Below are 57,671 nucleotides of genomic sequence, written 5' to 3'. Positions count from 1 at the left end.
GCCTGGCAGGTCCTGCTGGTCGCCGGGCTCGCCTCCCTCGCCCTCGGGATCGTGGTCTTCGCCTGGCCCCGGGAGACGCTCCTGGTGGTGGGCGTGCTGTTCGGCATCTACCTGCTGGTGATCGGCATCGTGCAGCTGGTCGCCGCCTTCGGCACCCACGCCACCACCGCGCTACGGGTGCTGGCCTTCATCAGCGGTGCGATCTGCGTCCTGCTGGGGCTGCTCTGCTTCCGCAGCGCGGCGCAGTCGCTGCTGCTGCTCGCGCTCTGGATCGGAATCGGCTGGCTGTTCCGCGGCATCACCCAGATCGCCGCCGCGATCTCCGACCCGCTGATGCCCGCCCGCGGCTGGCAGGCCTTCGCGGGCGTGGCCAACACCCTGGCCGGCGTGCTGCTGATGGTGTGGCCCACCGGGTCGATCACCGCGCTGGCCGTACTGGCCGGGTGCTGGCTGGTGATCCTCGGCGTGATCGAGATCGTGACGGCGTTCCAGGTCCGCCACCGGGCCAAGGAGATCCCGTCGGGGGTCTGACCGCACACGCCGGTGCGCCGGGGCCGTGTCCCACGGGGGGGCACGGCCCCGGTGCCGGGCGGAGCGGCTCAGCGGACGGAGTTGCTCAGCGGGCGGAGCGGCTCAGGGGTGCGGGTGCGGGGCGTAGCCGATCCGGAAGGTCGCGGCCTCCAGCCGGTGCGGGTCGAGCCGGACGTCGGTGAGCCGCTCGGCGAGCGCGAACGCGGCCTCGGTGTGCAGTTCGAACTCCTGCGACTCCAGCTGGAAGCCGCAGTCGGCCAGCAGCTGGGGGATGCCCGGGGCCTCGGCATCCGAGCCGTCCCGCTGGTCGGGGAAGAGCGGCTCGAAGTGGAGGCGCTGGATGCCGTGCTCCCACCAGTGGAACTTGTCCACCGCGTTGACGTTGCGGAAGTGCGAGACCAGCCGGACGTCCCCGCCGAGCCGGGCGATCACCTCGTGCAGGCAGCCGAGGTAGCCGTTCGGCTCGATGGCGACGGCCCAGCCGTCGAGTTCGGTGACGGCGACGAACAGCCGGTCGTCCTCGTCTTCACCCCCACCGTCCTCCTCGCCCTCACCGGCCTCCTCGCCCTCGCCGTCCTCGCCGTCCTCGTCATCCTCGCCGTCCTCGAAGGCGCACCAGGCCTCGATCGCCGCGTCCAGCCCGGTCACCTCCCCGCCGGGCACCGCGTCGAGGCGGCGCAGTAGTTCCTCGGCGGAGATCCCCTGGACCTCGGTGAGGCAGTAGGCCTCCCGCAGGACGGGATAGTGCTGCCCGAACCAGGTGTAGTCGGTGGCGTGTGCGGTCATGACGGCGATGCTGCCAGACGCCTCGGACAGTGTTCGCGCGCGGCCGTCAGAGCCAGACCGGCTCGTCCGTCCCCCAGCGCCCGGGCGGGCGCGACCAGTCGGCGGGAGCCCCCTCGTACCCGATCGGCGGCAGGGCGTGGCACAGCCGCCCGTACGCGGAGTCGGTCTCGACGAGCCACCGGGAGGGGTCGTACGGCTCGGGCGAGGCGGTGTGCGGTGCTTCCGGTTCGATGCCGTGGAGCAGCCAGGAGGCCGTGCCGGCGAGGGAGAAGCGCAGGTGGCGGCCGCCGGGGCGGCGGGTGCGCTGCTCGACGAGGGAGCGCAGGACGCCGGCGGCGATGAGGTAGCCGGTGCCGTGGTCGAGGGCCTGGGCCGGCAGCACGCCGGGACGGCCGTCGGGGTCGGGTCCGGCGGCATCGTCGACGGCCTCGTGGGCGGCCTCGTGGGCGGCGATGCCGACGCCCACCTGGACCAGGCTGTCGAAGCCACGCCGTCCCGCCCAGGGGCCGGTCCAGCCCCAGGCGCAGAGCTGGGCGAGGACCAGGTCCGGGCGGCGGGCGAACAGCGCCTCGGGGCTGAGGCCGTGGACGTCGAGGGCGCCGGGGCGGTAGCCGGTGACGACGACGTCGGCGGTGGCGAGCAGGTCCTCGAAGACGGCGCGGTCGGCCGGCGTGGCGAGGTCGAGGCGGGTGGAGCGCTTGCCGAAGCCGGTGTCGGCGTGGGCGTCATCGGCCTCGGGCAGCCGTGGCGAGTCGACGCGCAGGACGTCGGCGCCGAGCAGGGCGAGGGTGCGGGTGGCGACCGGTCCGGCGATCACCCGGGTGAGGTCGAGGACCCGGATCCCGGCGGCGGGCCGGTCCAGCGGGGCCGCGCCGAGCGGGCGGGCCGGTGCGGGCCCTGCCGTGGTCCCGACCCCGGCGGTGGCTTCGACCTCCAGGTGCTCCACGAGGGGGTGCACGGTCGGGCTCACCGGCGCGACGGCCACCGCGAGCGCTCCCGCCTCGTACGCGCGCTCCTGGATCCGCTCGGCCGGCAGCCTGCCGAGCGCCTCGGCGAGTTGCTCGGGCCCGGCGTCGGCGGCGAGGCCGAGGGCGGAGAGCAGCCGGGTGCGGTGGTGCGGGTAGTTGGCGTGGGTGCGCACCCAGCCGTCGGCGGTGCGCCAGAAGCCGGAGTGCGGGGCGAAGGTGACGGGCGCGCGGCCGTCGACCGTCAGGTGCCGCTCGCTGACGAAGGCGGTGGCGACCGCCCCCTGGTCCACCCGGACGGCGGGGACGGGTGCGCCGGTGCGGTGGGCCGCGAGTTCGGCGGCGGCCAGCGAGCAGACGGCCACGGTGGCCCGGGCGAGCCGGCGCACCGGGAGACCGGAGGGCAGGACGTCCTCCGGTCCGTGGAAGGCCACCCGCTCCAACAGCTCGGGCGGTCCGCCGAGAGCCGCCCAGGCGTGGGCGGTCGGGCGGTCTACGGACCCGGTGGTTCCGGCGGCTCCGGTCGTTCCGGTGGTTCCAGGCACTCCGGCGGCTCCGGTCGTTCCGGCAGGTCCGGTCGTTCCGGCGGCTCCGGTCGCTCCGGCGGTTCCCTCTGACAACGGACGATCAGTCATGCCGGAATTGTGCTCCCGTTCTCAGGCGGTCGCCGTGACGCCCGCCACCAGCATCAGCAGCACCGCCGAGACCACGGTCATCCGGCGGGCCGCCCGCGGGCTGCCTCCGAAGCGGCCGCCGAGCCGCCCGCTGGCGTGCGCGACCAGCCCGTACACCACGGCGCAGGCCAGCACGTTGAGCGAGCCGAGCGCGAGCACCTGCCCGCCGACCGGCAGCGCGGCGTCCGGGTCGACGAACTGCGGCACCAGGGAGAGGTAGAGCAGCAGGCCCTTGGGGTTGAGCAGCGCGGTCAGCATGCTCTGGCGCAGCACCGTCGCGGTGGGCTGTGGCTTGGGCTCGGCCAGGGCGGAGGAGCCCCCGCCCTTGCGCAGCGCCAGCAGCATCATGACGGCCAGCACCAGCAGGTACGCGGCGCCGGTGAGGCGCAGCACGGGCAGGGCGGCCGGGACGGCGCGCAGCGCGGCGGCGAGGCCGGCGCTGGACAGCAGGGTGTGGACGGCGTACCCGGCGCAGACCCCGCCGACCGCGGTCAGTGCGGCGCGGCGTCCCTGGCCGAGGCCGCGGGCGGCGATGTAGAGCCAGTCGGGACCCGGGGTGCAGACCAGCAGGAGGTCGACTCCGAGGAAGAGGAGGAGGGCGTGGGTGTCCATGGGCGTGGGCGTGGCCTGTCGTGCTCGTCGCGGTTCGGCCCGGCGGTCGGCCGGTGCGGTCACTGAAGGTAGCCGGATCGGGCTGGCACGCGATGGCGACTTCGCGCTGGTCGGAGCGGTGTTTTGGCAGAATGTTGCGCCATGGACCGAATCGACCGCAGAATCCTCCGCGAGCTCCAGCAGGACGGGCGCCTGACCAATGCCGAGCTGGCCTCCCGGGTGGACCTCACTCCCTCCCCCTGCCTGCGCAGGGTCCGCCAGCTGGAGCAGGACGGCGTGATCCGCGGCTACCGGGCGGTGCTGGACGGCGCGGCGGTCGGACGCGGCTTCCAGCCCTTCGTCACGATCACCATGCGTCACGAGGATCAGGTGACGGTCGCCGAGTTCGAGCGCCGGGTGGCCGAGCTGCCGGAGGTGGTGGAGGCGCACCGGCTCTTCGGCGAGCCGGACTACCTGCTGCGGATCGCGGTGGCCGACATAGCCTCGTACGAACGCTTCATCACCGACGTGCTGTCCGGTCTGCCGGGCATCGCGCAGGTCAACTCCCACTTGACGATGAAGCAGGTGAAGGCCGACCGGGGGCTGCCGATCGGCGGGTAGGGTGCGAACCGGGGCCCGTGCGGCGCACGTACGGGGCAAGAGCGACGCACTGCGACATGGGGGCTGAATTGCGCGTGATCCGCCGTCTCGACCTGGGGTACATCGTCCGGCCGGCCGCCGAGGTGGGCGGCCCGGAGCCGCGTGTGGAGCCGGTGCTCGCGTACCTGGTCCGGCGCCCGGAGGGACTGCTGCTGTTCGACACCGGGATCGGCGGCGGCGAGCCGGAGACCGAGGCGCACTACCGCCCGGTCCGCCGACCGCTGCCGGAGGCGCTCGCCGCGGCCGGGGTCTCCGTCGCCGACATCGACCTGGTGGTCAACTGCCACCTGCACTTCGACCACTGCGGCGGGAACCCGCTGTTCGCCGGCACGCCCGTCCTGGTCCAGGCGGCCGAGCTGGCCGCCGCCCGACGCGGCGGGTACACCATCGACGCGCTGGTCGACTTCCCCGGCGCCGAGTACCGCGAGCTCGACGGCGAGGCCGAGGTCTGGCCCGGCGTCCGGGTGCTGCCCACCCCCGGCCACACCGGGGGCCACCAGTCGCTGCTGGTCGACCGCCCGGGCAGCGGGCCGGTCCTGCTGGCCGGGCAGGCGTACGACTTCGCCTCCGAGTACGGGCAGGCGGTGCTGGCCCGGCGGGCGGCGCGCGACGGCGTGGCCGCGCCGCTGCCCGGGTACCGGGCCTGGCTCGACCGGATGGCGGAGCACGCGCCGCACCGGGTGCTGTTCGCGCACGACCACGCCGTCTTCGAGCCGACCGACTAGCGGCGGCTTCCTCCGGCCCGGGGTTCGGAACGATGTCGTGCTGCTCGGCGCTCCGAACGGCTTCGTCCTGCTCGGGGCCCCGGGCGGCTCCGTCCCGCCCGCCGAACCTCAGAAGGTGAAGCGCAGCGAGCGGACCCGGTGGTCGAAGCTGGACGGGACGATCTGCGGCTCGCCGACCGACCGCACCTCGGGCAGGCGGGTGAAGAGCTCGCGGAACAGCGCCGTCATCTCCTGCCGGGCCAGGTGTGCGCCGAGGCAGTAGTGCGGGCCCCCGCCGCCGAAGCCGAGGTGGGGGTTGGGCGTGCGGGTGACGTCGAAGGCGTCCGGCTCGGGGAACACCTCCTCGTCACGGTTGGCCGAGCCGTAGAACAGCGCGACCTTCTCGCCCGCGCGCAGCAGCGGGCCGCCGGGGCCGCCCAGCTCGTGGTCGACGGCGAGGGTCCGGTTGAACTGGATGATCGGCGTGGCGTGGCGGACGATCTCGTCCACCGCGCCTTCGAGCCGCCCGTCGAGGTCCTCGAGCAGCAGGGCGCGCTGCTCGGGATGGACGGTCAGCAGGTGCAGGCCGTGGGCCAGCGCGTTGCGGGTGGTCTCGACCCCGGCGACCAGCAGCAGACTGAAGAAGGCGCCCAGCTCCCGACCGGTGAGCCGGCGGCCGTCCACGTCCGCCGTGACCAGCGCGGAGATCAGGTCGTCCTCCGGCCGGCGGCGGCGCCGACGGCCGATCCGGGCGACGATGCCCTGCATCCGGGCGAGCGCCCGCAGCCCGCGCCCGGGCACCCGCAGCCGACGGCGCAGCGGGCGGGCCACACCGATGTCCTCGGAGCTGCGGTTGACCAGGTCGAGGATGACGCGGCGCTGCGGCTCAGGGATGCCCATCATGGTGCAGATCACCTGGAACGGGAGCTCGGCGGCGACCGCGGCCACGAAGTCCTCCGGCCGTTCCCGCTCGATCCGGTCGACCAGCTCGGTGCTGATCCGTCGGACGTCCTCCTCGACCCGGTCGAGCAGCCGCGGGGTGAACGCGCGCGAGACGATCCGGCGCAGCTGGGCGTGACGGGGGTCGTCCAGGTTGACCATCGAGTCGCCGAACAGCAGCCGGACCCAGCGCGCCGGGACCGGGGTGGTCACGCCGGGGCCGCTGAGGAAGACGGCGGGAGTGCGGCTGGCCTCGACCACGTCGGCGTGGCGGACCAGTGCGTGGAAGCCCCGGCCGGTGGCGCGGTCGCCGAAGAACACCGGGGCGGGGCGGCTGCGCAGCTCGGCGAAGGCGGCGGCACGCGCGGGGGCGGGCAGCTGCCAGAAACGGGGGTCGGCGAGGTCGACGCCCTCGGGCGGGGCGGGGGCCTCCTCCGGGTTCGCGGACGCGGGCGCGGCGGGCGCGGCGGACGGGGCGGACGTGTCGGCGGTTGGCTCGGCCGCGTCGGCAGCATCGGTTGGCTCGGCCGCGTCGGCAGGATCCGTGGACTCGGCCGCGTCGGCGGGGGCAGCCGCGCCGGCGGGCACGGTGGACTCGGGTGAGTCGGCCTGCTCTGCGGGCTCGGCCGACTTCTTGGCTGCGGCCGGTTCCGCGGCTTCAACCGTCTCCGCGGCTTCGACCGTCTCCGGGGCGTCGGTCGTCCCGGCGGCGTCGGTCGTCCCGGCGGGGCCGGCCGACCCGGCGGCCTCGACAGCTGCGGCCGGTTCGGCGGCCACGGCCCGCTCCCCGCGGTCCGCCGCTTCGATCGGGGCCTTCGCCTGCTCCGGGACCTTCGCCCGCTGCGGGACGGTCGGCTCCGCGGGGGCAGCGGACTCGGCACTGTCGGCAATGGGCGCCGAGGCATCCGTTGTATCCGTCGGGGTCTCCAAGACCGGACCTCCCTGCTTGCTGGACGGCATCGTTCACATACACACCGTGCTGGACTGAGCACATTAAGTGAGCATGGGGATACGTGCTGTCAAACCGCCCCGATGGTCGTACGAGCAGCTGTTCGTTCAGCCTGCCGAACCGACAGGCTGGGCCTGGCCGTGGTCGGGGCGGGGTCACGAATGGGGTCGCGGACGGAGTCACGGACGGGGTCGCGGGGCGGCGGCCGGGCATGGTCTCACGGCATAGAACCAGCCATCACCGGAGGGTGCGGTACGGACCGGGCAGGGCGGGTGCGACGATGAGTGCCATCGTGATGACCGACCGGATCCGCCTGCTGCGCGCCGTGGTCTTCGCCGCGCTGTGCGTGGCGATGGCCGCCACCGCGCACGTCGCCATGGCCGGATCCGGGGTCTCGCCGACGGCCCTGGCCGGTGGCTTCGGGACGGTCCTCGGACTGACCTGGCTGCTCGCCGGGAAGCGGCGCGGGCTCGGGGTGGTCAGCCTCTGGATGGTCGTGGCGCAAACCGCGCTGCACCAGCTGTTCGAACAGGCCGGGGCGATCTCCCGAGGAGGCGGCGGTCTGGGCCGGCTCGCCCCCACGGACTGGGCCGCGCTCCTGCTCTGCAATCCCGACCGGGCACCCGGCGGGCTCTCCCCGGTCGAACTGGCGCGGATGGCGGGCATCGACCCGGACGTCCCACCGGCCGCCGGCAGCCTGCGGCCGACGGCGGTGCCACGCCACGGAGCCCCCGGGGCCACGGGCACGGACACCGACCTGCCAGGGATGACCGGGATGGCCGGGATGCCGGGGATGCCCGCCGGGCAGCACATGATGCCCGACGGCACGTTCCACGGCGCCGGGTCGTACGGCCCGGCGCAGGACCTGGTGAGCGCGCCCGCGCACGGACCGGCGCACGACATGGCGCACGGGATGTCCCACGGCATGTCGCCGGGGATGACCGCCGCCCACGTGCTCGCCGCGCTGGCGTGTGCGCTCCTGCTCTGGCGCGGTGACGCGGCGCTGGTCCGGCTCTTCGAGCTGCTCGGCGCGCTCGGCGCCGTGGTCGCGGGGGCTCTGCTGCTCCCGCTGCTGGCGCTCTTCGCGCGCCCCTTCGGTTACCGGGCCCCGGCTCCGCCGCGCCCGGCCGACGACCGGGCCCGGCCACCCCGCTCGGTGCTGCTGACGCATGCCCTGGTCCGGCGCGGGCCGCCGGCGTTCGCCCTCGCCTGCTGACGCGCCCGCCGCTCTCTCTTCCTGCTCCCGGCCACTTCCGGTCGCCGGGGAACTCTCGCGACGGGCAGGTCGCCCTGCCGTACGGCCGCGCCTCGTGCCGTCGTGCCGCCAGGGTGCGGGCCCGCGTCCGCCGCCGTGCCTCCCCAGGGGGCCCGGCGCGCCGCGCGGTTGCCCATGGACGCCGACGGTGCCGCGCTGCGCGGCGCCGCTCCCCGCCTTCCCCTCGGGACCTTCCCATGCCTGACTTCCACGGCGGACCGGCTGCGGCCGGCGCCACCGTCCCGCCCTTCCCGCTCCCCCGGGCTCGCCGGCCACGCCTACTGCTCGGCGATCTGCGGGCCGTCCGGAGCGCTACCTCCCGGCCGGTCCTCGCCCAGCCGGGCCAGCAGCCGGGCCGACCACTCGGGCGAGGGGCCGTCGCCGGTGCCCGCCCGTACCCGACCGCGCAGCCGTTCGGCCCGGTCCAGCCACTCCCGGCAGCCGGCACAGCGCGCGACGTGCTTGTCCAGCCGGATCTCCGGCAGGCCGCCCGGTTCGCCGTCGAGCCGGGCGGACAGAGCCGTACGAAACTGCGCGCATCTCATAGGACCATCGTCCCGCATGGCCGTGGCGCCGGGACCAGCCAGGCGGGGGGCCACCGTGGATGACGAACAGCTCACCGCCCTGGCGCTGATCGCCCGCTCCGGACGGGCGGCGGACGTCGAGGCCTTCGTCCGGGCGACCCAGCGGGACGTCTGGCGCTTCGTCGCCCACCTGACGGACGTGCAGTCCGCCGACGACCTCGCGCAGGAGACCTTCCTGCGCGCACTGCGCGGCCTGCCCGCGTTCGCGGGGCGGTCCTCGGCCCGTACGTGGCTGCTGTCGATCGCCCGGCGCACGGTGATCGACCGGTACCGGATGGCCGCCGCCCGGCCGCGTTGCGCTGCACTGCCGGACTGGCAGGAGGCGGCGGAGCGACAGATCGGCGTGCCGACGGCCGGGTTCGAGGACGGCATCGCGCTCGGCGACCTGCTCGACCGGGTGCCCGCCCAGCGGCGGGAGGCCTTCGTACTGACGCAGGTGGTCGGCCTGAGCTACGCCGAGGCGGCCGAGGTCGCCGGCTGTCCCGTCGGGACCGTCCGCTCCCGGGTCGCCCGGGCGCGGGAGGAGCTGGTGGCGCGCCTGCGCGCCGCCGAGGCCGGGGAGCTCGCGACCGCCTGCTGAGCGGGGACCGACGGAGAACAGATAACAGATGACAACTTTCGAAATCTGTCATCTGTCATCTGTTCGCTGAAAGCCGTCGACTGTCGACCCCCGGGAAGAAATCCCCCAAGTGTTCGGAACCGGAGCCCCCGCGCCACCGACTGCTGTACCGGACCCCGCCGCCGAGGCGGCGTCCGCTACAGCAGCACGGGAGACGGAGGGACTTCGTGACAGCACAACCAACCCCGGCCGCTCCACCCTTGACGGAGCGTCAACGACCGGCCGACCGTTGGAGCCTGGTCGTAGCGGCCGGCCTGCTGTCGTTCGTCGCGATGCTCGACATGAACGTGGTCAACCTCGCGCTCACCGACATCTCGGCCGGCCTGCACGTCTCCCCCGGGGTCGCCCAGTGGGCCGTCCTCGGGTACCAGCTCCCGCTCGTCGCCCTGCTGTTGCCCGCCGGGCGGTGGCTGGATCAGGTCGGCACCCGCTCGGCCCTGCTGTTCGCCGTCGGCTGCTTCGCCCTGTGCAGCGTGCTGGCCGCCTGCGCCCCGTGGGCCGGTTGGCTGATCGCGGCCCGGATGCTCCAAGGCGCTTTCGGGGCCGTGCTCTTCGTCCTGATGCCGGTGCTCGCCGCGACCTCCGTCCGGCCCGAGCTGCGCGGCCGGGCGATGAGCGTGCCCGCGACACTCGGTCCGCTCGGCGCCGTCACCGGGCCGGTGGTCGGTGGTCTGCTGCTGGACCACCTGGGCTGGCGGGCGATCTTCCTGGTGAAGCTGCCGGTCTGCCTGGCCGCCGTCCTGATCGTGTGGCGCCGCGCCCCGCGTCGCGGCGGGCTGCGGCCGCCCGACCGGTCCTCGCTCGGCGACGCCGGGCTGATCGGCGCTGCCGTGGCCGCCGTCCTGCTCGGGCTCACCCTGGCCCCACAGGCGCCGGGGTGGCTGCTGCTCGCCCTGCCCGCCGTGCCGCTGGTGCTGCTCTGGCTGCGCCGCCCGGGCGGGCGGCCGGTGGCCGAGGTGCTGCGGGCCGCCGGGACCGCCGGGGTCAATGCCTCGGTGCTGGCGCTCGCCGCCGGCTTCGCGGCCTGCCACTACCTGCTCGCCCAGCACCTGCGCGGCCCCCGGGGCGAGAGCGCCACCGTCACCGCGCTCACCATGCTGGCGTTCCCGCTCGGCATGGTGCTGGCCGGCCGGGTCGGCGGCCGGCTGGCCGACCGCTGGGGCGCCCGCCCGACCGCGCTCACCGGCGCCGCCGTCACGACCCTCGGCCTGGCCCTGCTCGTCCCGCTGGACGCCGGTTGGTCCGCCGCCGAGATCGCCGCGCGACTCGCGCTCGCCGGTGCCGGGATGGGCCTCAACGGCGGCCCCACCCAGGCCCTGGTGATGTCCGCCTCCCCGCCCGGGAAGCTCGCCACCGCCGGCTCCGCCGTCCAGCTCGCCCGCAGCCTCGGCTTCGCCCTAGGCCCGGCCCTCGCCACCGCCGCCGCCCTGGCCGGCGACCGCACCGTCACCGGGACCCGCGCCGGGATCGCGCTGGCCGTACTGGTCGCGGCCACCGCCGTCGCCCTGCTCGCGCTGCACCGCCGCCCCACGCCCTGACCGCCCCGCGCCACACCGCCCCGACCCACACCGCGACACAGCGCCCCGAACCACCCCGCACCGCCCCCGAACCGCACCGCACCGCACCGCACCGAAGGATCCCCGATGACCGAAACGATCCCCGGCCCGGCCTCCGCCGCCGACGACGACGCCCCGGGCTGCCCGTACGGGTACGACCGGCTCCCCTCCCCCGTCCCGCTGTACGGCCCGGCGTACAAGCGCGACCCGTACCCCCTCTACCAGCGGATGCGCGAGGCCGGGCCGGTGCACCGGGTGGAGTTCCCGAGCGGCATCCACGCCTGGCTGGTCACCGGCTACCGGGCCGCCCACGCGGCCCTCAACGACCCCCGTCTCGGCAAGAACCACGCACTGGGCAACGACAACTGGCGCCGGCTCGCGTCGATCATGCCCGAGCCGCAGCACTCCCAGCTCCAGGTCCACCTGCTCCACCAGGACCCGCCCAAGCACACCTCGATGCGCCGGCTCGTGCTGGACGCCTTCGCCCCGCGCCGGGTGGAGTCGCTGCGCCCCCGGTTCCGGGAGCTGGCCGACGCGCTGGTGGACGAGCTGCCGGAGTCCGGCGGCGTGGACCTGGTGGCCGGCTTCGCGGCCCACTACCCCTTCCGGGTGCTCGCCGAAGTCATCGGACTGCCACATGAGTTGGCGGAGCGCTTCGACCGGGACTGGGGCAAGGTGGTCGCGCCGGTCGGCCCGCAGGACCCCGGCCGTCCGGCGTACGAGGCGCGGCTGCGCGGCCTCCAGACGTACATCGCCGACGTCGTCGCCCGCAAGCGCGCCGACTGTCGGGAGCCCGACTGGGCGGCGCAGGAGGACCTGCTGGGCCGGCTCGTCGCCGCCCATGACGCGGGCGAGTTGAGCCGCGCCGAGCTCGACTCCATGGTGTTCCAGCTGCTCGTCGCCGGGCAGGAGCCGGTGACCAACCAGATCACCACCATGCTGGTCACCCTGCTACGCCACCCCGAGCAGCTCGCCCGGCTGCGCGAGGGCGTCGACGAGCCCGGCCGACTCGCCCGGGCGGTGGAGGAACTGCTGCGCCACGACGCCGCGTTCGAGCTCACCACCTGGCGGTTCTTCGCCGAGGACAGCGACCTGTTCGGCACCACCGTCCCGGCGGGCGACTCGGTGATCGTCTCGCTCTGCGCCGCCAACCGCGACGAGGCACAGTTCCCCGGGCCCGACCGCCTCGACCTCGACCGCACGCCCAACGCCCACCTGGCCTTCGGCCACGGCATCCACTTCTGCCCGGGCGCCGCGCTGGCCCGGGCCGAACTCCAGATCGCCCTCGCCACCCTGCTCACCCGACTGCCCGGCCTGCGCCCGGCCGAGGCGCCCGGCGACGGTCTGGCGGACCTGACCTGGGTCCCCGCCGTCCTGGCGCGCGGCGTGAGCCGGCTGCCGGTCGCCTACGACCACCGTCGCTGACCCCGGACGCGTCCCGCCACCCGGCTCCACCCGCCCGGAGCCGCACCCCGCACCCCGCACCCCGCACCCCGCACCCCGCACGACCTTCCCTGGAGGACCCGCCATGCCGCCCGTCGGCACCGCCCCTGCCGTCATCACCCCCGACGCCCCCGCCGGCCCCGGCACCCGCGCCGGCGCCACCGCCCTCGCCGCCCGCGTCCTCGGCCTGCTGCTGCCACACCGTCGCGCCTCGGACCCGGAGTTCGATGCCGGCCCGGAGCACTTCCCGCTCCAGCTCGCGCAGTTGGCGGACTTCATCACCGCCGGCGAGCCGATCGTCCTCACCCTGCCCGGCTTCCCCTGCAAGTCGCCGAACCCGGCGAAGGTGCTCGGCCACCTGCCGGACGAGGGCGAACGGCTGTCGCTGACCTTCCTCGACGGGCTCTGCGCCGAGATCGGCCGCCTGCACGCGCCCGGCGCCCGCATCCTGATCTGCTCGGACGGGCACATCTTCGGCGATCTGATCAACGTCCCGGACGATCACATAGACGCCTACTCGGACGCCCTGACCGCGATGATCGCCCACGAGGGCCTCTCCCACCTCGACACCTTCGACCTGCGGGCCGTCCTCGGCGACCTCCCGTACGACGAGAAGCGCGCCCGGGTGCACGCCCAGTACGCGCCGAGCGTCGAGGAGTTGCGCGAGCAGGTGCTGACCGAGGAGGAGACCCTGCGGCTCTACCGGGGCATCACCCGCTTCCTCACCGAGGACACCATCGGCTTCACCGGCACCCGTTCCGCCCTCCAGCGGGAGTGCCGCCGCCGCGCCTACGGGGTGATCCAACGAAGCCGTGCCTGGGGTGAGTTGATCGCCGAGCACCACCCGCGCGCCGTCCGGCTCTCCATCCACCCGCAGCCGGCCGGGGCGTCCAAGTTCGGCATCCGACTGCTGGCGTCCGCCGACGCCTGGACCACGCCCTGGCACTCGGCGGTGCTCCACCGCACCGGCGGCGACCGGGAGTTGCTGCGCAACGACGAGGCCGCCCGACTCGGCCGGCTGGTGCTGCGGGACGGCAGACCGAGCCACTACGAGGGCTGCTGAGGCGCGCCTCGCCGGCCCGCGCGGGCCGGGTGGTACCGGGGGCGGCCCCTGCGCTACCCGGCCCTGCCGTCGACCCCGCAGCTTCCCATGGCCCCGCCCGCGGCTCCTCCCACGGCCCTGACGCGGATCCGGTCGACGGGCGGCAGGACGGTCGGCATCTCGACCGTGACCCAGGCGTACTCCAGCGCCGACAGGGTCACGCCGCCCTCGGCCCACACCAGCAGCTCGCCGACGTATTCACCGGATTCGTCGTGGACGGGCGCGTCGACCGGCAGAGGCACGAACGCCGGGGCGGGGTCACGCTCCAGCCCGCACACCCGCAGGTCGACGCTCACCGACCCGGCGCCCCAGACGGCCGTCACCTCCGTCCGGTCCAGTTGGGCGCGCAGCGCCGGAGCCCCGGCGAAGTCCGCGGCCAGGAGGTGTTCCAGCACGGCCCGCTCGGAGTCGTCGAGCGGACGGGGTTCGACGGGGATGACGGCCATGGACTCATCATCGCAGGTCAGCTCGAAGCAGGTCACTCCGTCGCAGGTCGGCTCATCGCAGGTCACCCCGTCGCAGGTCGGCTCATCGCAGTTGGCTCATCGCAGGTGGCTCATCGCAGGTCAGCGAACGGGAGCGATGGCCGGGTCCGCCGCCGGGGCACGGTGGTCGAAGGCGATCAACGGGTCGCCGGTGAGCGGGTGTTCCACCACCGCCGCCCGCACACCGAAGACCTCGGCCAGCAGCCCGGCGGTCAGCACCTCGCGCGGCGCCCCGGAGGCCACCAGGGCGCCACGGTGCAGGACGTGCAGCCGGTCGCAGACCGAGGCGGCGGCGTTGAGGTCGTGCAGGGCCACCAGGGTCGTGCGGCGCTGCTCCCGGAGCAGGGCCAGCAGCTCGACCTGGTGCCGGACGTCCAGGTGGTTGGTCGGCTCGTCCAGCACCAGAACGTCCGGCTGCTGGGCGAGCGCCCGGGCGAGCAGCACCCGCTGCCTCTCGCCGCCGGACAGTTGGGCGAAGCGGCGGTCGCCGGCCTCGGCCATGCCGACCCGGTCGAGCGCCTCGGCGGTGATCCGGTGGTCCTCGGCGTCGTCCGCCGCGAAGGCCCGCTTGTAGGGCGTGCGGCCCATCGCGACCACCTCGCGGACGCTCAACTCGAAGTCTCCGCCGCGCTCCTGGGGCAGCGCCCCGATGTGCCGGGCGGACTGCGCGGGCCGCAGCTCCGCCAGGTCCCGACCGGCCAGCAGCACTCGGCCCGCGCTGGGCCGCAGGTGCCGGTAGACGGTGCGCAGCAGGCTGGACTTGCCGCTGCCGTTGGGCCCGACCAGTCCGGCGATCTCTCCCTCCTCGGCGATCAGGTTGGCCCCGGCCAGCACCGTCCGGCCGGCCAGGGCGACGCTCAGGTCCTCGACGGCGATCCTCAACTGCGCTCCAGTCGTCGGTCCAGCAGGTAGAGCAGGGTGGGGGCGCCGAGGACGGCGGTGACCACGCCGATCGGCAGTTCCTGGCCGTCCAGGGCGGTGCGGGCCACGGTGTCGACGACGACCAGCAGCAGCGCCCCGGTCAGCGCGGACAGCGGTAGCAGCCGCCGGTGGTCGCCGCCGAGCAGCAGTCGGCACACGTGCGGCACCATCAGTCCGACGAAGCCGATCGCCCCGGAGACCGCGACCAGCACCCCGGTGAGCACGCTGGTGACGACGAAGACCTCGCGGCGCAGCCGGGCGACGTCCACGCCGAGCCCGGCGGCCGTCTCGTCGCCCATCAGCATCGCGTTGAGTCCCCGGGCGCGGGCCTGGAGCAGCGCCAGTCCGAGCGCCACAGCGACGGTGGGGAGGGCGAGTTGGGCCCAGACGGCGCCGCCGAGGCTGCCCATCAGCCAGAACAGCACCCCTCTGGTCTGCTGCTCGTCGCGGGTCTGCAGGACGAGGTAGCTGGTGATGCCGCCGAGGAACTGGGCGATGCCGATGCCCGCGAGGACCAGCCGCAGCGGGGAGAAGCCGCCGCCGCGCCGGGCCATCAGCCAGACCAGTGAGAACGCGGCCAGCGCGCCGGCGAACGCCGCCAGGGAGACGGTGAGGCCGAGCGCGCTGCCGAAGGAGAGCTGGAGACCGAGGGTGGTGCCGAGGACGATGGCGGCGACCGCGCCGAGCGAGGCGCCGGAGGAGATGCCGAGCAGGTAGGGGTCGGCGAGCGGGTTGCGGACCAGGGCCTGTACGGCGGTGCCGACCAGGCCGAGTCCGGCGCCGACCACGGCGGCCAACAGGGCGCGTGGGACGCGCAGTTGCCAGACGATGAGGTCGCGGGTGCCGGGTTCGGGGGCCCGGCCGGTGAGTCGGCGGGCGACCACCGACCAGACCTCGGCGGGCGGGATGTCCACCGAGCCGAGTGAGACGGCGGCGGTCAGCGCGAGTACCAGGGCGGCGGTGAGGGCGGCGGCCAGCGGCCCGGCCCGCAGGTTGCGGGCCGGGCGGGTGTCGCCGCGCTCCTTCCGGGTGGTGGCCGAAGTCACCGGCTACTGCCCGTTCTTGGCGAGGCCGGGGCTCTTGACCAGGTCCGGGCGGATGGTGGCGGCGATCTGCCGGACAGCGTCGGCGTTGCGGACCCCCGCGATGGTGGTCACCTCGGAGCCGAGCCGGACGAAGTGCCCCTCCTGGACGGCCTTCAGGCCCTGGGTCGCGGGAAAGTCCTTCAGGAAGGCCTCGGCCTCGTCGAAGGCCTTGCGGGTGGCCTCCTCGCTGCCCCGGTTGCGCACGGCCAGCTGGATCCAGTCCGGGTTCTTGGCGACCACGTCCTCCCAGGAGCCGGGCTTGAAGTCGGCGTCGCAGTCGGCGAACACGTTGCGCGCCCCGGCCTGGCTGATCACGGCGTTGGCGACCTGTCGGCCGCAGACCGCCACCGGCTGCTTGGTGCCGGCGTCGAAGTCGAAGACGAAGTAGCTCGGCCGCTGTGCCTCCGGCACGGCGGCGAGCGCGGTGCGGACCTCGCCGAGTTGCTTCTCCATCCCGGCGACCAGTTCCTCCGCGCGCGCGGCGGTTCCGGTGACGGCGCCGAGCCGGCGGACGTCCTCCTCGATCCCGGCGAGGTCGGTGCGCGGCGCCTTGGTGGCCTTCGGTGTCCCGGCGCAGGCGGTGGAGAGCAGGTAGACGTGCTGGATGCCGGCCGCCGCGAACTCCTCCTCGCTCGGTCCGGTGGCGCCGCCGCCCATCATCGGCATCGCGCCGAAGGTGTCCACGTAGAGGTCGGCTCCGGAGCCGAGCAGCTTCTCCTTGGCTATGCCCTTGTCCCCGAGCGCCGGCACCTTGGCACCCTGCTCGGCGAGATCGGCGGGCAGGGTGCCCTTGCCGGGTGGGAAGCCCGTGCCGATCACCCGCTCCCCCGCGCCGAGTCGGAGCAGCAGCTCCAGGCTGGAGGCGTTGCTGGTGACGATCCTGGCGGGCGCCTTGGCGATGGTGGTCTCCTTGCCCGCGCAGTCGGCGACCTTGACGGGGAATCCACCACCGGGGGCGGGCTGGACGGTGACGGAGGCGCTCTGCCCGCCCCCGGTCCCGCTTCCGCAGGCCGTGGCGAACAGGGCGACGGCGGCCGCGATTCCGCAGACGACGCGAGGGCGCATGACAACTCTCTCCTGGTCGGTGATCGCGCTCGGCGATCGTGTTCGGTGCTCGGTGCTTGCGTGTTCGGTGCTTGGTGCTTGCGTGCTTGGTGCTTGCGTGCTTGGTGCTTGGTGCTTGCGTGTTCGGTGCTCGGTGTTGGTGCTTGCGTGTTCGGTGTTCGGTGCTCGGCGTTGGCACTCGGTGCTCGTGCGTGCCGAGGGCCCGTGCTGCGGACCCGGACCAGGTAGTCGGACGGCCCGGGCGGCCGGTTCCCCGCGATTCGCGACCGGTCGTCGGCGGCGCGGCCCCCTCGCCGGGGAGCCGGACGTAGGCTGGCCGGATGGCCGCCCCCACCGCCCCGCGCGACGACCTCGACCTCCCCGTCCGGCTCGGGCCGCGCCCGCCCCGCCGGGTGGTCTCGCTGGTGCCCTCGCTGACCGAGGCGGTCGCCGCCACCGCGCCCGGGCTGCTGGTCGGCGCCACGAACTGGTGCAGCCACCCCGCCGACCTGTCCGTCACCCGGATCGGCGGCACCAAGAACCCGGACGTCCCGCGCGTCCTCGCGCTCGCACCCGACCTCGTCCTCGCGAACGACGAGGAGAACCGGCGCCCCGACCTGGACGCGCTGCGGGCGGCCGGCGTCCCGGTCTGGGTCACCGACATCCGCACCCTGGACGACGCCTTCCGCTCCCTGGACCGGCTGTTGACCACCGCCTGCGGGCTGCCCCGCCCGACCTGGTTGGACAAGGCGGAGGCGGCCTGGGCCCCTGTCGGCAGCGGCGGCACTCCTCCGGACGCCGACGGCCCGCGAACCGTCGTGCCGATCTGGCGCCGCCCGTGGATGGTCCTCGGGAGCGACACCTTCGCCGGGGACCTGCTGCGCCGGCTGGGCCTGCGGCTCGTCCACGCCGACCACCCCGAGCGCTACCCCGCCGTCCCGCTTCCCGAACTGATCGCCTGTCGGCCGGAATTGGTGGTCCTACCGGACGAGCCGTACCGGTTCACGGCCGAGGACGGCCCGGAGGCATTCCCGGACACACCGGCGGCACTGGTCAGCGGACGACACCTGACCTGGTACGGGCCGTCGCTGGTGACGGCCCCGGCCGTGCTTCGGCGGGCCCTCGACCACCCGCTCGGTCCTGGTGGCAGGGGCACCTCGTAGGATGACCGCCACTCACCGGCGGCCGCCGGTGACCAGTGGGGGGACCACACATGAGAGTGAGCACGACCGGGCGGACCCTGAGCCTGATGTCCGCCGCCGCCGTCTCGGCCGCCGTCCTGGCCGGCTGCGGCACCGAGCATGCCGGCAGTCACCGGGACGCGTCGTCCGGCGGCACCCCGGTGGCCGCGAGCGCCTCGCCCGTCGCGACACCGAGCGAGAGCCCGTCCGCGAGCACCGCGCCGAGCCCGACCGCACCGGCGAGCACGAGCCCCGCCGCCACCCAGGGCCTGGGCACCGGACAGAGCACCGGCCCGGGCACCTTCGGAAAGCCCTCCCCGAGCACGCAGCCGGGCAGCACCGCCAAGGCCGGAGCCGGCAGCCCGCCCGCCGGGGTGACGACCCAGCCGCCCGTCGCCAAGCCCGTCGTCGCGGCGCCGGTGCCGAGCGCCAAGCCCGGCCCGGTCGCGCCTCCACCGCCGGCGCCCTCGACCCCGCACGTGCCCCCGGCGCAGAGCGGCTGCGCGCCCAGCAAGCCCCGGCCGGACGAGGCCAAGGAGGCCGTCGGCGCGGCGCTCGGGGCGGCGGCCGGCCAGTCCCGGACGCTCAGGCTCGGCAGCGGCGGCACCGACCAGCTCCCGCCGCTGCCCGTCAACCTCGTCAAGGCGATCGCCTGGCAGGAGAGCGGCTGGCAGTCCGGCATCGTCGCCTGCGACGGCGGAATCGGCACCATGCAGGTCATGCCGAACACCGTCAGCTGGATGAACGGCAAGTTCGGCACCACCTCCGACCCCGCCACCCTCGCCGGGAACGTCCAGCTCGGCACCCAGCTGCTCGACTGGCTCGTCGCCTACTACGGCGACTCCTCGTTCGGCGGCAAGTACGACCTCTCCCCCGACCCGGCCACCGGCAAGACGCCACTGCTCGACCTGGTCGTCTCCGCGTACAACGCGGGCGCGGGCAACGTGCACTACAACGTCGTCATCGACCCGGCCACCGGCGAGGCCGTCGGCAGCCTGGCCATCCCCAACCCGGCGTACGTCGCCAACGTGAAGGCGCTGATGTCCAGCCAGCCGTGGAACAAGGCCGGCTGACGGAGGGCACCGTTTCACCTCCGGAACACGACGGGGCCCGGGACGCGTGCTCGCGTCCCGGGCCCCCGGCCCTGCGGCCGTACTTCGTCAGCCGCGCGCGGCGGCGACGGCGGCGCCCAGCGCCTCCTTGATCCGGGGGCCGAGGCGGGCGAAGCCCAGCTCCTTCATGGCCGCCCGCAGCAGCTCCTCGTCGCTCCGCTCGACACCGTCACCGTCCACCCACCGCACGACGGCGAGCAGTTCCTCGGCGGAGTAGGCGGTCACGGGGCGACCGGGCGTGAAGTCCGGCTTCGCGGGACGGGCGTCGGCCTCCGGCTCGGCGGTGGGAGCCTCGGCGACGACGGGCTCGGCCTCGACAACCGGCTCCTCTGCCTCGACGACCGGCTCCGCCACCTCGACGGCAACAGCCTCGGGCTCGGCGACGAGCTCCTCGACAACGGTCTCGGGCTCGGTCTCAACGACCGGCTCAACCTCAGCCTCGACAGCTTCGACAGCCGCATCGGCACCCTCGACCTCGGCCGACTCCCCGGCGACAGGCTCCGCCGCTACGGCCTCAGGCTCGGCCTCGGCCTCGGCCGCCGGCGCGACCTCAGCAGCGGCCTCCTCGACCTCAACGGCCGGTTCCTCGACCGCAGGCTCCGCCACGACGACCTCGGGCTCGACCTCGGCGACTACCTCAGCGGCCTCGGCGGCAGGCTCCGCCGCTACGGCCTCAGGCTCGGACTCGGACTCGGACTCGGCTTCGACGACCGGCTCAACCTCAGCCTCAGCAGCTTCGACAGCCGCATCGGCACCCTCGACCTCGGCCGACTCCTCGGCGACAGGCTCCGCCGCTACGGCCTCGGTCTCGGCCTCATGCTCGGTCTCGATCTCGATCTCGGCCGCCGGCGCGACCTCAGCAGCGGCCTCCTCGACCTCAACGGCCGGTTCCTCGACCGCGACGGCGGGCTCGTCCACGGCGGGCTCCGCGACGACAGCCTCAGGCTCGTTCTCGACCACCGGCTCGACCGTGTCCTCGACGGCCGGCTCCTCGACCGTGACCTCGGCAGCGGTCGACTCGACCTCTACGGCCTCAACGACCTCGGCGGTCTCGGTGACCGGGGCGTCCTCCGGCTCCACCTCCGCCGCCGGCTCGTCCGCGGCCTCGGCCAGAGCGGCGGTCGCGGCGGCCACCAGGTCGTCGGCCGCCGGGGAAGGCGCCGGGAGGGAGACCACGGCAACCGGCGTCTCCTCCCCGGCCTGCGCCGCCGGCGGCTCGTCGTCAGCGGCACCCGCGTCCGACGCCGTCTCTGCCTCCGCCCCTACCTCTACCTCGACCTCCGCCACGACGTCGGCCTCGACCTCGTCAGCCTCGGTCACAGTCGCCGCAGCAGCGTCGTCGGCCGACTCCGCCACAGGCGCCACCAGGACCGGGACCTCCTCCACGAGGCCGTCCCGCTGCCCGGCGGCCAGCGCCTGCAGGGCAGCCGCCTCGGCGTCAGCCCGGTCGACCGACTCCTCGGTCCCCGGCTCGTCGGTCCCGGACTGCTCGGCCGCAGCCTCCTCGGCACCGGTCCCACCGTCGACCTCGGCGCCGACCTCGACCTCGACCTCAACCGCAGTCTCGGCCGCCGCCTCCGCGGTCTCTTCGGTACCCGGCTGCTCCTCGACCACCGTCTCCTCGACCGCGACAGCGGCCGCCTGGTCGGCAAGCCCGTCCCGCTGCCCGCCGGCGAGCGCCTGGCGGGCCGTGTAGGCGGCCTCGGCGGCGCGGCGGTCGGCCTTGGCGGCGGCGAGTTCGGCGAGCAGGTCGGCGAGGCCGGCCTCCTCCAGGCCGACGCGCAGGCCTCGGATGGTGGGCAGGCGGTAGAGGGTGCCCTCGTCGGCGGCGAGCCGCTCGACCAGGTCGATCAGCTCGGCGAAGGGCAGCCCGTCCAGGTCGTGGTCGGGCAGCAGGCGGGCGAGGCCGCGCAGGCCGGTGTTGATCGCCTCGAAGGCCTGGGCGGTGCGGTCGACCAGGGCGCCGTCGGTGGGCACCCGCGGGAGAGTGCCGACCGGGGCGAGCGCGGCCCAGGCGCGGCGCTCGATCTCCGCGGAGGTGAGGGCCTCGTGCAGGTCCTCCCGGCGGATGCGGCGGTCGATGGCGAGCGCGACGGCCTGCTTGCGCAGCGAGCGGCCCCGCAGCCAGGAGAGCTTGACGCCGTTCTCGCGGCGCCAGGCGCTGTCGGCGGTGGCGGCGGCGAGGGCGCCGAGGTCGGCGTCGTACGCGGCGGGGAAGAGGGTCGCGGAGGTGCGGTGCACCCGCTGGAGCATCTCGACCAGGAGCGCGGTCTTGGCGACGGTGTCGGGCTCTTCGAGCTTGGCGTCGGCGGCGAGGGCGGCGACGGCCTCCCGGGTCTGCTGGAGGTCGCTGCCACGCAGCTCGGCGAGGGCCGTGGAGGCGGCGCGGGCGTCCTCGGGGGTGGCGACGGTGTCGACGGCCGCGTACCAGGCGTGGGTCTCGGCGGTGAGCGTGAAGGCCCCGAGCTCCGCGTAGCGGCCGAGGTCCTCGCGGAGGTCGGGCTCCGCGGCGGCGTCCTGGGGGTCCTTGACGTCTGCGGCGTCGGCGACGTCCGCCGGGTCGGCTGCGTCGGCGTTGCGCGAGTGAAGCACTGTCATGTGAGGTCCGGTTCTGGGCGACGACGGCGGGGCTGGCGGCGAGGGGGCGGCGGACCGGGTGCGCGGGGTCGCCCCTGGGGCGGGGCAAGGGGGCGCGCGGTCGGGCTGCCGGTTGTGGACGCCCAGAATACGGGTGCCCGTTCGAGCCTTGCACGCACCCACCGTCCGGATGGGCGGGTGTCGTATGCCATACCGCCCGCCTGGCCGCCACTCGGGCGGTCCGCACGGGTGGTCCGCACGGCGGTCCGTCCTTGGTCCGTCCTTGGTCCGTCCTTGCTCCGGACGGGTGTCCGTGCTGCTCACGGCTCCTCTCCGCGGGGCCCGCGCCGTCCCCCGTCGGACGGCCCGGACGGCCCGGACCGGCGGCCGGACTGGCGGCCGGACCGCTGGAACCGGCCCAGCGGCACCTCCCGGACGCCCCGGCCTCCCGCCGGGCCCCGCCGGCCGAGCGGCGGCCGGTACCCGGCCCGGCCGAGGGCCCGCAGATCGACCGGCGCGAGGTACTCGCTGAGCGCGGTTCGGTGCCACCACGCGCCGGTTTCCCGCAGTTCGCGCCAATCGGTGAACCGGTACAGGTAGAGGGTCGCCCGGACGTGGGTCGGCGGGGCGTCCGGGAAGGGGTTGTGGCGCAGCAGGCGCAGGGTGGCCCGGTCGCCGGCGAGCAGGCGGGCGACGAAGGGCAGGAACCAGGGGCGGGAGTAGGCGGGCGAGATGCCGGCGAACCACATCAGCCAGTCGAGCCGCAGGTGGTAGGGCGCGAACTGGCGCGGGAGTCGGCGGACGTCACCGGGCTTGCCCTTGAAGCCGTACTCGCGCCAGACGGTGTGCGGGGTGAGCACCGCCTCGTCGGTGCCCTCGACCACCACCTCCTGGCGGAGCCGGTTGACGCTGCCGAAGGCGCCGTAGGTGTTGACGAGGTGCAGCCGGTTGAAGGAGCGGTTCATGGCCTGGCCGCGGGACAGCATGTTGCGCACCGGCCAGTAGCTGAGCACGACGACGGCGGCGGTCAGCGCGATCACCAGCGCCTCGTACCAGACCGGCGCGCCGGGGTACGCGCGGGCGTGGACGGGCAGGCCGAGGCGGGCGGGCTGCACGGCGGCGAGGGCGAGGGCGATGGTCAGCCAGTTGAGCCAGGCGAAGTTGCCGGAGGCGACCAGCCAGAGCTGGGTGGCGAGGACGGCGCAGGCCGCGTAGCTCGCGACCGGCTGCGGCAGCAGCAGGCAGACCGGTACGACGAGTTGGACGACGTGGTTGGCGGCGGCCTCGACCCGGTGCAGCGGGGCGGGCAGGTGGTGGAAGAACCAGCTGAGCGGTCCGGGCATCGGCTGGGTCTCGTGGTGGTACTGGAGGCAGGTCAGGTCACGCCAGCAGCTGTCGCCGCGCAGCTTGATCAGTCCGGCGCCGAACTCGACCCGGAAGACCAGCCATCGCATCAGCCAGAGCACCGGGGCGGGTGGGGCGGTGTCGGCGTTGCCGAGGAACGCGGCGAGGAAGCCGGCTTCGAGCAGCAGGGACTCCCAGCCGAAGGAGTACCAGGTCTGCCCGACGTTGACGATGGAGAGGTAGAGGCCCCAGAGCGCCGTCCACAGCAGGACGGACGCCCAGAGCGGGACGGCGTCGCCGAGCCCGGCCACCACGGCGGCGGCGAGGGCGGCGCCGCTCCAGGCGACGGCGGCGAAGAACCGGTCGCTGTAGTGGAGGTGGAACAGGCCGGGTGACTGTCGGAACGGGACGCGGGCGGTGAACCGGGGCACGGGCAGCATGCCGTCGGCGCCGATCAGGGCGCGGAACTGCGCGGCGGCGGCCAGGAATCCGATCAGGTAGAGGGCGGCGAGCAGGCGTTGGACGAGCAGTCGGCTCAGCCAGTAGTCGGGGGCGGCGAACCAGTCCATGCGGCCCATGCCTACCACCCGGCACCCCGGGCGCGGGGCCGGTCGGGGCGGTGGTACGGGGTCGGTTCACCCGCTCGGCCCGCTCGGCCCGGACGGCGGGCCCGGCGGGCTCGGGCGGGCTCCGACTCAGGCGGGCTCGGGCGGGGTTCGGGTCCGGCGGGCTCCGACTCAGGCAGGGCTCGGCTCCGACTCGGGCGGGCTCGGGCGGGGTTCGGGTCCGGCGGGCTCCGACTCAGGCAGGGCTCGGCTCCGACTCGGGCGGGCCCCGGTGGGCTCCCGGTGAACTCCCGGCCCCGGACGGCACCGTGGCGGCACCGTGGCCGCACCGTGGCGGGGTCCTCTCCACGGGGGTGAGAGGCGCCCGCCACGGTGGTGGACGGTCCGCACCGGCCGGGGTTCAGCCGGGCAGGCGGGGTCCGGCCTCGCCGGCGATGGCCGAGCGGCCGGGCACGGAGGCGCCGCTCTGCTGGAGCCGGTCGACGAGCAGGGCGGCCAGCGTGCCGAGCTCCTCCTCGGTGCGGGAGCGGGCGGTGATGTCCATGCCGACGGTGAGGACGCCGTTGATCCGGCCGGTGAGCGCGGCCCGCAGCGGGGTGCAGGTGAAGCTGAAGACCTGTGGGCCGCGCTGGGCGTCCGGGCGGGCGGACTGGATCCGGACGTCGTCGAGGACGGCGGTGCGACCGGTGTGGTAGGCCTCGACGACGGTCTGTTCGAGGCCTGCCGCGCCGAGCAGCGGGTACGCGGCGCCGATCGTCCCGTAGGCCGTCGGCGCGCCGAAGGTGTCGGCGTGCTGGGCGTTGGCGTACCGGATCTCCTGGCCCGGGCCCTCGGTGAGCATGATGGGGAACGGCGAGCCGTCGAAGGCGGCGAACATCTCCTGGCGCTGGGCGAGCAGGCTGTCGCGCAGCCGGATCTCGGAGAGCAGCGCCTCGGCGAGGTGCTGGATGTCGCGCAGCCGCTCGCGCCCCCACTGCCGGGGTTCCCGGTCGAGGACGCAGACGGTGCCGATGACGGTGTTGGTGTCGTCGACGAGCGGGGCGCCGAGGTAGGCGCGGACGCCGAGTTCGTCCACCACCGGGTTCCCGGCGAACCGGGGGTAGGCGAGGATGTCGTCGAGGGCGAGGGGGGAGCGCTGGGCGACCACGTGCGGGCAGAAGCCGTGACTCAGCGGCATCTCGCGGGTGGGGAGGTCGAAGGCGATGCCGCGGTCCGCCCAGGACGACCCGTCCTCGGCCGGGGCGTCGGCCGAACTTGGCGGGATGTAGAGCCCCCGGAACATCTGGCGCTCGTCGTTGATGAAGTTGACCATCGCGATGGGAGCGCGCGTGATACTGGCTGCCAGGTGGGCGAAGCGGTCGAAGGCCTCGTCCGCGGACGGGTCGTTGAGCCCAAGGCCGCGCAGCCTGCGGGTTCGCGCGGACTCCCCGGAGGCACCCGGGAACTGGCCTTGAGTGCTCATCACATCAGTCATGGCGCACATGTAACCAGACATCAGAACGGCTGGACCGCTTCGATCGGGCGTTCGTGGACCTTGCCGATGGCTTGTCAAAACCGCATGTGAACGACAGGTCGACGGACCGTCACGGAAGCGAAGTTCGATTCCCGTCCGAGGTCCGGGCGAAACCCCTCCCGGCCGGGACGGACCGATTCCCGCCAATCCAAGATCGACTCTGGGATGCCCCGGTGCCCCATACAACAATGAGCCCTGCCGAAGACACGGACGGCGCCCGTCGCCGGGACACCGCCCCGTGACGCATGCGCCGATCGCACCGGGGCGACCGGCCGGACCTCCCGCACCCCCACCGCCCCCCGAGGGCGTCGCCGGAGCGGCATCGACGGCACGGACGGAGGCACGGCACCACACGCATCGAGAGGACCGGAGCAATGGCGATGGACTACTTCACCGACGACCGTCACGAGGACCTTCGCGCCGAGGTCCGTGACTTCGCGGAGAAGGTGGCGCGTCCGAGGGTGGCCGGGATGGAGTCCGAACGGAAGATCGAGTTCGAGCTGGCCCGGGAGATCGCCCGCCAGGGCTGGATCGGCGTGACCATCCCGCGGGAGTTCGGCGGCCTCGGCCTGGGGCACGTCGCCAAGACCGTGATCATCGAGGAGCTGGCCCGGGTCAGCGGGGCCGCGGGCTCGATCGCACAGGCCTCCCAGCTGGGCGTGGCCAAGGTCCTCCACTACGGCTCCCAGGCCCAACGCCGCAAGTGGCTGCCGAAGTTCGCCTCCGGAGAGTGCCTGCCGACCATCGCCGTCACCGAGCCGGAGTCCGGCGGGCACGTGCTCGGGATGACCGGCACCGCGGTCCGCGACGGCGACGAGTACGTGCTCAACGGCCGCAAGTGCTTCGTCGGCAACTCCCACATCGGGGACGTGCACGGCGTGGTCCTGCGCACCGGCCGGGGCAGCCGGGGCCTGTCCGCCTTCCTGGTCGAGAGCGACCGCGTGGGGTTCCGCACCGGCTCCCCCGGGTCGCAGAGCGGGCTGCACGGCTTCAGCTTCGGCGAGATCCTCCTGGAGGACTGCCGTGTTCCGGCCGCCAACCGGCTCGGCCGGGAGGGGCAGGGCCTGGACGTCGCCTACTCCTCCTCCACCCTCTACGGGCGGATCAACCTCGCCGCCGTCGCACTCGGCATCCACACCGCGGTCGTCGAGGACACCGTCCGGTTCGCCGAGGGGCGCGTCCTGTACGGCCGACCGATCAACCAACTTCCCAACATCATGCTCAAGTTGGGCGAGATGCAGTCCCGGCTGATGACCGCCAGACTCGCCGCCTACCACGCCTCCCACCTGCTCGACCACGGCCGCGCCTGCGACGCCGAGCTGATGAACGCCAAGCTCATCAACACCGAGTACGCGCTGGACTCCGCACGCAACGCCATGGAGATCCACGCCGCCCGCGGACTCCAGCCCGAGTTCGGCATCGAGCGCTACCTGAGGGACGCCACCCACGTCTACCCGCCGGCCGGCACCTCCGACGTCCAGCGGCTGCGGCTCGGGCAGTTCGCCTCGGGCACGTACGGCAAGCAGTGGTCGGCGGAGCTGTCCGACCTGACCAGCTGGGCCTGGAACGAACTCGCCGCCCAGCGGGACGCCCCGGTGGAGAAGCCGCCGGGACGGGGCGGACGGGTGCTGCCGATGCCACTCGCGGGCTGAGACCCGTCCGCCCGCCCCGCCACGAGCGGTACTTGACCTGTTCCTGGCGGCCTCTCCCCGGGGGCCTCACCCGACCTCCGGGGACCGCCGCTTCGACCGGGCCGAGGGCCGTGAGCTGCGGCGTCACGTCGGCGGAGCGTCCGGCACGAGCGCCGCCACAGCGCCATCAGGCCCTCGTACCCGGCCAGTTGATGTTCATCGACGACACTCGGGCTGATAGCGTTCCGTGCCGTCGGCGGCCGCGCTGCACCCCGCCGGGCCAGTGACAGCACGTCACCGGCTCCGGCAGCCCAGGCCTCGACGCCCTGAAGCCCGGCCGCTCCGTACGGGGTCGAACCGCCGCCCGGACCCACCGGTCCGGACCGGCGTCCCGGTTCCCGCGACGCGGCCCTGCAGCAAGGAATCAGATGCCAGGCATACCGGCCCGCCGCACGGGCCACCGCGCCGGCCGGTCCGGCTCGCTCCGCGGCCCGCTCCTCTCCCTCGCGCTGGTCCCCAGCCTGGGCCTCGCGGCCGCCTGGGGCTACGCCGTCTACCTGCTGCGCGACTCCGGACAGCGCACCGCGCTGCTGGCCGGCAGCGCGGCCGTCGCCGCGGTGGTGCTGATCAGCCTGTTCCGCGGCATCCGAACCGCCTGGACGCTGTCCGCGCGGCTGTCCGACCTACGGGCCGACACCGTCGCGCTCGCCCGGCAGGAGATCCCCGAGGTCGTCGAACGGCTGCGCGCCGGAGAACAGGTGGCCGCCCCGACCGCCTGGGCACCCTCCCGGCGCGGCGGCGACGACCTCCAGCAGGCCTCGGAGGGCCTGGCCACCGCCCGGCAGGCCGCGGTCGCCGCCATCATCCACCAGGCCCAGGGCCGCGAGGGGACGAAGAAGGTCTTCCTCAACATCGCCCGGCGCACCCAGATCCTGATCCACCGGCAGATCAGCATGCTGGACGCGCTGGAACGCGAGCACGAGGACCCGGAACTGCTGCGCGAACTGTTCGCCGTCGACCACCTGGCCACCAGGATGCGGCGCAACGCCGAGAACCTGGTCATCCTCGGCGGCGCCCTGCCCGCCCGGCGCTGGCGGACCGCCGTGCCCGTGGTCAACGTGCTGCGCAGCGCCGTCTCGGAGACCGAGAGCTACTCCCGGGTCGTCGTCCAGGGCGTGCCGCGCGTCTCGCTCGACGGGCAGGCCGTCGCCGACGTCATCCACCTGGTCGCCGAGCTGATCGAGAACGGCACCACCTTCTCCCCGCCGTACACCCAGGTGCAGGTCTCCGCGCAGGAGGTCCCCACGGGCCTGGCCGTCGAGGTCGAGGACCGCGGGCTCGGCATGACCGAGGAGGAGCACCGGCGGCTCAACGATTACCTGGCCGCCCCTCCCGAGCTGGACGTCTCCGCGCTCGGCGACGACCTGCGGCTCGGCCTGTTCGTCGTCGCGCGTCTGGCCGCCCGGCACGACGTCCGGGTCTCCCTGCGGCCGTCCCCGTACGGCGGCACCCGGGCCGTGGTGCTGCTGCCCTCGGCGCTGCTGGAGCGGGCCGGGCAGCCGCCGCAGTCGGCCGCGGTGCCTGGGCTGCCGTCGGGGGCCCGGATCACCCGGGTCCCGGCGTCCGACGCGCGTCCGGGGGCGGGGGGTGGCAGTGCTGAGGGTGGCAGTGCTGGGGACGCCAGTGTGGGGGACGCCAGTACGGGAGGCGGCTTCCGGCCTGGAGTCGGGTCTGGGGCCGGTCCTGGAGCCGGGGCTGGTGTCGGTTCGGGTTCCGGTTGGGGGTCGGCTTCCGGTTCGGGTTCGGGGGCGGGGTCTGGTTCGGAGGCGGGGTCGGGTTCGGGGCACGACGGCCTCGGGCGGGATCCGTCGGGCGCGACGGCCGTGGGAACGGGCGGAAGGCGGGACGGGGGCCAGGCAGCTCCGGGGCCCTTCGGCGCCCCGGGGGCTCCCGCCGTCCCGTACGCCACGGACGGCGGCGGGACCGGCGCTGTCGACGTCGTGCGTGGCGATGCGCCCGACAACGGGGGCCTGCCGGTCGGCGCCGAGATCCCTGGACTGCCCGGCGCCGTGGTCGTTCCCCGGCCCGTGCCACCCCGCATGTACGACCTGTCGGGCGGCCCCACCGTGGGCCACGGCCCCACCACGCCGGTGCACGGGGCGCTCCCCGCACCTTCGACCCCGCCGCGAGCCCCCGGGGAAGCCTTCGGGGAAGCCCCCGCCGCCCGGGAGTCCGAGGGCCCGCGGTGACGCCCCGGCGGGCCGGGGCGGCCCCGGCCCTGCCGATGAGTGCGGTCCAGGTACCGCCGAGCGGGCCGGTCTGGGCGGGCCGGCCTGGCCGGGGCGGGCCGTCTCTACGGGCGGCCCGCGCCGGGCTCAGGCGTCGGCGTGGAGCGGGTGCAGGTCGGCGAGCGACTCGACCAGCGGCGCCAGTTCGGGGACCTCGGTGGCCTCGGCCAGCGTCGCCTCCAGCGCGGCGTCGTGCACCGGGCGGGCGGCCGTCAGCAGGTCGCGCCCCTCGGGCGTCAGCTCGGTGTAGATGCCGCGCCGGTCGTCCGCGCAGAGGTAGCGGCCGAGCAGGCCCCGGTCCTCCAGGCGGCTGACGAGTCGGGTGGTCGCGCTGCTGCTGAGGGCCGCCGCGCGGGCCAGCTGCTGCATCCGCATGTGCCAGCCGTCCTGGCGGGAGAGCGCCTCCAGCACCGTGTACTCGACCACCGAGAGCTTGAACTCGGCCTGGAGCGCCTTCTCCAGCGCGGTGTCGATCATGCCGTGCAGCGCGGCGAGCGTCCGCCAGCCGCGGGCCCGGATCTCGGCCGCATCGTCGCGGATTCCCATGACTCGCCTACCCTTCCGTCGCGCTGCTCGTGCCCTGTGCCCGACGAGGCCCCGTGCGCGGTGTCGTACGAGGTCTCGTTCCGCGTCTCCTCGTCTTCCTCTGACAAGTATGCCAGTTGGCGCGGAATACCGTTCCGTGCAAATAGTTCGGCTTATACCCCGGCCGCCTCCTCCTCGGACCAGGCCGCCGCGCACAGCGCCGTGGCCAGTTCCTCGGTGTAGGAAGCCGCCGTCAACCAGGCGGTGGCGAAGGCCTCGTGGTCGTCCGTGACGATCCGGCCGAAGACGTCGCGCTGCCGGTGGGCCGCGCCGGCCCGGAGGCCGTCGAGGAGTTCGGCGGCGGTGGCCAGCCCGGCGGCGCGCAGCAGCGCGCGGTCGGCCGCTGCCGAGGCCTCGCTCGGCGCGAGGGCGTGCCGCCCCGTGGTGACCGTCTGCTCGACCCGTCGGGCGAGCACATGCACGGGCGGGCCGTACGGCACCGGGCCCGCTGCCGGGGCCGTCGGCTGGGCCGTCCGCTGAGCCGTCGGCTGGGCCGTCGATGCGTCCACCCGGTCGGCTGTCGGGTCGGCCTGGGTGGCGGAGGCCGTCGCGGGCGCGGCGAGGTCGGCGGTCTGGAGGCGTTCGAGGCCGAGGTTGACCCGGCCCGCCCGCTCCACGGGCCGGGAGAGCGGGCCGGGGTCGTCCGGGGGCGTGCCGATCGCGAGCAGGCGCAGCTCTGGGCGGTCCGCGCGCTCCAGACGGCCGATCACCCGCAGCCGCAGGCCGGGCGTGGTGGCGAGCAGCGCGAGGTTCGCCCGGAAAGGGAGGTCGGGGTGCTCGTGCGCCGGGCGCAGGACGACCACCGGGCCACCCAGCGGCCCATCCGCCGGCCCGCCCGCCGGCGCCCCCGCCGTGCAGCGCGCCAGCAGCTGCGACGTCCCGCCCGGACCGGTGGGGGCGGTGCCCAGCAGGGTGACGTCCAGGAAGAGCAGGTCGCTCCCGGCCGGGCGGCTCTCGTACGGCAGCTCCTGCGCCGCGAGCGCCCGGGCCACCTGAGCGGGCACCGGTTCGGACCAGAGCCGGGCGGCCGGCTCCGCCGTCCACGCCGTGCCCGCCGCCCTGACCGCCCGGACCGAGGCGCCGGCGCCCAGCCGTCCGCCGGTGGACCTGGTCGCGCCCTGGACGGCCAGCCCGGCGCGGCTGAACTCGCGGTGGCTGAGCGCGGCGTCGCCCAGCCGGACCGTCCGATTGCCGGCCCCGACCGCCTGCGGGGCGGCGGCCGCCGCGTCGTCATGCGGCATCACCTCTGCGATCGTGCTGAGACGCCCGTTGGCGTCCACCGCCCAGCTGACCGCGCCCGCATGGGTGGCCGTCAGCACCGGCTCGGCGAACAGGCCGTAGAGCCGCAGCCCGCCCTCCTCCCGGTAGGCCTGGCGCGCGGTGCCGCGCAGCTCGACGACCGGCGCGGCACCGGCGGCCAGGGCGGTGGTGAGGCCGAGCAGTTCGCGCAGGCCTGCCACCAGGTCGACCAGCCGGTGGTCGGGCGCGCCGGAACGCGCCGCCCGGACCCGGGTCACGACGGTGACGGCGGCCGCTGCCGGGCGGTGCAGGCCCACCAGCCGCACCCGGTGGGCCGCGCGCAGCAGTTCGGCCTGGGAGACAGCGCCCGCCCCGCTGACCCCGGCGGCCAGCACGGCGGCCGCGGCCCGGTGGAGGTGGCGGACGGCTTCGAGCTCGACAGCGGTGAGCGGGGTGGGGGCCGGCCGGTCGGCCGACTCGGCGGCCGCCGCCGTGGGTGCCGTCGCAGTGCCGCCCCCGGGCTGGGGCGCCGGCCCGGGCTCGGACCCGGTTTCGGCCCCGGACTCGGACGCGGGCCCGGGCGCCGGCTCGGGCTCGGCCTCGGCAAGCGGGCAGAGGGTGACCGCGGCGGCCCGGTGCACGCAGGCCGGGGCGAGCAGGCAGCCGCAGCGGACGCCGGCTTCCCCGGCGACCACCCCGCCCGGGGCGTGCAGCACGAGCACCGTCTCCTCGTCCACCTCCACCCGCCACTCGTCGCCCTCTCGGACCACCGGCCGCTCCGCCAGCTTCGCCGCCGCGCCGTCCAGCCGCTTCTGCAGCCGGGCGCTCAGCCCGGCCACCACCTCGGCGACCACCTCGGGCCGCACACCCGGCCAGTCACTCGTCCGTGCCGTCACACTCATCGCACCTTCTCCCCCACCCAGCGGGCCAGTTCCAGCGGGCTCAAAGCCGCCACGGGCATTCCGGCCGCGACCAGTTGGCCCGCGACCGCCTTCGAGTAACGGGCCGTCCCGGTGTCGTCCAGCGCCGCGCAGCCGAGCAGGTGCACGCCGGAGTCCACCAGCGCCCGGGTCTGGGCCAGCAGCCCGCCGACCGGTCCGCCCTCCTCGAAGTCGCTGACCACCGCGATCAGCGTGCGGGACGGCACCGTCACCAGCTCCCGCGCGTAGCGCAGCCCCTTCGCGATGCTGGTGCCGCCGCCGACCCTCACCTCCAGCAGCAGGCTCAGCGGATCGTCCACCCGCTCCGTGAGGTCCAGGACCTCGGTGGAGAACGCCACGAAGTGGGTGCTCAGCGAGGGCACCCGGGCCAGGATCGAGGCTGTCAGCGCGGCCCACACCGTGGAGGCCTCCATCGACCCGGAGACGTCCACGACCAGGATCAGCCGCCAGTCGTTGGCCTGCCGCGCTCTGGTCCGGAAGACCGGGCGCTCGGGCACGATCAGGGTGCCGCCGTCCGGCGCGGGACGGGCGGTGGCGAGGTTGGCCCGGATGGTCCGGTCCAGGTCCAGCCCGCCGCCCGGGCGGCGGGACGGGCGCGGCACGGCGATCCCGGTCAGGGCCGGGCGCAGCCTGGTGGCCAGCTCCCGGCTCAACTCGTCCACCAGGCGCCGCACCAGCGGGCGCAGCCGGGCCACCCGGGCCTCGGGCAGACCGCCCGCGTGGTCCAGCACGGCGCGCAGCAGGTCGACGGACGGGCGGACGGCGGACGGGTCGATCGCCTCCAGGACGTCGGTACGGCCCTGCGCGACGGCGGCCGCCAGCACCTCCTCCCGCACGCCGGGGCCGAACAGGGACTCCAACTCCTCGGCCCACTCCCGCACACCGGGGTACGGGGCCTCGCGGCCGCCCTTGCCGCCCCGGCTGTCCACGCCAGGGCCGGAACCCTCGCCGTGGCCACTGCCGTACAACTCGTCCAGGGCGGTGGCGAGTCGGGCGCCACGGCTGGTCAGGCCGCCGCTGCCCGGGCGGCCGAGGAGCAGCCGCCAGCGCTCGGCGGGGGCGAGGGTGCGCGGCGGGGTGGTCACGGCAGGAGGCCGGGTGGCCGACAGCTCCGTGGCCGGGGGCTCCGTGGCAGGCAGCTCCGTGACCGTGGGCTCCGTGGCCGGGGGCGGCGGCGAAGCGACCGGGGGCTCCGCGGGTGTCGGGGGCAGGAGGCCGCGACGGGCGAGTGCCGCGCGCGCCGCGAGGTCCGCGCGTACCCAGCCGGCGAGCACGGCGGGGCCGGCCTCCTCGGGGAGAGCCGCGAGCCGGGTGCCCAGGCGCTCCTCGACCAGGGCCAGCAGCCGGTCCCGGGCGGCCGGGCTGAGGGTGTCGAACCCACCGCGCAGTGCGGGCAGCCGGTCCAGGAAGGCCTCGTCGGGCAGCGAGGTGACCCGCTCCAGCACCGGTTCCAGCGCCTGCGGCGCGGAGTCGAACAGGCCCTCCGCAGCCGTCAGCAGACCGACCAGTGACCGCCCGAGCGCGTGGCGTGCCTCCGGACCAGTCGCACCGTCCACCCAGGAGGCGGCCCGGCCGCCCAGGGCCTCGGCCGGCTCCTGCCCGAGCAGCACCCGCACCGCACCGGCCGCAGCCCGCACCAACGGGCTCCCCCGCTCGGCGAGTTCGGCCAGCACGTACGCCAGTCGCACCCCACCGAGCCGGTCCGCCCGGCGCACCAGTTCCACCAGCGCCCGGGCGTCCTGTGGGTCGTCCGACCCGCCCAGCCCCTCCAACTGCCGGCCGGCGGCGACGGTGAGCACGTCTCCGGCCGCGGCGAGCACGGGCCGGCCCGTCGGTGCGGACGGCGCGCCGGGGCCGGTGCCCGGGTGAGCGTCTCCCACGGGGGCGTGACGGCCGCCGGCAGTGGTCGCGCCCGTTGCGGCAGGGGCCGGGGCGAAGCCGCGAAGAGCGGTGTCGCCGCCACCTCCGGCGGCCTTCCCAGCACCGCCCGCAGGTTCGGTACGACCGGCGCCGGGTGCACCAACCACCGTGCCGTTCCCGTCCGTGGCGCCCCCGACGACCGGGGCGCGGCCGGGCCGCTCCCCGAGGGCGGGGCGGGCAGGCGCCGCGGGCGCCGAAGCCGTCCCGTCGGCCTGGGCGTCCTCACCGGCCGCTCCCTCCCCTCCCACCGGAGCGTGCCCGGGCCGCTCCCGGAGGGCGGGGCGGGCAGGAGCGGCGGGCGCCGAAGCCGTCCCGCCGTCTCCGGCCGCGACGGCACCGCCGTTGGCGGCGGCCACCACCTCCCCTCCCTGCGAGGTGTAACCCGGGAAGTGGCCCGCCGTCAGGCGGTCGACGAGTGCCAGGGCGTCGAGGAGGTCGGGGAGGGTGGCGGAGGTGGGGAGGACGGTGGTGAGCTGGGTGAGGCGGGCCTCGGCGAGGGTGGGGAGGGCGCAGGAGGCGGCGGCGGTGAGGCCGTCGATGATCTCGCGCGGGGTCGGCTGGTCGCTGAGCCGGGCACGCAGGGCGCCTTCGGCGGCCTGGGCGGGGGTGACGCCGCGGGTGCCGGCCACGGTGAGCATGGCGGCGGTGGCGGGCGTCCAGTGCAGGCGCCAGCGGGTGCCGAGGGTGTCGGTGCCGCCGGCGCCGGTGGTGGCGACGGCCTCGGCGTAGGGGACCTCGCAGGCGGTGAGGCGGTGCAGGAGGACCTCCCGGCGGCGGTCGAGGCCGCTGCGCAGCGGGTCGAGGCGCAGTTCGCGCGGGCCTGGGTCGGCGGGGCCGGGGAGGCCGAGGTCGGCGAGGAGGGTCTCGACGGCCGGACCGAGTCCGCTGCGCGGGGCGGCGGGGGTGGGACGGCCGGTGCGGGTGCCGACCAGGACCTGTTCGAGGGCGCGGGCGACGGCCCGGCCGCGGCCGAGGGGTTCGCCCTGGGCGAGGACGGTCTGCACCGCTTCGACGAGTTCGCCGCGGCCGGGGGCGGCGTGGCCGCGCAGTCGGGCGAGGTCCCCGGCCAGGCGGACGATCTCGCGGGCGTCGGCCGGGCCGCTGGGGTGGTCCTGGGTGCGCAGGGCGGCGCAGATCCGGACGGCGGTGGTGGTGAGTGCCTGGGCGAGGCGTTCCAGGTCGCCGCCGGCGTCCAGGACGGTGTGCTGCCACTCCGGGTCGCGGATGCCCGCCGGGTAGCCGGAGCGGGCGTCGAGCAGCGGGTAGGTGTACGGGATCAGGGACAGGACGTGCCCGGGGTCGTCCGGGTGCGGCGGCTCCTCGGTGGCGAGCGGGCCGTCGAGCAGGGCGGGGGCGTGGAAGGCGCCGATCACGGCGGCGACCCGGCGCCCGTCGGCCGAGGCGGCCTGGATGCGGGCCCGCATCCAGGCCTCGCGGCGCAGGTCGTACGGGTCGACGCCGGGGCCGGTCTCGGCGTCGCGGCGCAGCGCCCAGCCGACCAGCAGGGCGGCGCGCCGGACGGCCTCCGGGGTGGAGCCGGGGGCGGCCGTCTCGACCAGGCGGTCCCACAGGTCCTCGTCGGAGTCCCGTCCGGTGAGGCGGTGGCGCAGCGCGTCGGCGACTCCGGGCGCGTCGGGGGTGGGGTCGGTGTGTCGCCGTTCGGCCGTGCGGGCGGCGCGGTGGGCGAGCGGGAGGTCGCAGGCGATGGCCTCCACTCCGTTGCGCCGGGCCCAGCGCAGGGCGGCGAGTTCCGGGGAGAAGTCGGCGAACGGGTAGAAGGCGGGCCCGGCCGCCTCCCCGAGCCCGGACGCGGCCCCGGACGCAGCCGCGGCCGCGGCGAGGGCGACCGGGGCCTGGGTGGCCTCGTCGGCGAGCCAGTCGAGCCAGGGCTGGAACTCGGCGGGCAGCTCGACCAGGACGGCCTGCGGCCGTGCGGCGTCGAGCAGCGCGGGGACGACCGCGCTGAGGGACGGCGCGTGGTGGCGCACGCCGATCAGGTAGGGCCCGGGGCGGCCGGTGCCGGAGGCGGCCAGCCGGTCGGCCTCGGCCCGGACCTCGCGGTCCGTGTCCTCCGGGCGGTGGATCTCCGCGCTGCTCATCGGATCAGGCCTCCAGCACCGAGCGGAGGTCCCACAGGGTGCGCCAGGTGGCGGCGCCCTGTTCGGCGCGGCGGCGGACCGGGCCGTCCCAGTAGCCGAGCAGCCGGCCCGCGTCGGACGGTTCGTCCTTGCGGACGACGCCGAGGAGCTGGCCGGGCAGCCGGCCGAGCAGGTCCCCTCCGTCGGGCAGGTAGGCGGCGCTGACGCCGAGCGAGGTGGCGACGGAGACCGCCTCGGCGGTGCTCATCACGGTGGACGGGCGTTCGACGTCCCAGCCCTCGGTGGAGCGGCCGGTGCGCAGGTCGCGGAAGGCGGTGACCAGGGCCTCCAGGACGGCGTCGTCCACCGCGTAGGCGGCGCCGGCCCGGGCCACGGCGGCGGTGGACTGGCGGCGGACCAGGTCGACCTCGGCGGCGAGGCTGCCGATCGGGCCGACCGTCTCGAAGTTGAACCGCCGCTTGAGCGCCGCGGACATCTCGCTGACGCCCTTGTCCCGCAGGTTGGCGGTGGCGATCAGGGTGAAGCCGGCCGCGGCGTGCAGCTGCCCGTCCGGGGTGCCGGCCAGCTCGGGGACGGCGATGCGCCGTTCCGAGAGCAGCGAGACCAGGGCGTCCTGCACCTCGGGCAGGCAGCGGGTGACCTCCTCGACCCGGGCGACCGCGCCGGTGGTCATCGCGGTGAGCACCGGCGAGGGGACGAGGGCCTCGCGGCTGGGCCCCTTGGCCAGCAGCAGGGCGTAGTTCCAGCCGTACTTGAGCTGGTCCTCGGTGGTGCCGGCGGTGCCCTGGACGGTGAGCGCGCTGGTGCCGCAGACGGCGGCGGCGAGCAGTTCGGAGAGCATGGACTTGGCGGTGCCGGGCTCGCCGACGAGGAGCAGGCCGCGTTCCCCGGCGAGGGTGACGACGCAGCGCTCGACCAGGGCGCGCTCGCCGACGAACTTCGGCTCGATGACGAGGCCCTTGCGCCCGGCCTTGAGCTTCTCGCCGCCGCTGCCCATCACGAAGGTGACCACGGCGCGCGGGGTCAGGCGCCAGCCGGGCGGGCGCGGGCCGCTGTCGTGGGCGGCCAGGAACTCCAGTTCGGCGGCGTACTTCTCCTCGGGCGGAACGGTCTGCCGGTCCGCGGCGGCGGGGGCGGTGGTGGTGGTCGTGCTCATCGGCGGGCCTTCCTGCGCTTGCTGGTCTGGAGCTCTTCGTAACCGGGGGTGTCGCCGTCGACGGTCCGCTGCCAGGCCCGGGCGAACAGCTCGGGGACGGGCAGGGTGACCAGCGCGGGCCGGTGGGTGGGCAGGTCGTACAGGGCGGCCTTCCAGGTCTCGGCCGGCAGCGCGGGCGCCTTGGCCTCCTGCCAGCCGCCGGGCAGGAAGAGGCTGCGGCCGGCCCGGGCGCGCTTGGCCTCCAGCACCAGGCCGGTGGCGGCGAGTTCGGCGCGGGCCTTCTTCAGCCTGGCGGGCTTCCAGCCCGTCCAGCGGGCGGCGTTGCGGTCGGTCGGGTCGGGCAGGGCGAGCAGCTGGAGGTAGAGCGTGGCCGCGTCCTCGCCCAGACCGTGGGTGCGGGACACCTCGGTGACCAGCCCGGGGACGGACAGCTGGGGGTTCTGCAGCCAGGCCGGGCCCTCGCCGTCGGCCGGCACGGTGGCGGCGGAGGCCAGTTGCTCCGGCTCGCCGCGCAGCAGGGACTCGATGGCACGCCGCTCGACGGAGTACCAGTAGCTGTCGGAGAGCCCGTCGAGCAGTTCGAGCAGCGGGTCGTCCGGGCCGGTGAGGGCGGCGGGGCGCAGCCAGACCCGCTCGTACTTCTCGTGGTGCGGCGCCAGGATGAGCGCAGGACCGCAGCGGACCAGGCCGTCCGGGTCGGCGCCGCCCTCGGCGGGCAGCCCGAAGTGGGTGCGCAGGACGGCGGACAGCGGGGCGCCCTTGACGGTGCTGATCAGGTGGAGGTCGAGCAGCAGCTCCGGGTCGGCCAGCCGGTCGCGCAGCGCGGTGGCGGCGGTGGGCAGCAGCGGGCGCAGCGGGCTGTCGGCGGGCAGGTGGTAGGCGAGCCAGCGCAGTGCCTCGACGGTGTCGCGCAGCGCGCCGTTGTCGGGGAGGGCGGAGGCGTCCTCGGGGACCAGCCGGGGGCCGGACCCGCCTTCCTCGGTGATCCGGTAGCCGGTGCGTCGGGTCAGCCACGGGGTGCGGGAGGGGTTGAGCACCGCCTCGACGGTGTCGATGGACACGCCCTGGACGGTGACCAGCGCCTCCTCCGGGAGGGTGACGAGCCGTCCGAAGTGCCGGATCCACTCCTCGGCTCCGGCGGCGAGGTCGGGGCCGTCCGTCCACAGGGTCTTCGGGTCGGCGGGCAGCAGGGCGCCCCAGACCGCGGCCAGGCCGGCGTGGTCGTGGCCGCGCAGCCAGGCCCTGGCGGCCTTGAACTCGCCGGCCTTGAGGCCGAGTTCGGCGGGTACTGCGACGGAACTCCAGTGCAGCAGGCCGGACGGCGGGCTGAGCAGCAGGGCGGCGCGGGCGGCGCCGATGCCGGTGAGCGCGCTGAAGGCCTCGGCCCGGGCGTGGTCTACCGGGATGGTGCGGCGCAGCGCGGCGACCCGCCAGAACTTGGCGACCCAGGCGGCGGAGACCAGTTCCTCGGTGCCGCGCTCCGCGACGGTGGTGAAGTGCGCGACGGGGCCGAACTCGCCGCTCGGGTCGTGGTCGACGGCGAGCCAGTGGACCGTGCCGTCGTTGTACTGCCGCTGGTGGCCGAGGATGACGACGGTGCGCTCGCCGTGCCGCAGCACCTCGCCCTGGCGGCGGGTGACCTGGCGGTTGCCGGTGCCGTTCGCGGCCGCCGGGACCGGCTCGGCGAGGACGATCTCGCGCAGGGTGGCGCCGCGGTCGGCCAGCGGGCCCCTGGTCAGTTCGCCGAGCAGCAGGACCAGCGAGGAGCGGTGGGCGGACTGGGTGAACGGCGCGGCCACCGCGTAGGCGAGGGCGTGCAGCCGGCCGAGCAGGTCCAGCCAGCCGTGGTGGGCGTCGGCGCTGCGCAGGGTGACGGTGGCGGGGGTGGTCCAGCCCTCCCCGGCGGCGGCGGGCGGGGCGGCCAGCACGGCGCTGACGGTGCGCAGGTTGTTGAGCACCGCCCACTGCTCGGACTCGCCCCAGTTGCTGCCGAGGCCGTCGATCCCGGGCAGCACGGCCCGCACGGCGTCGCGCAGTTCGTGGTCGCGGCCGTGGTCGGGCCGCCACTCGGTGTCCTTCGCCGTGCTCGGGCGCTCGGCCTCCGGCTGCGGGAGGAACCGGGCGACCCGGTCGAGGAGGTTGGCCGCGGTGCGGGCGAGCCCGGCGACGCCGGCCAGCAGCCGCGGGTGGGCGATGCCGGGCAGGGCGGCGCCGACCGCCTGGACGGGCAGGGAGCGCAGGGCCTCGCCGTTGCGGGCGAGCGGGCGGCGCACGCCCTGGACGGTGAGCCAGCGCCGCTCGTCCTCCGGGCCCGGCTCGGCGTCGACCGGCCAGGCGGCGTCGATCAGCCGGGCGGCCTGCTCGGCGGTGACGGCGCGCAGCACCTCGGAGCCCGCCTCGTCGCGCGGGCGCAGGGCGTGCCAGTGCGGGTAGGGCGGGATCAGCGGGGTGCCGGCGGCGGAGAGCTCTCCGGAGCGGCAGGGGCGCAGGTCGGTGGTGCGGTCGGCGCGGCCGGTGAGGTCGGGCAGGTTGAGCGCGAAGTGGTCGCCGGAGGCGTGGCTGACCACCGGCGCGGCCCCGCCGGGCAGGCTGAGCCGGCCGACCGGGACGGTGTCCGTGCGCTGGCCGGCCAGCGGCACCACGATGCGCTGCCCGTCGGCGGTGAAGGTGGTGACGGCCTTGCCGGGTTCGACCCGGGCCCAGCTGCCGAGCACGGTGCCGTCGGTGCCGAGCGGGGTCCGCTCCAGGCCGGGCTGGAGCGGCAGCAGCCAGGTGCTGCGGTGGACCAGTCGGCCGACCGGGGCGGTGGCGGCGATCACCGGTGGTTCGGCGGTGCGCCCCAGGGTGCCGGTGGCCGGGTCGAGTTCGCGCAGGACGGCGTCGCCCTCGGAGGTGCGGCGCTGCGTCCAGTAGCCGGTGCCGTCGCCGAGGACGCGGTGTTCCTGGGGCATCCGGGTGTCGCCGGCGTGCAGCGGGCGCTCGCCGGTGGTGCGGCCGCCGCCGGGCAGTTGGAGGGACGGCGCCTGGGGATCCCGGTTGCCGTAGTAGTAGCCGGTGATGGTCTGGCCCTCGAGCTCGAACTGCTCGTCCGGGCGGCTGGACCAGTAGGCGAGCTGCTTGCCCTCGTGCCGCCAGGCGACCAGCAGCTCGCCGTCGACCAGGCGCAGCCTGGTGCGGGCGGCCGGGCCGGGCGTGCGCAGGGTGTGCTCCAGCAGGATGCCCTCCGGGCCGACCACGACGGCCTGGTCGCGACGGGAGAGGATCAGCTGCGGCCAGGCGTCCTCGATGACCAGCTCGTCCAGGCCGGCGACGCCCAGGCTGGGGACGGGGTGCTGCGGGGCGTCGGCGGCGGGCGGGTCGGCGAGCTTGCCGAGCGCCTCCTCCAGGGCGGGCCAGCCGAGTTCGTCCAGGATGCCGGCCCGGAGGGCGTCGGTGAGCAGCGTGGTGACGTCGAGGGCGGCGATCCGCTCGGCGACGGCCGGGGCGACCGTCCGGACGGCCGTGCGGTACTGGTCGATCGAGCGGACCAGGTCGGCGGCGCCGGCCAGGCCGCGGGCGGCGGACAGTTCCTCGGCGCGCTGCTCGGCCCATTCGGCGAACAGCTCGTTGAGCACCGGCAGGGCGGGTGCCTGCCGCTTGACGGCCGTCTCCCAGGCGCCCGGGGTGGCGGTGCGCAGCAGCGGCCGGTACCGCTCGTCGGCGGCGACGGCGGTGAGGGCGGGGCTGTCGGGGCCGCACTGCGCGACCCACTCGCGCAGGTCGAGGCCGAGGCCGGACGGCGGGTCGGCGACCGGGACGCCCGCGGCCAGCAGCTGGTCCAGCAGGTCGATCCGGGTGTGGCTGCCGCGGATGCCGGTGTGGAGGTCGACCGGGACGGCGTCGGCCTTCAGCCGCTCGGCCATCCGGCCGGCCAGCGCGAGCGTGGCCGGGCAGCTGGGCCGGCTGCGCCAGCCGCGGCCGTGGTGGTTGCACCAGCGCTGGAGCCAGGCGGCGGCGGGTTCGGCGCCCTCGGGGCGGGGGCCGGTGAGCAGTTCCTCGGCGCCGGTCTCGGCGAGCAGCTCCAGCCAGGCGGTGTCGTGCGGGGCCGGGTCGGTGGAGGCCGGGTCGGGCAGCAGTTCCAGCAGGCGGGTGCGGACCGCCGCGTCGCCGCGGCCGAGTTCGACCAGCGCGCCGTGCCAGGACTTCCAGAACGCGCCGGGCGCCCGGTTGACCGCCGGGGAGTCCAGCAGCTCGGCGAGCAGCGCGCGTTCGTGCTCGGCGCGGTCCAGTCCGGCGGCCTTGATCAGGGCGCGGGCGTCCTCGGCGACCCCGGCGTACGGGGCCATGCCGGCCGCGGAGCGCTCGGTGCACAGCTGGCGGAAGCGCTGCCAGGCGGTCAGCGGGTCGAGCCGCTGGGCGAGTTCCTTGACGTACTGGCGCAGGGACTTGACGGTGAGCGCACCGGCGAGGGCGAACTCCAGGAAGACGGCGCGCAGCCGCTCCTCGTCCACGGTGAGGCCGTGGGTGCGCTCGGCCTCGCGGGCCTTGCCGAACCAGGCGGCGGCGTAGGTCCGGTTCTCGTGGCGGAGGAAGATCCGGCCGACCTCCTCGCAGAAGGTGGGCAGGAAGTGCGGGACGGCCCGGCCGAGGCGCACGGCCAGTTCGTCGAAGCCGTCCTTGGCGGCGCCGGGCTTGGCGGCGGCCTGGCGGGCGAGCCGCTCCATCTCCTTGACCAGGGCGAGCGCGTGGTGGCCGTTGGCCGGGTCGTGGACCAGGGCCCAGGCGGGGAAGCCGAGCGCCTCCTGGCGGACCTGGCCGACCTCGGCGGGCGCGGCCTCGGGGGCCAGGCCGAGGAAGTCGAGGGCGAGGTCCTCGGCCTGCCCGAGGGAGCCGGGGACGAGCCGGACGATCCGGCGCCCGTCGAGCGCCGGGTGGGTGTAGGTGCGGGCGGTGAGGACGTCGGCGGCGCTGTCGGGGCGGCCGGCGTCGGGCAGCGTGCCGGGCGGGAGCACGGCCCCGGCGTCGAGCAGTTCCTCGGGCGTGGCGGCGGTCGGGTTCACGGTGGTGGTCATGCGGTCTCGTCCCCCTGGATCGTGCGGCCGGCGTACAGGGCGGCGGCCATCCGCATGCCCTCGGACCAGGCGACCGGTCCGACGTCGGTGAGCGGCAGGGCGCGGCCGTCGGGGCCGGCCCAGCTGAGCGCGCCGGTCTCGCACTCGTCGTACTCGTAGTAGTCGCCGACCCAGACCCGGGCCTCGACGGTGCGGCCGCCCTCGGTGACCGGCTGGACGGCGGAGCCGCCGCGGATTCGGCAGCCGAGCCGGTTGCTGCGCCCGACCAGCTCGCGCAGTTCCCGGTAGCGCCCGCCGGCGTAGGTGGTGACCTCGGTGCCGGCCGGCACCTGCGCGGGCCGGTGCCAGACCTCGCGGTAGAGCTGCTGGACGCGCTGGGAGACGCCGAGTTCGACGGCGAACTCGCGCAGCTCGTCGAGGTCCTGGAGCAGGACGGGGTGCGGTATCAGGACCTCGCCGTCGGTGAGGCGCACGGTGTCGCCGTCCAGGTCGACCAGGCCGAGGCCGCGCTCGGCGTCGGCGCCGCGCAGGAAGCCGGCGACGGAGCCGTCCGTGGCGGTGACCACGAGGTCCTTCAGGACGCCCTGCCAGGCGTCGTCCGGCCACACGGCGGTGAGCACGGCGGCGGGCACCGGCAGCGAGCGGACCATCCAGCGCTCGACGGCCTCCAGGCAGCCGCGCTCGTGCGCGGCCAACCACTCCGCGAGCTGCTTGAGCTGGGTGACCACCGGGTCGTCACCGAGCTTCGACGGTAGCGACTTGAGGTCGCGGCCCGCCGCGTTGCGGCACACCACCCTGCCGTCCCCGTCGAGCGCGACGCGGTACCCTCCCGCGCCCGTCTCCACCCATGCCACGGCCGTACTCCTCCCACCGGGGAAACACTTGTCGATCGCCTTGCTGACCAGCGATGCGAGGAACGTAGCGAGGGGTACTGACAACGCGACGGGCGGGGTGACCCGGGCCCTGACATGGTGAATTCAAACCACTCGAACGAGTGATCGAAGAGGCGAAGAAAGGCGGGGCCGCTGCCCCCACGCAGCCGCCCCGCCCGTCCTTCAGCCCCCCGGCCCCTCGGCCCCCGACCCCGCGGCCCCCGGCCCCTCAACCCAGCGGCGCCTCAACCCAGCGGCGCCCGGGGCACGATCACCGGCGCACCGTCGCCCGGCGCCGTGAGCACATGGCTGTCGATGTCGTACAGCGCCCGCACCAGCGGCGCGTCCACCACCTGGCGCGGCGGCCCGCAGGCCACCACCGCGCCGTCCCGCAGCGCGACCAGCAGGTCCGCGTAGCGGGCGGCCGCCGCGAGGTCGTGCAGCACCATGACCACCGTCCGCCCGCCCGCCGCGACCCGGCGGACCAGTTCCAGCACCTCCACCGCGTGGCCGAGGTCGAGCGCGCTGGTCGGCTCGTCGAGCAGCACCACCGGGGTGTCCTGGGCGAGCACCATGGCGAGCCAGCAGCGCTGGCGCTGGCCGCCGGAGAGCCGGTCGAGGCGGCGGTCGGCGAGGTCCTCGACGCCGGTGGCGCGCAGGGCCTCGGCGGTCAGCCGCTCGTCCTGCTCCGACCACTGGCGGAACAGCCCCTGGTGCGGGTGGCGGCCGTAGCGGACGAGCCCGGCCACGGTGACCGCCTCCGGGGCCTGCGGGCTCTGCGGCAGCAGCGCGACCCGGTGGGCGGCCTGGCGCGGGCGCAGCCGCCACACGTCCTCGCCGCCGACCAGGACCCGTCCGCCGTCCGGCCGGTGCAGCCTCGCGACGGACCGCAGCAGGGTGGACTTCCCGCACCCGTTCGGGCCGACCACCGCCACCACCTGCCCGGCCGGTACGGTGAGGTCGACGCCGCCGAGCACCGGGCGCCCCGGCCCGTAGCCGGCACTGAGACCCTCGATCGTCAACTCCATGGCAGTCTCCCCCTCGCCCGGCGCGCGCTCAGTTGCCGCCCAGCGCCTTGGAGAAGTCGCCGATGACGACGTCGGCGGCGAGCGGGCCGCCCCGGGTGGACCAGACCGAACCGTCCACGGTGACGGTGTGGTTGTTCTTCACCGCGCCCAGTTCCTGGTAGGCGGGCTTGGACTGGACGTCCTTGAGCGCGGCCTTGCCGTCGTCGGTGAGGGTGGAGAGGAACAGCCAGTCCCCGTCGATCTCGCCCAGCTTCTCCAGGCTGAGCGCCGGGCTGTGCGCGTTGCCGTCCTTGTCCTGGGCGGCCGGGCGGGTCAGGCCCATGTCCAGGGCGACGCCACTGGCGAACTGCTTCTTCTCCATCCAGCTAGGGCCGGTGGGGTTCCAGCGCACGATGGAGACGGCGGCGCCCTTGTTCCTGGTGAGCTCGCCGCCCGCCTTGGCGGCCTTGGCCTCGTAGTCGCCGATCACCTTGTTGGCCTGGTCCAGCTTGTTGACGGCGTTGCCGATGCCGCGGAAGGCGAGCTTCCAGTCGTCGGTGGGCGCCATGGTGACCAGCGTGGCGGGGGTGATCTCGCGCAGCTGCTTGAGCACCTGCTCGTCCTGCATGTCGCCGGCCAGGATCAGGTCCGGCTTGGCGGCGATCACCTTGTCCATCACGGGCTGGAGCAGGTTGCCGACCACCGGGACGCCCTGCACCTTGTCCTTGAGGTACGCGGGCGGCTCGGCCAGGCCCTGGCCGTTGGTGATGCCGACCGGCTTGACGCCCAGGGCGAGCACCGCGTCCAGGTCCTCCTGGGTGAGGGTGACGATCCGCTTGGGCTCGGCGGGGAGCTCGACCGCCTTGCCGGTGGCGTCCTTGACGGTCCGCTTGTCGCCGCTGCCGCCCTTGCCGCCGCCGGCCGCGTCCGCCGCCGGGGAGGCAGCCGTGGACGAGCCCGAGGAGGAGGACCCGGAGGAGCCGCAGCCGGTGAGCAGGAGCGCGGCCGCCCCGGTGACGGCCAGCGCCTGGGCCGCACGGCGGCGGACGGGGCTGAGCGGGCGACGGGCGAACGGCATGGGGGCCTCCGGGGCAATGCTGGTAAGGGAGTTGAGCGAGGTCCGGGCAGCTCGGCGGAGCGGGGGTGCCCCACGGACGGGCTCGATCGTTAGGTTAGCCTTACCTTATGACATTGTCGCAAGTCGGCGTCCACCCGGCGCCTCCGGCGCCCCCCGCCACCGCGCCGAAGCCCCGACGGCCCAGGCGGCCCAGGCGGCCCCGACAGCCCGGGCAGTCCGGGCAGCGCACGGAGGGCCCCCGCCCCACCTGGCCGACCGTCACAGCGGTGGTGGTGCTGCTGCTCGCCCTGGCCGCACTCTCGCTGTCGGTCGGCGCCGGCGAGGTCGGCCCCGGCCGGGTGCTGGACTACCTGCTGAACCGCGACGGCGCCCGCGCCGACGGCCGGCTCGCCCTGGTCGTCGGCGACCTTCGACTGCCGCGCACCCTCACCGCCCTGCTGGTCGGCGCCGCGCTCGGCGTCGCCGGGGCGCAGCTGCAGTCCGTCACCCGCAACCCGCTGGCCGAGACCGGGCTGCTCGGCGTCAACGCCGGCGCCTCGCTGGGCGTCGTGCTCGGCATCGCCGTGCTCGGCGTGCAGACCTCCTTCGGCTACCTCGCCTTCGCCTTCGGCGGCGCGGTGCTCGCCAGCACCGTGGTGCTGCTGGTCGCCAGTACCCGGGGCGGCGGCTCGCCGATGCGGCTGGTGCTCGCCGGCTCCGCCGTCGCGGCGATCTTCCGCGGGCTCACCGACGTGCTGATCGTCAACTCCCCCGAGGCGTACGAGCGGTACCGGGTATGGGTGCTCGGCTCGCTGGCCGGGGTGGAGGGCTGGACGACGCTGCGCCAGCTCGCCCCGGTGCTCGGCGCCGGGTTCCTGCTCGCTGCCCTCACCACCCGGCCGCTGACCGCACTCGCCCTCGGCGACGACCTCGCCCGCGGCCTCGGCCACCGGCCCGGCGCCATCCGGGCCGCCGTCGCCGTCGCCGTCACCCTGCTGACCGCCTCCGCGGTCGCACTGGCCGGGCCGGTCGCCTTCCTCGGGCTGCTCTCCGGCTTCCTCGCCCGCGCCGTCGCCGGCCCCCGGGTCGGGCGGCTCACCCTGCTCGCCGCGCTGTTCGGCGCCGCCGTGCTGACCGGCGCGGACGTGCTCGCCCGGGTGGTGGCCCGGCCCTTCGAGGCCCCGGTGTCGGTGATCGTCGCACTGATCGGCGCCCCGGCCCTGATCGTGATCGTCCGCTCGCGGCACTCCGCCGCGCTGTCCATGACCGACCCCGCCGAGTCCGCGCCGGCCGCCGCTCGCCGGGGCGAAGTTGCCGCGCCCAAGCCGGACTTGGCGCTGCGGTACGGCACCTGGTCGCTGCTGCTGCCGCACCGGGCCCTGCTGGCCTCGCTCGGCCTGGCCGCCGCGCTGCTGGCCGCCGTGGTGGTCTCGGCGCACGCCGGGCAAAGCGAACTCGACCTCGCCCGCACCTTCCAGGCCGTGTTCGGCCACGGCGACCGGCTGGACGTGCTGCTGGTGCAGAAGTTCCGGCTCGGCCGGATCGTCGCCGGGCTCGCCGCCGGGGCCGCCCTCGGCCTGGCCGGCTGCCTCACCCAGACCCTCGCCCGCAACCGCCTGGCCACCCCCGAACTCCTCGGCGTCAACGACGGCGCGACGGCCGCCGTGCTGATCTCCGCCGGCACCGCGGGCACCTTCGGCGCCTGGTGGGCCGGACCGCTCGGCGCGCTGGTCGCCGTCCTGGTCGTCACCCTGGCCTCCGGCGGGCTCGGCGCGCGCGGCTACCGGGTCCTGGTGGTCGGGCTCGCCATGTCCGCGCTGGCCTCGGCCGTCATCCAGGTCGCGATGGCCCAGCGCTCGCTCAACTCGGCGAGCTCGCTGTACATCTGGACCAACGGCAGCCTCAACGGGCGGGACCTCGCCGTCGCCACGCCCGCGCTGATCGGGCTGGCGGTGCTGGTGCCGATCGCGCTGGTGGTGGCCCGTCGGCTGGCGGTGCTGCGCTTCGACGACAGCGTCGCCTCCGCGCTCGGCGTCGACCCGGGCCGGGTCCGGCTCGCCTGCCTGCTGCTGTCCGTCGCGCTGGCCGGGCTGGCGGTCGGCGTCTGCGGGCCGGTCGGCTTCGTGGCGCTGGCCGCGCCGGTGATCGCCGGGCGGCTGGCCGGGCCCGCACGGGTGCCGGTGCTCGGCTCCGCGCTGACCGGCGCCCTGCTCGTCGTGCTCGCGGACACGCTGGGGCGGGTGCTGTTCGCCGGGGTGGAGATCCCCGTCGGCATCGTCACCACCGTCCTCGGCGGCCCCTTCCTGCTCTGGGTGCTGCTCGGCCGCAAGGGCAGCCCCGCATGACCACTCCTGGAGACCTCACCGTGGAAAACCCGCTCGTGGACCTCGACCCCGACGATCCCGCCTACCGCCTGGTCACCTTCACCCACCGGGACGGGGACTGCGACGGCGTGCTCGCGCTGCTGCACACCGTCACCGACAAGGACCGCCACGCCGGGGACCTGACACCGCATCTGATGGAACGCCAGACGGGCGGGACGTGGTCGATCACCTACCGGCTGCGCGAGGACCACCGCGCCTCCTACCAGCTGTACCCGTTCCAGGGCGAGGCCCCCGGCACCACCCGCCCCGACTGGCTGCGCGTCCTCGACCACGCCCGCCCCGACCCGGACGACACCGAGCCCCGACTGCCCGCCCGCGACGGCCGCCACCCGTCCTCGGTGCTCAGCCTGCCCGCCGCGCCCGCGCAGCCGTACGTGCGGCGGCGCGAAGGCGTGCCGCGCGGGCGCACGCTCGCCCGCACGGTGGCCGGGCGGCGGGTGGACGTCCACCTCCCGGCGGGACACAGGGCGGACGGCGGCCCGTACCCGATCGCGGTGCTGCTGGACGGCGAGATGTGGGGCGAGGTGCTGTCCGTCGGCGACACCCTCGACAATCTGACGGCGGACGGCGCCATCCCGCCGACCGTCGCCCTGCTCGTCCACACCATGGGCCCGCAACGGCCGGATGACCTGAGCTGCAACCCGGCCTTCGTCGACCTCCTCGCCGACCGCCTGTTGCCGTGGGCCGCAAAGGAGTTCGGCTCGACCACCGATCCCTCGGCCACCGTGATCGCGGGCCAGAGCGCGGGCGGTCTCACCGCCGCGTACGCCGCCTACCACCGGCCGGACCGCTTCGGCAACGCGCTCTGCCAGTCCGGCTCCTTCTGGTGGCCGGACGAGACCGAGTTCGACGCCGGCAGCGAATGGCTCACCCGCCGCTTCGCCGCCGAGGAGCGGCGCCCGGCCCGTTTCTGGATCGAGGTCGGCCTCCAGGAGTGGATGCTCCTCGCCCAGAACCGCCACCTGCGCGACGTGCTCACGGCCCGCGGCTACGACCTCGCCTACCGCGAGTTCAACGGCGGCCACGACTACGCCTGCTGGCGCGGCGGCCTGGCGGACGGGCTCGCACACCTGCTGGGGTCACCCGGGGGGATGGTTTCGGGCTGATTCGCATACCTCCAGGCCATAGGGCATCTAGCGTCGGACTTCGCACCGACCGGCCTGGAGGTATCCCATGAACGCGTGAACACCAGCGGCTGGCGTACTAGGAGGGGGCAGGCGATGGGCCTGCTCCACTCAGAGCCGATAAGGTCGGCCTGCTAAGCCAACGTCATGCAAAGATCCTTCAACGAGCCCTCAACCCTGACGCCTCGGCCGAATTCATCGCCAAGTTGGCGGAGGAGCGATGAGCACCGAACCGGCCTGGTTCAAATCCAGCTACAGCGGCACCGAAGGCGGTGCCTGCGTCGAGGTGGCCTCCACTCCGGGTACGGTCCACGTCCGGGACTCCAAGGACAAGACCGGCCCCCAACTCGCCTTCGCTGCCGAGGCGTGGGCCGACTTCGTCGCGTTCGCCCGGAGCGCTTCTCCCAAGGCCGGCTGAGGCCGCCTCCGGCCGTGTTAGCGTCCCGGGGGCGGTGCGGCGGTGTCGACCCCGGCCTGCCAAGACGACGCACTCTGGAGGTCCCATGTCCGCCGCCGGTACTCCGATCACCCGTCCACTGGACGTGCGGTGGATCCACGGCTCTCCGTCCGCGAAGCACAACACGGACCCGGACATCCAGGTCTACGAGTACGACGAGCACACCGTCATCCTGCGCCAGAACAAGGCGGTCCACTGCGAGGCGCCGTTCATGTTCCTGCTGTTCGGGACGGAACGGGCGGTGCTGATCGACACCGGGGGGACGGCCGAGGCCGCGTACTTCCCGCTGCGCGCCACGGTCGACGAGCTGGTGGGGAAGTGGCTCGCCCGCAACCCCCGGCCCGGTGGCGACTACCCGCTGCTGGTCCTGCACACGCACCCGCACGACGATCACTTCGCCGGCGACGTCCAGTTCGCCGACCGGCCGGCGACCACCCTGGTCGGCCCCGAACTCGAAGCGGCCTGGCCGTACTTCGGCTTCGACCGGGGCGAGGAGGCGGTGGCCCTGGTCGACCTCGGCGGCGGTCGGGTGCTGAAGTGCCTGGCCACCCCGGGACACGACCAGGCGTCGGTCACCTACTACGACCCGTGGACCGGCTTCCTGCTCACCGGCGACACCGTCTACCCGGGGCGGATCTACATCACCGACTGGCCGGCCTTCGGGCGGACCGTCGAGCGGCTGGTCGCGTTCGCCGAGAACCACCCGGTGACGCACGTGCTCGGCTGCCACATCGAGATGACCCGCGAGCCGGGCGTCGACTACCCGATCCGCGCCACCTACCAGCCCGAGGAGCCCCCGCTCGAGCTAGCCCCCGCCCACCTGCACCGCCTCCGGGCCGCCGTCGCCGAACTCGGCGACCGCCCGCGCCGGTACTCGCTGGACGACCTGATCCTCTGGCCGGTCAGCTGAGCCTCCCGGATGTCGGAGGAGCCATGAGCGATGCGTTGACCTGGTTCAAGTCCAGCCATGGCAACACCGAGGGCGGCGCCTGCGTCGAGGTCACCCCCTTGCCCCGGGCACCGTCCACGTCCGGGACTCCAAGGACAAGGCCGGCCCCCGACTCGCCTCCACGGCAGAGGTCTGGACCGACTTCATCGGCTTCGCCCGGCACGAGGGCCCCGCGGCCGCTCGGTCCCGGTAGGGCACCAGCCGGGTCAGGTCCAGCGCGATGGCGTCCTCGGGCAGGTCGGTGAGGCCGGGGGCGCGGACGGAATCGGCCTCGGGCGCGGAGAGATCGCTGTTCCCGAGACCGGTCGAAACGGCTTGTCGAACGATCAGACCAGGCCCCAGACTTGCCCCCATGTCGTCTGAACGAACCTCCCGGTCCGTCGGGGCCGGTGTCGGGCTGGTGCTCCTCCAAGCCGGCGCGGGAGCCCTGCCGCTGGCCTTCGAGGTGCCGGTGCGGGTGCTCTCGGTGGCCGCGTTCCTCGGAGTCATCGGGGTCGGGAAGCGCTGGGGCGGCCGGGAGGAGCCGGCGGACCGCACCTTCGACCTCGCCGCCCTCCTGCGGCGGCCCGCGCTGCGCGTCCTCGGCGCCGCGATGGCACTGTGCTGGGTCGGCGGGCTGGCGCTGGCCCTCGGCGGCGCCCCGACGGCCGTCGTCGGCACGGTCGCCGGAATCGCCCCGGGCGCGCTGCTGCTGGGCGCGGTGTGGTGGCTGTCCGCCCGGCCGCAGCGCGCGTCCGGGCGGACCACCGGCTGAGGGCTCAGTCCTCCGGCGGCGGGCCCGGGGCCTCGGCCGGGAGCCGGGCGGCCAGTAGGGCGCCGGCGGCGACCACGGCGGCGGTGAGCAGGAGGGCGAGGCGGTACGGGCCGGCGCCCGTGGCGTCGCCGAGCGCGCCGAGCAGCGCGGCGGTGGCCGCGATGCCGAGCGCGCCGCCGAGGGTGCGCAGGATGGTGAACAGGCTCATCGCGCGGCCCATCGCGGGCGGCGGAACGTCGGCGAAGCCGGCGATCTGGACGGTGAGCACCGCTGTGCCCAGGATCAGGCCGACGCCGAACATCAACGCCCGTACGGCCCAGGGGTTCTCGGCGAAGCCGAGCGCGGCGAGGACGAGCGCCGCCAGCAGCAGCCCGGGCAGGGCGAGTCGGCGGGGGCCGAGGCGGGGCAGCAGGCGGTCCACCACCTGCGAGGCGGCCATCAGGCCGATCGCCTCCGGGAAGACGCTCAGCCCGGCGTCCAGGGCCGAGGCGCCGCGCGCCGCCTGGTAGAGCAGCGGCAGCACGAACAGTGCGCCCATCAGCCCGGCCGAGGTCAGCAGGGCGAGCCAGCTCGCGGCGCCGAAGGTGCGGTCGGCGAGCAGCCGAATGTCCACCAGCGGTTCGGCGGTGCGCAGTTGGTGCCGTACGGCGGCGCCGAGCAGAGCCAGTCCGAGCAGCCCGCCGAGGGCCACGCCCGGGGAGGTCCAGCCGTGCGCCGGACCGAAGCCGAGGGCGTAGGTCAGCAGGCCGAGGCCGGGGGTGGCGAGCAGGAAGCCGGTGGTGTCGAAGCGGCCGGCCGGGGGCTCCTCCTCCGCGCCGCGCAGGCCGGTCAGGCCGATGACCACGGCCGCCGCCCCGATCGGCACGTTGACCAGGAACAGCCAGTGCCAGGACAGGTGTTCGGTGAGGAAGCCGCCGAGCGGTGGCCCGAGGGCGGGCATCAGCGCGGTCGGGACGATCAGGACGCGGCCCAGGCCGGCCCGCTCGTGCGGGGCGAAGGCCCGGAACAGCAGCGTCATCCCGACCGGCGTGAGCAGCCCGCCGGCCACGCCCTGGACGGCCCGGGCTGCCGACAGCGCGCCCAGGCCGGGGGCCGCCGCGCAGAGCGCGGAGGCGAGGGTGAAGGCGGCGAGGGAGCCGAGGAAGACCCGCTTGACGCCGTACCGGTCGCCCAGCCAGCCGGCCGCCGGCAGGCCGAGGGCGAGGCCGACCAGGAAGGCCGTCTCCACGGCGTTGGCCGCCGAGACCGGCCGTCCGAAGTCCTCGGCGATGCTGAACAGCGCCGGGTTGACGATGGTCGAGTCCAGGCCGTTCATGCACATCGCGGCCGTGTAGACGACCACGACCGCGGCGCGCCCCGCGAGCAGGGGGCGCGCCGGGGCCTGGACCGCCGGAGGAGTCACAGGGAGGTCCAGTTGGCGGTGATCCACTCCAGGGCGGCGGCTCGCTCGCACGGGCCGTGGGCGATGTCCCAGCCGGCCGGGACGGCGGCGAAGGCGGGCCACAGGGAGTGCTGTCCCTCGGAGTTGACGAGCGCGAGGAACTCGCCGTCGGCGTCGAAGGGGTTGGCGGGGGCGTCACTCATCGGTGGTCTTCTCCATCGTCGGTCGCCTTCGGGAGGTCGGCGAGGTGGTGGGCGATCACGCTCGCGATGTGCGCGATCGGGGCGGGCAGGGTCATGTCCTTGTGGGAGCAGGCCACGTCGGTGTTGGCGATCCGGCCGGACACGTACGGTTCCCAGAGTTCGGGCACCAGGGTGTCGTCGATGGTGTCGACGGTGGCGCGGAAGAACAACACGTCGCCCTCGAAGCGGCGGTGGTCGTAGCCGCGCACCAGGTGGTTGGTGTTGAGGTAGATCTCGTTCAGCGCCGCCACGGTGGCCTCGTCCAGCCCGGCGAGCGGGCTGTCCTCGCGGCGCAACAGCTCGGTGACGGCACCGAGTTCGAGCGGGCGGCCGTCCAGGTCCTCCGGTCCGAAGCCGCCCATGGTGAGCAGCGCCTCCAGTGCCTCGGCCTGGTCGGGGACGGGCAGTTCGCGGAAGCCCTCGGCGGGGTAGGCGTCCAGGATCGCCAGCAACTCGACGTCCTGGCCGAGCTCTTGCAGCCGTACGGCCAGTGCGTGCGCGATGATCCCGCCGGTGGACCAGCCGAGCAGCCGGTACGGGCCCTCGGGCTGGACCTCGCGCAGCCGGTCGGCGTAGTGCGCGGCCAGCTCCTCCAGGGTGACGGGCAGCGGCCGGGTGGCGGTGGCCGCACCGACGCCCTGGGCCTGGAGGCCGTAGATCGGCACCTCGCCGGGCAGGTTGCGGATCAGGCCGGTGTAGCACCAGCTGAGGCCGCCGGCCGGGTGGACGACGAACAGCGGGCGCTGCCGGCCGGGGGCGGCGGGCCGCAGCGGGAGCAGCACGTCCAGGGCGTCGGTGTCCGGCGCGCCCGCCGCGAGGGCGGCGTCCAGGACGGCCACGGTGGACGCCTGGAACAGGGCGCCGATGCCGACCTCCAGTCCGAGCACCTCGCGGATCCGCCCGGCGAGCCGGACGACCAGCAGCGAGTGCCCGCCGAGCGCGAAGAAGTCGTCCTCGACGCCGACCGAGGCCAGTCCCAGGACCTCGGCGAACAGTTCGCACAGCTGCTGCTCGCGCGGGGTGCGCGGCGGGCGGCCGGCGCCCGCGGCGGGCGCCTCGGGGGCGGGCAGGGCGCGGCGGTCGAGCTTGCCGTTGGCGGTGAGCGGGAGGCGGTCGAGCAGGACGACGGCGGATGGCACCATGTGGGCGGGCAGTTCGGCGGCGGCGTGGGCGCGCAGTTCCTCCGGCACCGCGGTGTGCGACGGCCCGTCCGGGGTGGCACCGGCGGCCACCGCGTAGCCGACCAGCCGCTTGTCCCCCGGCACGTCCTCCCGGACCACCACCGCGGCGTCGGCGACGGCCGGGTGGGCGGCCAACACGGCCTCGATCTCACCGAGTTCGATCCGGAAGCCGCGCAGCTTGACCTGCTGGTCGGCGCGGCCGAAGTACTCCAGCACGCCGTCGGCGCGGCGGCGGGCGAGGTCCCCGGAGCGGTACATCCGGGTGCCGTGCTCGCCGAACAGCTCGGCGTACGGGTCGGCGACGAAGCGGGTGGCGGTCAGCTCGGGGCGGCCCAGGTAGCCGCGGGCCAGGCCCGCCCCGGCCACGTACATCTCGCCGGTGACGCCGGGCGGGACGGGCTGGAGGTGCTGGTCGAGGACGTAGACCCGCAGGTCGGGGATGTTGACGCCGATGGTGCTGCTGCTTCCGGCGGCGGCGCTCGCCCGGTCGAGGGCGACGTACGAGACGTGCACGGTGGTCTCGGTGATGCCGTACATGTTGACCAGCGTGGGCGCGTCCTCGGCGTGCCGGTCGTACCAGTCGTCCAGCCGGGCCAGTTCGAGCGCCTCGCCGCCGAACACCACGTAGCGCAGGGCGAGTTCGCTACCGGGGCAGTCCCGGTCGGCGGCGCTGAGCTGGTAGAAGGCGGACGGCGTCTGGTTGAGCACGGTGACCCGCTCGCGGGCGAGCAGCTCCAGGAAGGCCGCCGGGTCGCGGCTGACCAGGTGCGGGACGACGACCAGCCGGCCGCCGTGCAGCAGGGCGCCCCACAGCTCCCAGACCGAGAAGTCGAAGGCGTAGGAGTGGAACAGCGTCCACACGTCCTCGGCGCCGAAGCCGAACCAGTGGTCGGTGGCGTCGAACAGCCGGACCACGTTGTGGTGGGTGACGGGCACGCCCTTGGGGCGGCCGGTGGAGCCCGAGGTGTAGATGACGTACGCGGTGTCCTCGGCGCGCAACGGGCGGGTGCGCTCGTGCTGGGCCAGTGGGACGGCAGGTTGGCGGTCGGGCTCCGGCCCGTCGACCAGGAGTCGGCGCACCTCGTGGGCGGGCAGCCGGGGCGCCGTGGCGCGGTCGGTGAGCAGCGCGGCGGGGGCGGCGTCGGCCAGCATGTAGGCGAGCCGGTCGGCCGGGTAGTCGGGGTCGAGCGGCAGGTACGCGGCGCCGGACTTGGCCACCGCCAGCAGGGCGACGACGAGTTCGAGCGAGCGCGGCAGGGCGAGCGCGACGATGGCGCCGGGGCCGATGCCCTCGGCGGCCAGCAGCCGGGCCAACCGGTCGGCGCGGGCGCCGAGTTCGGTGTAGTCGAGTCGCTCGCCCCGGTAACTGACCGCGATGGCCCGCGGGTTGGCCGCCGCTGCCGCCTCGAACAGTTCGGGCAGGGTCGCACTCGGACTCGTCGAGGCGACAGGGGTGCCGTTCCACTCGACCAGGGCGCGCTGCCGCTCCTGCTCGCTGATCAGCGGCAGCCGGCCGATCGGGCTGTCGGGGGCGCTCGCGGCGGCGGTGAGCAGTCTGGTCAGGCGCTCGCCGAGGGCGGCCACGGTGGCGGCGTCGAAGAGGTCGGTGCGGTACTCCAGGAAGCCGCCGATGCCGCCGCCGGGCAGTTCGCCGGCGTTGAGGGTGAGGTCGAACTTGGCGGTGCCGCTGGGGATGGCGGCGATCTCGGCGGTGAGGCCGCCGCCCAGGTCGATCCGCTCGTCCGGGCGGCTCTGCCAGGCGAGCATCACCTGGAACAGCGGGTGGCGGGCGAGCGAGCGGGCCGGGTTGAGCTCCTCGACCAGTCGGTCGAAGGGCAGGTCGGCGTGCTCGTGCGCGGCGAGCACGGCGGCGCGGACCCGGGCCAGCAGCTCGCGGAAGGTGGGGTCGCCGGATGTGTCGCTGCGCAGCACCACCGAGTTGACGAAGTACCCGACCAGCGCGGCGGTCTCCTCGTCCGCGCGGCCGGCCACCGGGGTGCCGACCGGGATGTCGGTGCCGGCGCCGTGCCGGGTGAGCAGGGCCGCGAGCCCGGCCTGGACGGCCATGAAGACGGTGCTGTCGGCGGCCCTGGCGAGCCCGGCCAGGGCGGTGTGCGCCTCGGCGCCGAGCGCGAAGGGCACGGTGGCGCCCTGGTGGCCCGCGACGGCCGGGCGGGGGCGGTCGAGGGGCAGCTCCAGCTGGTCGGGCAGCCCGGCGAGCGCGGCGCGCCAGTGCTCCGCCTGCCGGACGGCGAGCGGGCTGGGCGCGTCGGCGGTGCCGAGCCGATCGCGCTGCCAGACCGCGTGGTCGGCGAACTGGACGGTGAGTGCGGGGAATTCGGGTTCGCGCCCGGCGGTCCTGGCGGTGTAGGCGGCGGCCAGGTCGCGCAGCAGCGGGGTGGTGGAGGCGCCGTCGCCGGCGATGTGGTGCAGCAGCAGGAGCAGGGTGTGCCGCTCCGGACCGCCGACGGACGGGGCGGGTCCGGCCGGTTCGGCGAACCCGGCGGACGGGGAGGGTCCAGCCGGTGCGGCGAGCCCGACAGACGGGGCGGGTCCGGCCGGTGCGGCGAGCCCGACAGACGGGGAGGGTCCGGCCGGTGCGGCGAGCCCGACAGACGGGGAGGGTCCGGCCGGTGCGGCGAGCCCGGCGAACAGCGTGGCGCGCAGCGGAGGTTCGGCGGACAGATCGAAGGCGTACCGGACGGCCTCGGCCAACTCGCCTGTCCCGTCGTGCAGTTCGACCGGGCAGGAGGGAAGGATGCGCTGGTACGGCGTGCCGTCCGGCTCCTCCCCGTAGACGGTGCGCAGGACTTCGTGCCGGGCGACGAGATCGCCGAGGGCGAGGGTGAGGGCGTGCCGGTCGAGCGGGCCGGTGAGGGTGAGTGCCAGCGGGATGTTGTAGGTCGGGCTGGGGCCTTCGAGGCGATGCAGGAACCAGAGGCCGCGCTGGGCGGGCGAGAGCAGCATCCGCTCGGTGCGCGGCACCGGAACGGGGCCGGGCCCGCGCTCGGCCTCCGCGCCCCTGCCGGACGCCTCCGCGAGCAGCGCGGCGAGGCCGGCCGGGGTCGGCTGCCGGAACACGTCGGCGAACCCGACCGGGGTGGCGAAGGTGTCGCGCAGTCGGGCGGCCAGGCGCCCGGCGAGCAGCGAGTGGCCGCCGAGGTCGAAGAAGGAGGCGTCCCGGCCGGGCGCCTGCGGCAGGCCGAGGACGTCGGCGAACAGCCCGCAGACCAGCTCCTCCTGGGGCGTGGCCGCAGCGGCGCCCTCGGTGACGGCGGCCGGCTCGGGCAGGGCACGGTGGTCGAGCTTGTCGTGGGCGGTGCGCGGCAGTTCGTCCAGCAGCAGGACGGCCGCCGGGACCATGTGCGCGGGCAGCCGGGCGGCGAGTGCGGCGCGCAGCCCGTCCGGGTCGGGCGTGCTGCCACTCTCCGGGATGGCGTAGCCGAGCAGGCGCTTGCCCTGCGGACCGGGGCGGGCGATCACCACGGCCTGGGCGACGCCGGGCAGTTCGGCGAGGACGGCGGCGATCTCGCCGGGCTCGATCCGGAAGCCGCGGATCTTCACCTGGTCGTCGGCCCGGCCGAGGAACTCCAGGGTGCCGTCGGGGCGGCGGCGGGCGAGGTCACCGGTGCGGTACATCCGGCCACCGGGCGGGCCGAACGGGTCGGCGAGGAAGCGTTCGGCGGTGAGGTCGGGGCGGCCGAGGTAGCCGCGGGCCAGGCAGGCGCCCGCCACGTACAGCTCGCCGGTGACGCCGTCGGGCGCGGGGCGCAGCGAGCCGTCCAGGACGTAGGCCCGGGAGCCGCGCACCACCCGGCCGCGCGGGGCGCCGTCCGGGCCCGGGGTCCAGGCGTAGGCGTCGACGGTGGTCTCGGTCGGGCCGTAGAGGTCGACCGGGTGCAGGCCCGGGACGGCGGCCAGGCGCTGCCAGAGGGCGGACGGGGTGGCCTCGCCGCCGACCACGAGGACGGACGGGCGGTGCCGGCCCTCGTCCAGGATGCCTTCGGTGAGCAGGACTTCGAGGTAGGAGGGGGTGAGGTCGAGGTAGTCGATACGCTCGCGGTCGAGGTGGGCGGCGAGCGCGGCCGGGTCGCGGTAGGTGGCGTCGTCCAGCAGGTGGAGCTCGTGGCCGTGGACCATCCAGAGCACCGGGTCCCAGGAGGCGTC

General features: G+C 75.3%; 41 protein-coding genes (2 of these 41 only partly in view). 18 read left to right on the top strand and 23 right to left on the bottom strand.

All coding sequences use genetic code 11. The features are described from left to right. Positions 1-531 carry the 3' portion of an HdeD family acid-resistance protein gene (locus ACZ5OX_RS19000; protein WP_465631195.1) on the top strand. The gene continues 69 nt to the left of window position 1, outside the view, so only the last 531 of its 600 coding nucleotides appear in the window; its start codon lies beyond the left edge, outside the window; the stop codon is at positions 529-531. A 102-nt stretch (positions 532-633) separates the two neighbouring features. Here ACZ5OX_RS19000 and ACZ5OX_RS18995 read toward each other — a convergent pair whose 3' ends face one another. The 3 genes from ACZ5OX_RS18995 to ACZ5OX_RS18985 are packed head-to-tail and all read right to left on the bottom strand — an operon-like array spanning position 634 to position 3,568. After that, on the bottom strand, positions 634-1,317 hold the full coding sequence (locus ACZ5OX_RS18995) for a DUF6461 domain-containing protein (protein ID WP_465631194.1): 684 nt from the start codon (positions 1,315-1,317) through the stop codon (positions 634-636). A 46-nt stretch (positions 1,318-1,363) separates the two neighbouring features. Then, positions 1,364-2,917 carry a CoA transferase gene (locus ACZ5OX_RS18990; RefSeq protein WP_465631192.1) on the bottom strand — a complete coding sequence of 518 codons (1,554 nt, stop codon included), beginning with the start codon at positions 2,915-2,917 and terminating at the stop codon, positions 1,364-1,366. Positions 2,918-2,938: 21 nt separating this feature from the next. Continuing rightward, positions 2,939-3,568: a LysE family translocator gene (locus ACZ5OX_RS18985; RefSeq protein WP_449788547.1), complete on the bottom strand. Its 630-nt coding sequence runs from the start codon at positions 3,566-3,568 to the stop codon at positions 2,939-2,941. Between the two features lie 141 nt (positions 3,569-3,709). Between ACZ5OX_RS18985 and ACZ5OX_RS18980 the strand changes: the two genes are divergently transcribed. Continuing rightward, positions 3,710-4,168, top strand: a complete 459-nt coding sequence (locus ACZ5OX_RS18980; RefSeq protein ID WP_465631190.1) for an Lrp/AsnC family transcriptional regulator — start codon at positions 3,710-3,712, stop codon at positions 4,166-4,168. Between the two features lie 56 nt (positions 4,169-4,224). Continuing rightward, positions 4,225-4,932, top strand: a complete 708-nt coding sequence (locus ACZ5OX_RS18975; RefSeq protein ID WP_465631188.1) for an N-acyl homoserine lactonase family protein — start codon at positions 4,225-4,227, stop codon at positions 4,930-4,932. Positions 4,933-5,040: 108 nt separating this feature from the next. Here ACZ5OX_RS18975 and ACZ5OX_RS18970 read toward each other — a convergent pair whose 3' ends face one another. Next, positions 5,041-6,228 carry a cytochrome P450 gene (locus tag ACZ5OX_RS18970; protein ID WP_465631406.1) on the bottom strand — a complete coding sequence of 396 codons (1,188 nt, stop codon included), beginning with the start codon at positions 6,226-6,228 and terminating at the stop codon, positions 5,041-5,043. 851 nt (positions 6,229-7,079) lie between these two features. Between ACZ5OX_RS18970 and ACZ5OX_RS18965 the strand changes: the two genes are divergently transcribed. After that, positions 7,080-8,015: a hypothetical protein gene (locus tag ACZ5OX_RS18965; RefSeq protein ID WP_465631187.1), complete on the top strand. Its 936-nt coding sequence runs from the start codon at positions 7,080-7,082 to the stop codon at positions 8,013-8,015. 317 nt (positions 8,016-8,332) lie between these two features. Here the strand turns inward: ACZ5OX_RS18965 and ACZ5OX_RS18960 are convergent, their stop codons facing one another. Beyond that, positions 8,333-8,599 (bottom strand): zf-HC2 domain-containing protein, encoded by a 267-nt coding sequence (locus tag ACZ5OX_RS18960; protein ID WP_465631185.1) that lies wholly within the window; start codon positions 8,597-8,599, stop codon positions 8,333-8,335. A 16-nt stretch (positions 8,600-8,615) separates the two neighbouring features. On the opposite strand from ACZ5OX_RS18960, the gene ACZ5OX_RS18955 reads away from it, so the two are divergent. The 4 genes from ACZ5OX_RS18955 to ACZ5OX_RS18940 all read left to right on the top strand — a co-directional run bounded on the left by ACZ5OX_RS18955 (position 8,616) and on the right by ACZ5OX_RS18940 (position 13,319). Next, positions 8,616-9,218 (top strand): sigma-70 family RNA polymerase sigma factor, encoded by a 603-nt coding sequence (locus tag ACZ5OX_RS18955; RefSeq protein ID WP_465631183.1) that lies wholly within the window; start codon positions 8,616-8,618, stop codon positions 9,216-9,218. A 239-nt stretch (positions 9,219-9,457) separates the two neighbouring features. Next, positions 9,458-10,795: an MFS transporter gene (locus ACZ5OX_RS18950; RefSeq protein WP_465631181.1), complete on the top strand. Its 1,338-nt coding sequence runs from the start codon at positions 9,458-9,460 to the stop codon at positions 10,793-10,795. A gap of 105 nt (positions 10,796-10,900) precedes the next feature. Further along, on the top strand, positions 10,901-12,238 hold the full coding sequence (locus tag ACZ5OX_RS18945; RefSeq protein WP_465631179.1) for a cytochrome P450 family protein: 1,338 nt from the start codon (positions 10,901-10,903) through the stop codon (positions 12,236-12,238). A gap of 103 nt (positions 12,239-12,341) precedes the next feature. Further along, positions 12,342-13,319 (top strand): L-tyrosine/L-tryptophan isonitrile synthase family protein, encoded by a 978-nt coding sequence (locus tag ACZ5OX_RS18940; RefSeq protein WP_465631177.1) that lies wholly within the window; start codon positions 12,342-12,344, stop codon positions 13,317-13,319. A 53-nt stretch (positions 13,320-13,372) separates the two neighbouring features. Here the strand turns inward: ACZ5OX_RS18940 and ACZ5OX_RS18935 are convergent, their stop codons facing one another. From ACZ5OX_RS18935 to ACZ5OX_RS18920, 4 genes are all read right to left on the bottom strand, one after another. Next, positions 13,373-13,804, bottom strand: a complete 432-nt coding sequence (locus tag ACZ5OX_RS18935; RefSeq protein WP_465631175.1) for a hypothetical protein — start codon at positions 13,802-13,804, stop codon at positions 13,373-13,375. 120 nt (positions 13,805-13,924) lie between these two features. Then, positions 13,925-14,725 carry an ABC transporter ATP-binding protein gene (locus tag ACZ5OX_RS18930; protein WP_465631173.1) on the bottom strand — a complete coding sequence of 267 codons (801 nt, stop codon included), beginning with the start codon at positions 14,723-14,725 and terminating at the stop codon, positions 13,925-13,927. Next, a complete protein-coding gene (locus tag ACZ5OX_RS18925) occupies positions 14,722-15,810 on the bottom strand; it encodes a FecCD family ABC transporter permease (RefSeq protein WP_465631171.1) in 1,089 nt (362 codons plus the stop codon). The genes ACZ5OX_RS18930 and ACZ5OX_RS18925 overlap by 4 nt, the downstream gene beginning before the upstream one ends. Before the next feature lie 3 nt (positions 15,811-15,813). Beyond that, positions 15,814-16,914, bottom strand: a complete 1,101-nt coding sequence (locus tag ACZ5OX_RS18920; RefSeq protein ID WP_465631169.1) for an ABC transporter substrate-binding protein — start codon at positions 16,912-16,914, stop codon at positions 15,814-15,816. A gap of 320 nt (positions 16,915-17,234) precedes the next feature. Between ACZ5OX_RS18920 and ACZ5OX_RS18915 the strand changes: the two genes are divergently transcribed. Together ACZ5OX_RS18915 and ACZ5OX_RS18910 are read left to right on the top strand one after the other, a co-directional pair. Then, entirely contained in the window at positions 17,235-18,056 is an 822-nt protein-coding gene (locus tag ACZ5OX_RS18915) for a helical backbone metal receptor (RefSeq protein WP_465631167.1), read from the top strand. Between the two features lie 50 nt (positions 18,057-18,106). Continuing rightward, positions 18,107-19,147 carry a transglycosylase SLT domain-containing protein gene (locus ACZ5OX_RS18910; RefSeq protein WP_465631165.1) on the top strand — a complete coding sequence of 347 codons (1,041 nt, stop codon included), beginning with the start codon at positions 18,107-18,109 and terminating at the stop codon, positions 19,145-19,147. A gap of 87 nt (positions 19,148-19,234) precedes the next feature. Here ACZ5OX_RS18910 and ACZ5OX_RS18905 read toward each other — a convergent pair whose 3' ends face one another. From ACZ5OX_RS18905 to ACZ5OX_RS18895, 3 genes are all read right to left on the bottom strand, one after another. Further along, entirely contained in the window at positions 19,235-21,784 is a 2,550-nt protein-coding gene (locus tag ACZ5OX_RS18905) for a hypothetical protein (protein ID WP_465631163.1), read from the bottom strand. 299 nt (positions 21,785-22,083) lie between these two features. Next, the gene (locus ACZ5OX_RS18900; RefSeq protein ID WP_465631404.1) at positions 22,084-23,676 is read right to left on the bottom strand and encodes a lipase maturation factor family protein; all 1,593 of its coding nucleotides are present in this window, start codon (positions 23,674-23,676) and stop codon (positions 22,084-22,086) included. A gap of 397 nt (positions 23,677-24,073) precedes the next feature. Continuing rightward, positions 24,074-25,147 carry a GAF domain-containing protein gene (locus ACZ5OX_RS18895; protein WP_465631161.1) on the bottom strand — a complete coding sequence of 358 codons (1,074 nt, stop codon included), beginning with the start codon at positions 25,145-25,147 and terminating at the stop codon, positions 24,074-24,076. Between the two features lie 413 nt (positions 25,148-25,560). On the opposite strand from ACZ5OX_RS18895, the gene ACZ5OX_RS18890 reads away from it, so the two are divergent. Both ACZ5OX_RS18890 and ACZ5OX_RS18885 read left to right on the top strand, forming a co-directional pair. Further along, on the top strand, positions 25,561-26,838 hold the full coding sequence (locus ACZ5OX_RS18890; protein WP_465631159.1) for an acyl-CoA dehydrogenase family protein: 1,278 nt from the start codon (positions 25,561-25,563) through the stop codon (positions 26,836-26,838). A 407-nt stretch (positions 26,839-27,245) separates the two neighbouring features. Beyond that, on the top strand, positions 27,246-29,066 hold the full coding sequence (locus tag ACZ5OX_RS18885; protein ID WP_465631157.1) for a sensor histidine kinase: 1,821 nt from the start codon (positions 27,246-27,248) through the stop codon (positions 29,064-29,066). Between the two features lie 126 nt (positions 29,067-29,192). On the opposite strand, the gene ACZ5OX_RS18880 is transcribed toward ACZ5OX_RS18885, so the two are convergent. From ACZ5OX_RS18880 to ACZ5OX_RS18845, 8 genes are all read right to left on the bottom strand, one after another. Beyond that, a complete protein-coding gene (locus ACZ5OX_RS18880) occupies positions 29,193-29,651 on the bottom strand; it encodes a MarR family winged helix-turn-helix transcriptional regulator (protein ID WP_392872158.1) in 459 nt (152 codons plus the stop codon). 152 nt (positions 29,652-29,803) lie between these two features. Then, a complete protein-coding gene (locus ACZ5OX_RS18875) occupies positions 29,804-31,831 on the bottom strand; it encodes a hypothetical protein (protein ID WP_465631155.1) in 2,028 nt (675 codons plus the stop codon). Next, positions 31,828-35,889 (bottom strand): vWA domain-containing protein, encoded by a 4,062-nt coding sequence (locus ACZ5OX_RS18870; protein WP_465631153.1) that lies wholly within the window; start codon positions 35,887-35,889, stop codon positions 31,828-31,830. The genes ACZ5OX_RS18875 and ACZ5OX_RS18870 overlap by 4 nt, the downstream gene beginning before the upstream one ends. Before the next feature lie 4 nt (positions 35,890-35,893). After that, complete coding sequence (locus ACZ5OX_RS18865) at positions 35,894-37,045, bottom strand: ATP-binding protein (protein WP_402400381.1); 1,152 nt, start codon at positions 37,043-37,045, stop codon at positions 35,894-35,896. After that, entirely contained in the window at positions 37,042-42,096 is a 5,055-nt protein-coding gene (locus ACZ5OX_RS18860; RefSeq protein WP_465631151.1) for a hypothetical protein, read from the bottom strand. Before ACZ5OX_RS18860 ends, ACZ5OX_RS18865 begins: the two co-directional genes overlap by 4 nt. Beyond that, the gene (locus ACZ5OX_RS18855) at positions 42,093-42,950 is read right to left on the bottom strand and encodes a DUF4132 domain-containing protein (RefSeq protein ID WP_465631149.1); all 858 of its coding nucleotides are present in this window, start codon (positions 42,948-42,950) and stop codon (positions 42,093-42,095) included. Before ACZ5OX_RS18855 ends, ACZ5OX_RS18860 begins: the two co-directional genes overlap by 4 nt. Before the next feature lie 263 nt (positions 42,951-43,213). Continuing rightward, positions 43,214-43,996: an ABC transporter ATP-binding protein gene (locus ACZ5OX_RS18850; RefSeq protein WP_465631147.1), complete on the bottom strand. Its 783-nt coding sequence runs from the start codon at positions 43,994-43,996 to the stop codon at positions 43,214-43,216. 28 nt (positions 43,997-44,024) lie between these two features. Beyond that, positions 44,025-45,053: an ABC transporter substrate-binding protein gene (locus ACZ5OX_RS18845; protein ID WP_465631145.1), complete on the bottom strand. Its 1,029-nt coding sequence runs from the start codon at positions 45,051-45,053 to the stop codon at positions 44,025-44,027. Positions 45,054-45,160: 107 nt separating this feature from the next. Here ACZ5OX_RS18845 and fhuB point away from each other — a divergent pair, with 107 nt between their 5' ends. From fhuB to ACZ5OX_RS18815, 6 genes are all read left to right on the top strand, one after another. Further along, entirely contained in the window at positions 45,161-47,377 is a 2,217-nt protein-coding gene (gene fhuB, locus ACZ5OX_RS18840; RefSeq protein WP_465631143.1) for a Fe(3+)-hydroxamate ABC transporter permease FhuB, read from the top strand. After that, complete coding sequence (gene fes, locus ACZ5OX_RS18835) at positions 47,374-48,522, top strand: enterochelin esterase (RefSeq protein WP_465631141.1); 1,149 nt, start codon at positions 47,374-47,376, stop codon at positions 48,520-48,522. The genes fhuB and fes overlap by 4 nt, the downstream gene beginning before the upstream one ends. Positions 48,523-48,760: 238 nt before the next feature. Then, a complete protein-coding gene (locus ACZ5OX_RS18830) occupies positions 48,761-48,958 on the top strand; it encodes a DUF397 domain-containing protein (protein WP_465631139.1) in 198 nt (65 codons plus the stop codon). 85 nt (positions 48,959-49,043) lie between these two features. Then, positions 49,044-49,907, top strand: a complete 864-nt coding sequence (locus tag ACZ5OX_RS18825; protein WP_465631137.1) for an MBL fold metallo-hydrolase — start codon at positions 49,044-49,046, stop codon at positions 49,905-49,907. Positions 49,908-49,947: 40 nt separating this feature from the next. Further along, a complete protein-coding gene (locus tag ACZ5OX_RS18820; RefSeq protein WP_465631402.1) occupies positions 49,948-50,139 on the top strand; it encodes a DUF397 domain-containing protein in 192 nt (63 codons plus the stop codon). 159 nt (positions 50,140-50,298) lie between these two features. Then, a complete protein-coding gene (locus ACZ5OX_RS18815; protein WP_465631135.1) occupies positions 50,299-50,700 on the top strand; it encodes a hypothetical protein in 402 nt (133 codons plus the stop codon). Between the two features lie 4 nt (positions 50,701-50,704). On the opposite strand, the gene ACZ5OX_RS18810 is transcribed toward ACZ5OX_RS18815, so the two are convergent. The 3 genes in view from ACZ5OX_RS18810 to ACZ5OX_RS18800 are tightly spaced (each overlapping or abutting the next) and all read right to left on the bottom strand, a layout consistent with a single transcriptional unit that may run on beyond the window. Further along, positions 50,705-52,102 (bottom strand): DHA2 family efflux MFS transporter permease subunit, encoded by a 1,398-nt coding sequence (locus ACZ5OX_RS18810; protein WP_465631134.1) that lies wholly within the window; start codon positions 52,100-52,102, stop codon positions 50,705-50,707. Further along, positions 52,099-52,284, bottom strand: coding sequence for an MbtH family protein (locus ACZ5OX_RS18805; RefSeq protein WP_465631132.1), 186 nt, complete (start codon positions 52,282-52,284; stop codon positions 52,099-52,101). The genes ACZ5OX_RS18810 and ACZ5OX_RS18805 overlap by 4 nt, the downstream gene beginning before the upstream one ends. Beyond that, a protein-coding gene (locus tag ACZ5OX_RS18800; RefSeq protein ID WP_465631130.1) for an amino acid adenylation domain-containing protein crosses the window boundary here: on the bottom strand, positions 52,281-57,671 show its 3' portion. Its footprint extends 2,115 nt past the window's final position; only the last 5,391 of its 7,506 coding nucleotides appear in the window; its start codon lies beyond the right edge, outside the window — the gene reads right to left on this strand; its stop codon occupies positions 52,281-52,283. The genes ACZ5OX_RS18805 and ACZ5OX_RS18800 overlap by 4 nt, the downstream gene beginning before the upstream one ends.

It is taken from the genome of Kitasatospora sp. NPDC032121 (assembly GCF_055580145.1).
The sequence above is the reverse complement of the archived record's forward strand: the minus strand, read 5'-3'. Positions and strand labels throughout refer to the sequence as shown.

Excerpts from the sequence above, each read along its gene's own strand:
- ACZ5OX_RS18935 (WP_465631175.1), bottom strand. The coding sequence starts at position 13,804 with ATGGCCGTCATCCCCGTCGAACCCCGTCCGCTCGACGACTCCGAGCGG.
- ACZ5OX_RS18915 (WP_465631167.1), top strand. The coding sequence starts at position 17,235 with ATGGCCGCCCCCACCGCCCCGCGCGACGACCTCGACCTCCCCGTCCGG.
- ACZ5OX_RS18965 (WP_465631187.1), top strand. The coding sequence starts at position 7,080 with ATGAGTGCCATCGTGATGACCGACCGGATCCGCCTGCTGCGCGCCGTG.
- fes (WP_465631141.1), top strand. The coding sequence starts at position 47,374 with ATGACCACTCCTGGAGACCTCACCGTGGAAAACCCGCTCGTGGACCTC.
- ACZ5OX_RS18860 (WP_465631151.1), bottom strand. The coding sequence starts at position 42,096 with ATGACCACCACCGTGAACCCGACCGCCGCCACGCCCGAGGAACTGCTC.
- ACZ5OX_RS18910 (WP_465631165.1), top strand. The coding sequence starts at position 18,107 with ATGAGAGTGAGCACGACCGGGCGGACCCTGAGCCTGATGTCCGCCGCC.
- ACZ5OX_RS18885 (WP_465631157.1), top strand. The coding sequence starts at position 27,246 with ATGCCAGGCATACCGGCCCGCCGCACGGGCCACCGCGCCGGCCGGTCC.
- ACZ5OX_RS18955 (WP_465631183.1), top strand. The coding sequence starts at position 8,616 with ATGGCCGTGGCGCCGGGACCAGCCAGGCGGGGGGCCACCGTGGATGAC.
- ACZ5OX_RS18845 (WP_465631145.1), bottom strand. The coding sequence starts at position 45,053 with ATGCCGTTCGCCCGTCGCCCGCTCAGCCCCGTCCGCCGCCGTGCGGCC.
- fhuB (WP_465631143.1), top strand. The coding sequence starts at position 45,161 with ATGACATTGTCGCAAGTCGGCGTCCACCCGGCGCCTCCGGCGCCCCCC.
- ACZ5OX_RS18805 (WP_465631132.1), bottom strand. The coding sequence starts at position 52,284 with ATGAGTGACGCCCCCGCCAACCCCTTCGACGCCGACGGCGAGTTCCTC.
- ACZ5OX_RS18905 (WP_465631163.1), bottom strand. The coding sequence starts at position 21,784 with ATGACAGTGCTTCACTCGCGCAACGCCGACGCAGCCGACCCGGCGGAC.
- ACZ5OX_RS18875 (WP_465631155.1), bottom strand. The coding sequence starts at position 31,831 with ATGAGTGTGACGGCACGGACGAGTGACTGGCCGGGTGTGCGGCCCGAG.
- ACZ5OX_RS18865 (WP_402400381.1), bottom strand. The coding sequence starts at position 37,045 with ATGAGCACGACCACCACCACCGCCCCCGCCGCCGCGGACCGGCAGACC.
- ACZ5OX_RS18900 (WP_465631404.1), bottom strand. The coding sequence starts at position 23,676 with ATGGACTGGTTCGCCGCCCCCGACTACTGGCTGAGCCGACTGCTCGTC.
- ACZ5OX_RS18870 (WP_465631153.1), bottom strand. The coding sequence starts at position 35,889 with ATGAGCAGCGCGGAGATCCACCGCCCGGAGGACACGGACCGCGAGGTC.
- ACZ5OX_RS18825 (WP_465631137.1), top strand. The coding sequence starts at position 49,044 with ATGTCCGCCGCCGGTACTCCGATCACCCGTCCACTGGACGTGCGGTGG.
- ACZ5OX_RS18850 (WP_465631147.1), bottom strand. The coding sequence starts at position 43,996 with ATGGAGTTGACGATCGAGGGTCTCAGTGCCGGCTACGGGCCGGGGCGC.
- ACZ5OX_RS18880 (WP_392872158.1), bottom strand. The coding sequence starts at position 29,651 with ATGGGAATCCGCGACGATGCGGCCGAGATCCGGGCCCGCGGCTGGCGG.
- ACZ5OX_RS18945 (WP_465631179.1), top strand. The coding sequence starts at position 10,901 with ATGACCGAAACGATCCCCGGCCCGGCCTCCGCCGCCGACGACGACGCC.
- ACZ5OX_RS18940 (WP_465631177.1), top strand. The coding sequence starts at position 12,342 with ATGCCGCCCGTCGGCACCGCCCCTGCCGTCATCACCCCCGACGCCCCC.
- ACZ5OX_RS18980 (WP_465631190.1), top strand. The coding sequence starts at position 3,710 with ATGGACCGAATCGACCGCAGAATCCTCCGCGAGCTCCAGCAGGACGGG.
- ACZ5OX_RS18895 (WP_465631161.1), bottom strand. The coding sequence starts at position 25,147 with ATGACTGATGTGATGAGCACTCAAGGCCAGTTCCCGGGTGCCTCCGGG.
- ACZ5OX_RS18995 (WP_465631194.1), bottom strand. The coding sequence starts at position 1,317 with ATGACCGCACACGCCACCGACTACACCTGGTTCGGGCAGCACTATCCC.
- ACZ5OX_RS18815 (WP_465631135.1), top strand. The coding sequence starts at position 50,299 with ATGTCGTCTGAACGAACCTCCCGGTCCGTCGGGGCCGGTGTCGGGCTG.
- ACZ5OX_RS18960 (WP_465631185.1), bottom strand. The coding sequence starts at position 8,599 with ATGAGATGCGCGCAGTTTCGTACGGCTCTGTCCGCCCGGCTCGACGGC.
- ACZ5OX_RS18890 (WP_465631159.1), top strand. The coding sequence starts at position 25,561 with ATGGCGATGGACTACTTCACCGACGACCGTCACGAGGACCTTCGCGCC.
- ACZ5OX_RS18975 (WP_465631188.1), top strand. The coding sequence starts at position 4,225 with ATGGGGGCTGAATTGCGCGTGATCCGCCGTCTCGACCTGGGGTACATC.
- ACZ5OX_RS18990 (WP_465631192.1), bottom strand. The coding sequence starts at position 2,917 with ATGACTGATCGTCCGTTGTCAGAGGGAACCGCCGGAGCGACCGGAGCC.
- ACZ5OX_RS18985 (WP_449788547.1), bottom strand. The coding sequence starts at position 3,568 with ATGGACACCCACGCCCTCCTCCTCTTCCTCGGAGTCGACCTCCTGCTG.
- ACZ5OX_RS18920 (WP_465631169.1), bottom strand. The coding sequence starts at position 16,914 with ATGCGCCCTCGCGTCGTCTGCGGAATCGCGGCCGCCGTCGCCCTGTTC.
- ACZ5OX_RS18830 (WP_465631139.1), top strand. The coding sequence starts at position 48,761 with ATGAGCACCGAACCGGCCTGGTTCAAATCCAGCTACAGCGGCACCGAA.